At 51.6% G+C, this 55,016-nt stretch carries 56 protein-coding genes, 16 tRNA genes and 1 pseudogene; 52 read left to right on the top strand and 21 right to left on the bottom strand.

Translation table 11 applies throughout. From position 1 onward, the window contains the following. The first annotated feature begins 148 nt into the window (after positions 1 to 148). The 22 genes from DNH61_RS26045 (at position 149) to DNH61_RS25940 (ending at position 6,163) form a co-directional block, all read left to right on the top strand. Positions 149 to 224 (top strand) — tRNA-Asn (locus DNH61_RS26045). A 5-nt stretch (positions 225 to 229) separates the two neighbouring features. After that, a tRNA-Ser gene (locus tag DNH61_RS26040) sits at positions 230 to 320 on the top strand. A gap of 4 nt (positions 321 to 324) precedes the next feature. Continuing rightward, a tRNA-Glu gene (locus tag DNH61_RS26035) sits at positions 325 to 399 on the top strand. A gap of 88 nt (positions 400 to 487) precedes the next feature. Next, positions 488 to 563 (top strand) — tRNA-Val (locus DNH61_RS26030). A 44-nt stretch (positions 564 to 607) separates the two neighbouring features. Next, a tRNA-Met gene (locus DNH61_RS26025) sits at positions 608 to 684 on the top strand. Positions 685 to 720: 36 nt separating this feature from the next. Continuing rightward, positions 721 to 797 (top strand) — tRNA-Asp (locus tag DNH61_RS26020). 10 nt (positions 798 to 807) lie between these two features. Then, positions 808 to 883 (top strand) — tRNA-Phe (locus DNH61_RS26015). Between the two features lie 24 nt (positions 884 to 907). Beyond that, a tRNA-Thr gene (locus DNH61_RS26010) sits at positions 908 to 983 on the top strand. A gap of 4 nt (positions 984 to 987) precedes the next feature. Next, positions 988 to 1,073 (top strand) — tRNA-Tyr (locus tag DNH61_RS26005). Positions 1,074 to 1,082: 9 nt separating this feature from the next. Continuing rightward, a tRNA-Trp gene (locus DNH61_RS26000) sits at positions 1,083 to 1,156 on the top strand. Positions 1,157 to 1,169: 13 nt separating this feature from the next. Further along, positions 1,170 to 1,245 (top strand) — tRNA-His (locus tag DNH61_RS25995). Positions 1,246 to 1,268: 23 nt separating this feature from the next. Continuing rightward, positions 1,269 to 1,343: transfer RNA gene (locus tag DNH61_RS25990), tRNA-Gln, on the top strand. Between the two features lie 5 nt (positions 1,344 to 1,348). Next, positions 1,349 to 1,423, top strand: a tRNA-Gly gene (locus tag DNH61_RS25985). Positions 1,424 to 1,435: 12 nt separating this feature from the next. Next, a tRNA-Cys gene (locus tag DNH61_RS25980) sits at positions 1,436 to 1,509 on the top strand. A gap of 16 nt (positions 1,510 to 1,525) precedes the next feature. Further along, positions 1,526 to 1,602: transfer RNA gene (locus tag DNH61_RS25975), tRNA-Arg, on the top strand. Positions 1,603 to 1,617: 15 nt separating this feature from the next. Further along, positions 1,618 to 1,699, top strand: a tRNA-Leu gene (locus tag DNH61_RS25970). Positions 1,700 to 1,953: 254 nt separating this feature from the next. Then, the gene (locus DNH61_RS25965) at positions 1,954 to 2,247 is read left to right on the top strand and encodes a LiaF transmembrane domain-containing protein (protein ID WP_111149866.1); all 294 of its coding nucleotides are present in this window, start codon (positions 1,954 to 1,956) and stop codon (positions 2,245 to 2,247) included. Between the two features lie 33 nt (positions 2,248 to 2,280). Then, positions 2,281 to 2,952 (top strand): PspA/IM30 family protein, encoded by a 672-nt coding sequence (locus tag DNH61_RS25960; RefSeq protein WP_111149865.1) that lies wholly within the window; start codon positions 2,281 to 2,283, stop codon positions 2,950 to 2,952. Continuing rightward, a complete protein-coding gene (locus DNH61_RS25955; RefSeq protein ID WP_342771483.1) occupies positions 2,949 to 3,455 on the top strand; it encodes a PspC domain-containing protein in 507 nt (168 codons plus the stop codon). The genes DNH61_RS25960 and DNH61_RS25955 overlap by 4 nt, the downstream gene beginning before the upstream one ends. A gap of 4 nt (positions 3,456 to 3,459) precedes the next feature. Continuing rightward, entirely contained in the window at positions 3,460 to 4,167 is a 708-nt protein-coding gene (locus tag DNH61_RS25950; protein WP_111149863.1) for a PspA/IM30 family protein, read from the top strand. A gap of 282 nt (positions 4,168 to 4,449) precedes the next feature. Next, a complete protein-coding gene (locus DNH61_RS25945; RefSeq protein WP_245948339.1) occupies positions 4,450 to 5,508 on the top strand; it encodes a sensor histidine kinase in 1,059 nt (352 codons plus the stop codon). Between the two features lies 1 nt (position 5,509). Next, entirely contained in the window at positions 5,510 to 6,163 is a 654-nt protein-coding gene (locus DNH61_RS25940; protein ID WP_111149862.1) for a response regulator, read from the top strand. Positions 6,164 to 6,176: 13 nt separating this feature from the next. Here the strand turns inward: DNH61_RS25940 and mobB are convergent, their stop codons facing one another. Together mobB and DNH61_RS25930 are read right to left on the bottom strand one after the other, a co-directional pair. After that, positions 6,177 to 6,692, bottom strand: coding sequence for a molybdopterin-guanine dinucleotide biosynthesis protein B (gene mobB, locus DNH61_RS25935; protein ID WP_111149861.1), 516 nt, complete (start codon positions 6,690 to 6,692; stop codon positions 6,177 to 6,179). A 281-nt stretch (positions 6,693 to 6,973) separates the two neighbouring features. Continuing rightward, complete coding sequence (locus DNH61_RS25930; RefSeq protein WP_111149860.1) at positions 6,974 to 7,159, bottom strand: hypothetical protein; 186 nt, start codon at positions 7,157 to 7,159, stop codon at positions 6,974 to 6,976. A 98-nt stretch (positions 7,160 to 7,257) separates the two neighbouring features. On the opposite strand from DNH61_RS25930, the gene DNH61_RS25925 reads away from it, so the two are divergent. After that, positions 7,258 to 8,655 carry a molybdopterin molybdotransferase MoeA gene (locus DNH61_RS25925; protein ID WP_245948338.1) on the top strand — a complete coding sequence of 466 codons (1,398 nt, stop codon included), beginning with the start codon at positions 7,258 to 7,260 and terminating at the stop codon, positions 8,653 to 8,655. A gap of 169 nt (positions 8,656 to 8,824) precedes the next feature. Here the strand turns inward: DNH61_RS25925 and DNH61_RS25920 are convergent, their stop codons facing one another. Together DNH61_RS25920 and DNH61_RS26590 are read right to left on the bottom strand one after the other, a co-directional pair. Next, positions 8,825 to 10,084 (bottom strand): hypothetical protein, encoded by a 1,260-nt coding sequence (locus tag DNH61_RS25920; protein WP_111149858.1) that lies wholly within the window; start codon positions 10,082 to 10,084, stop codon positions 8,825 to 8,827. A gap of 322 nt (positions 10,085 to 10,406) precedes the next feature. Further along, the gene (locus DNH61_RS26590; protein WP_181438891.1) at positions 10,407 to 10,793 is read right to left on the bottom strand and encodes a hypothetical protein; all 387 of its coding nucleotides are present in this window, start codon (positions 10,791 to 10,793) and stop codon (positions 10,407 to 10,409) included. A gap of 130 nt (positions 10,794 to 10,923) precedes the next feature. Here DNH61_RS26590 and DNH61_RS25910 point away from each other — a divergent pair, with 130 nt between their 5' ends. From DNH61_RS25910 to DNH61_RS25875, 8 genes are all read left to right on the top strand, one after another. Beyond that, on the top strand, positions 10,924 to 12,027 hold the full coding sequence (locus tag DNH61_RS25910) for a hypothetical protein (RefSeq protein WP_111149857.1): 1,104 nt from the start codon (positions 10,924 to 10,926) through the stop codon (positions 12,025 to 12,027). 225 nt (positions 12,028 to 12,252) lie between these two features. After that, complete coding sequence (gene zwf / locus DNH61_RS25905; RefSeq protein WP_245948337.1) at positions 12,253 to 13,812, top strand: glucose-6-phosphate dehydrogenase; 1,560 nt, start codon at positions 12,253 to 12,255, stop codon at positions 13,810 to 13,812. A gap of 16 nt (positions 13,813 to 13,828) precedes the next feature. After that, a complete protein-coding gene (locus tag DNH61_RS25900; RefSeq protein ID WP_111149856.1) occupies positions 13,829 to 14,455 on the top strand; it encodes a cyclase family protein in 627 nt (208 codons plus the stop codon). A gap of 17 nt (positions 14,456 to 14,472) precedes the next feature. Beyond that, positions 14,473 to 16,059, top strand: a complete 1,587-nt coding sequence (locus DNH61_RS25895) for a peptide chain release factor 3 (RefSeq protein ID WP_111149855.1) — start codon at positions 14,473 to 14,475, stop codon at positions 16,057 to 16,059. Positions 16,060 to 16,378: 319 nt separating this feature from the next. Further along, positions 16,379 to 17,491, top strand: coding sequence for a lactonase family protein (locus DNH61_RS25890; protein WP_111149854.1), 1,113 nt, complete (start codon positions 16,379 to 16,381; stop codon positions 17,489 to 17,491). 112 nt (positions 17,492 to 17,603) lie between these two features. Next, a complete protein-coding gene (locus DNH61_RS25885; protein WP_111149853.1) occupies positions 17,604 to 17,942 on the top strand; it encodes a hypothetical protein in 339 nt (112 codons plus the stop codon). 310 nt (positions 17,943 to 18,252) lie between these two features. Then, positions 18,253 to 19,074 (top strand): alpha/beta hydrolase, encoded by an 822-nt coding sequence (locus tag DNH61_RS25880; RefSeq protein ID WP_111149852.1) that lies wholly within the window; start codon positions 18,253 to 18,255, stop codon positions 19,072 to 19,074. A 113-nt stretch (positions 19,075 to 19,187) separates the two neighbouring features. Continuing rightward, positions 19,188 to 20,321, top strand: coding sequence for a DUF3048 domain-containing protein (locus DNH61_RS25875; protein WP_245948336.1), 1,134 nt, complete (start codon positions 19,188 to 19,190; stop codon positions 20,319 to 20,321). Between the two features lie 145 nt (positions 20,322 to 20,466). Here the strand turns inward: DNH61_RS25875 and DNH61_RS25870 are convergent, their stop codons facing one another. After that, positions 20,467 to 21,363 (bottom strand): LysR family transcriptional regulator, encoded by an 897-nt coding sequence (locus tag DNH61_RS25870; RefSeq protein ID WP_111149851.1) that lies wholly within the window; start codon positions 21,361 to 21,363, stop codon positions 20,467 to 20,469. Between the two features lie 133 nt (positions 21,364 to 21,496). On the opposite strand from DNH61_RS25870, the gene DNH61_RS25865 reads away from it, so the two are divergent. After that, on the top strand, positions 21,497 to 22,582 hold the full coding sequence (locus DNH61_RS25865; RefSeq protein WP_111149850.1) for a branched-chain amino acid aminotransferase: 1,086 nt from the start codon (positions 21,497 to 21,499) through the stop codon (positions 22,580 to 22,582). A 129-nt stretch (positions 22,583 to 22,711) separates the two neighbouring features. Here DNH61_RS25865 and DNH61_RS25860 read toward each other — a convergent pair whose 3' ends face one another. The 3 genes from DNH61_RS25860 to DNH61_RS25850 form a co-directional block, all read right to left on the bottom strand. After that, complete coding sequence (locus DNH61_RS25860) at positions 22,712 to 23,602, bottom strand: MetQ/NlpA family ABC transporter substrate-binding protein (RefSeq protein ID WP_111149849.1); 891 nt, start codon at positions 23,600 to 23,602, stop codon at positions 22,712 to 22,714. A 101-nt stretch (positions 23,603 to 23,703) separates the two neighbouring features. Continuing rightward, the gene (locus DNH61_RS25855; RefSeq protein ID WP_220036963.1) at positions 23,704 to 24,366 is read right to left on the bottom strand and encodes a methionine ABC transporter permease; all 663 of its coding nucleotides are present in this window, start codon (positions 24,364 to 24,366) and stop codon (positions 23,704 to 23,706) included. A 26-nt stretch (positions 24,367 to 24,392) separates the two neighbouring features. Beyond that, positions 24,393 to 25,397 carry a methionine ABC transporter ATP-binding protein gene (locus DNH61_RS25850; protein ID WP_111149869.1) on the bottom strand — a complete coding sequence of 335 codons (1,005 nt, stop codon included), beginning with the start codon at positions 25,395 to 25,397 and terminating at the stop codon, positions 24,393 to 24,395. 222 nt (positions 25,398 to 25,619) lie between these two features. Here DNH61_RS25850 and DNH61_RS25845 point away from each other — a divergent pair, with 222 nt between their 5' ends. Beyond that, positions 25,620 to 26,003, top strand: coding sequence for a YidH family protein (locus DNH61_RS25845; RefSeq protein WP_245948335.1), 384 nt, complete (start codon positions 25,620 to 25,622; stop codon positions 26,001 to 26,003). Between the two features lie 178 nt (positions 26,004 to 26,181). Here the strand turns inward: DNH61_RS25845 and DNH61_RS25840 are convergent, their stop codons facing one another. From DNH61_RS25840 to DNH61_RS25825, 4 genes are all read right to left on the bottom strand, one after another. After that, positions 26,182 to 27,693, bottom strand: coding sequence for a methyl-accepting chemotaxis protein (locus DNH61_RS25840; RefSeq protein WP_111149847.1), 1,512 nt, complete (start codon positions 27,691 to 27,693; stop codon positions 26,182 to 26,184). 285 nt (positions 27,694 to 27,978) lie between these two features. Beyond that, on the bottom strand, positions 27,979 to 28,296 hold the full coding sequence (locus DNH61_RS25835) for a DUF3139 domain-containing protein (RefSeq protein ID WP_111149846.1): 318 nt from the start codon (positions 28,294 to 28,296) through the stop codon (positions 27,979 to 27,981). A 65-nt stretch (positions 28,297 to 28,361) separates the two neighbouring features. Further along, positions 28,362 to 29,084 (bottom strand): hypothetical protein, encoded by a 723-nt coding sequence (locus DNH61_RS25830; RefSeq protein WP_111149845.1) that lies wholly within the window; start codon positions 29,082 to 29,084, stop codon positions 28,362 to 28,364. Positions 29,085 to 29,307: 223 nt separating this feature from the next. After that, positions 29,308 to 30,219, bottom strand: coding sequence for an aldo/keto reductase (locus DNH61_RS25825; RefSeq protein WP_111149844.1), 912 nt, complete (start codon positions 30,217 to 30,219; stop codon positions 29,308 to 29,310). A 207-nt stretch (positions 30,220 to 30,426) separates the two neighbouring features. Between DNH61_RS25825 and DNH61_RS25820 the strand changes: the two genes are divergently transcribed. Beyond that, a complete protein-coding gene (locus DNH61_RS25820) occupies positions 30,427 to 31,026 on the top strand; it encodes a TraR/DksA C4-type zinc finger protein (RefSeq protein ID WP_111149843.1) in 600 nt (199 codons plus the stop codon). Positions 31,027 to 31,240: 214 nt separating this feature from the next. On the opposite strand, the gene DNH61_RS25815 is transcribed toward DNH61_RS25820, so the two are convergent. Next, entirely contained in the window at positions 31,241 to 31,771 is a 531-nt protein-coding gene (locus DNH61_RS25815; RefSeq protein ID WP_111149842.1) for a hypothetical protein, read from the bottom strand. 312 nt (positions 31,772 to 32,083) lie between these two features. Between DNH61_RS25815 and DNH61_RS25810 the strand changes: the two genes are divergently transcribed. The 5 genes and pseudogenes from DNH61_RS25810 to DNH61_RS25790 all read left to right on the top strand — a co-directional run. Continuing rightward, the gene (locus tag DNH61_RS25810; RefSeq protein WP_111149841.1) at positions 32,084 to 32,374 is read left to right on the top strand and encodes a YerC/YecD family TrpR-related protein; all 291 of its coding nucleotides are present in this window, start codon (positions 32,084 to 32,086) and stop codon (positions 32,372 to 32,374) included. Positions 32,375 to 32,376: 2 nt separating this feature from the next. Beyond that, positions 32,377 to 33,273, top strand: coding sequence for a sirohydrochlorin chelatase (locus DNH61_RS25805; protein ID WP_111149840.1), 897 nt, complete (start codon positions 32,377 to 32,379; stop codon positions 33,271 to 33,273). Positions 33,274 to 33,593: 320 nt separating this feature from the next. Further along, positions 33,594 to 34,502, top strand: coding sequence for a diacylglycerol kinase (locus DNH61_RS25800; RefSeq protein WP_181438892.1), 909 nt, complete (start codon positions 33,594 to 33,596; stop codon positions 34,500 to 34,502). 300 nt (positions 34,503 to 34,802) lie between these two features. Then, a complete protein-coding gene (rlmD, locus tag DNH61_RS25795; protein WP_111149838.1) occupies positions 34,803 to 36,326 on the top strand; it encodes a 23S rRNA (uracil(1939)-C(5))-methyltransferase RlmD in 1,524 nt (507 codons plus the stop codon). Positions 36,327 to 36,479: 153 nt separating this feature from the next. Continuing rightward, a pseudogene (locus DNH61_RS25790) lies at positions 36,480 to 36,794 on the top strand (hypothetical protein); the annotation flags it as partial. A gap of 46 nt (positions 36,795 to 36,840) precedes the next feature. Here the strand turns inward: DNH61_RS25790 and DNH61_RS25785 are convergent. Further along, the gene (locus tag DNH61_RS25785) at positions 36,841 to 37,524 is read right to left on the bottom strand and encodes an NPP1 family protein (protein ID WP_425452325.1); all 684 of its coding nucleotides are present in this window, start codon (positions 37,522 to 37,524) and stop codon (positions 36,841 to 36,843) included. 318 nt (positions 37,525 to 37,842) lie between these two features. Here DNH61_RS25785 and DNH61_RS25780 point away from each other — a divergent pair, with 318 nt between their 5' ends. Together DNH61_RS25780 and DNH61_RS25775 are read left to right on the top strand one after the other, a co-directional pair. Then, positions 37,843 to 38,001, top strand: coding sequence for a hypothetical protein (locus tag DNH61_RS25780; protein ID WP_181438893.1), 159 nt, complete (start codon positions 37,843 to 37,845; stop codon positions 37,999 to 38,001). 109 nt (positions 38,002 to 38,110) lie between these two features. Next, positions 38,111 to 38,740: a type 1 glutamine amidotransferase family protein gene (locus DNH61_RS25775; RefSeq protein WP_111149835.1), complete on the top strand. Its 630-nt coding sequence runs from the start codon at positions 38,111 to 38,113 to the stop codon at positions 38,738 to 38,740. Between the two features lie 648 nt (positions 38,741 to 39,388). On the opposite strand, the gene DNH61_RS25765 is transcribed toward DNH61_RS25775, so the two are convergent. Together DNH61_RS25765 and DNH61_RS27310 are read right to left on the bottom strand one after the other, a co-directional pair. Next, the gene (locus DNH61_RS25765; RefSeq protein ID WP_111149833.1) at positions 39,389 to 39,574 is read right to left on the bottom strand and encodes a hypothetical protein; all 186 of its coding nucleotides are present in this window, start codon (positions 39,572 to 39,574) and stop codon (positions 39,389 to 39,391) included. 179 nt (positions 39,575 to 39,753) lie between these two features. After that, positions 39,754 to 40,227 (bottom strand): YoqH family protein, encoded by a 474-nt coding sequence (locus DNH61_RS27310; RefSeq protein WP_484216274.1) that lies wholly within the window; start codon positions 40,225 to 40,227, stop codon positions 39,754 to 39,756. A gap of 199 nt (positions 40,228 to 40,426) precedes the next feature. On the opposite strand from DNH61_RS27310, the gene DNH61_RS25755 reads away from it, so the two are divergent. Both DNH61_RS25755 and DNH61_RS25750 read left to right on the top strand, forming a co-directional pair. Then, positions 40,427 to 42,250, top strand: coding sequence for a sensor histidine kinase (locus tag DNH61_RS25755; protein ID WP_111149831.1), 1,824 nt, complete (start codon positions 40,427 to 40,429; stop codon positions 42,248 to 42,250). Continuing rightward, positions 42,231 to 42,833 (top strand): response regulator transcription factor, encoded by a 603-nt coding sequence (locus DNH61_RS25750; RefSeq protein WP_111149830.1) that lies wholly within the window; start codon positions 42,231 to 42,233, stop codon positions 42,831 to 42,833. The genes DNH61_RS25755 and DNH61_RS25750 overlap by 20 nt, the downstream gene beginning before the upstream one ends. Positions 42,834 to 42,902: 69 nt before the next feature. Here the strand turns inward: DNH61_RS25750 and DNH61_RS25740 are convergent, their stop codons facing one another. Together DNH61_RS25740 and DNH61_RS25735 are read right to left on the bottom strand one after the other, a co-directional pair. Further along, positions 42,903 to 43,679, bottom strand: coding sequence for an ABC transporter permease (locus DNH61_RS25740; RefSeq protein ID WP_111149828.1), 777 nt, complete (start codon positions 43,677 to 43,679; stop codon positions 42,903 to 42,905). After that, entirely contained in the window at positions 43,676 to 44,569 is an 894-nt protein-coding gene (locus DNH61_RS25735) for an ABC transporter ATP-binding protein (RefSeq protein WP_181438888.1), read from the bottom strand. The genes DNH61_RS25740 and DNH61_RS25735 overlap by 4 nt, the downstream gene beginning before the upstream one ends. Positions 44,570 to 44,689: 120 nt before the next feature. On the opposite strand from DNH61_RS25735, the gene DNH61_RS25730 reads away from it, so the two are divergent. The 9 genes from DNH61_RS25730 (at position 44,690) to DNH61_RS25680 (ending at position 51,953) form a co-directional block, all read left to right on the top strand. Next, the gene (locus tag DNH61_RS25730; RefSeq protein ID WP_111149827.1) at positions 44,690 to 45,670 is read left to right on the top strand and encodes a tRNA dihydrouridine synthase; all 981 of its coding nucleotides are present in this window, start codon (positions 44,690 to 44,692) and stop codon (positions 45,668 to 45,670) included. A 116-nt stretch (positions 45,671 to 45,786) separates the two neighbouring features. After that, the gene (locus tag DNH61_RS25725; RefSeq protein WP_245948340.1) at positions 45,787 to 46,539 is read left to right on the top strand and encodes a helix-turn-helix domain-containing protein; all 753 of its coding nucleotides are present in this window, start codon (positions 45,787 to 45,789) and stop codon (positions 46,537 to 46,539) included. Continuing rightward, positions 46,532 to 47,122, top strand: a complete 591-nt coding sequence (locus DNH61_RS25720; protein ID WP_111149825.1) for a GNAT family N-acetyltransferase — start codon at positions 46,532 to 46,534, stop codon at positions 47,120 to 47,122. Before DNH61_RS25725 ends, DNH61_RS25720 begins: the two co-directional genes overlap by 8 nt. 7 nt (positions 47,123 to 47,129) lie before the next feature. After that, positions 47,130 to 48,143 carry an alpha/beta hydrolase family protein gene (locus DNH61_RS25715; RefSeq protein WP_181438887.1) on the top strand — a complete coding sequence of 338 codons (1,014 nt, stop codon included), beginning with the start codon at positions 47,130 to 47,132 and terminating at the stop codon, positions 48,141 to 48,143. Positions 48,144 to 48,355: 212 nt separating this feature from the next. Beyond that, the gene (locus DNH61_RS25710) at positions 48,356 to 49,075 is read left to right on the top strand and encodes a DNA alkylation repair protein (RefSeq protein WP_111149823.1); all 720 of its coding nucleotides are present in this window, start codon (positions 48,356 to 48,358) and stop codon (positions 49,073 to 49,075) included. 123 nt (positions 49,076 to 49,198) lie between these two features. Next, positions 49,199 to 49,816: a GNAT family N-acetyltransferase gene (locus DNH61_RS25705; protein ID WP_111149822.1), complete on the top strand. Its 618-nt coding sequence runs from the start codon at positions 49,199 to 49,201 to the stop codon at positions 49,814 to 49,816. Positions 49,817 to 49,858: 42 nt separating this feature from the next. After that, positions 49,859 to 50,461 carry a class I SAM-dependent methyltransferase gene (locus tag DNH61_RS25700; protein ID WP_111149821.1) on the top strand — a complete coding sequence of 201 codons (603 nt, stop codon included), beginning with the start codon at positions 49,859 to 49,861 and terminating at the stop codon, positions 50,459 to 50,461. 47 nt (positions 50,462 to 50,508) lie between these two features. Then, positions 50,509 to 50,691 carry a hypothetical protein gene (locus tag DNH61_RS25695; protein ID WP_111149820.1) on the top strand — a complete coding sequence of 61 codons (183 nt, stop codon included), beginning with the start codon at positions 50,509 to 50,511 and terminating at the stop codon, positions 50,689 to 50,691. Positions 50,692 to 51,506: 815 nt separating this feature from the next. Further along, positions 51,507 to 51,953 carry a hypothetical protein gene (locus DNH61_RS25680; protein ID WP_146241174.1) on the top strand — a complete coding sequence of 149 codons (447 nt, stop codon included), beginning with the start codon at positions 51,507 to 51,509 and terminating at the stop codon, positions 51,951 to 51,953. 37 nt (positions 51,954 to 51,990) lie between these two features. Here DNH61_RS25680 and DNH61_RS25675 read toward each other — a convergent pair whose 3' ends face one another. From DNH61_RS25675 to DNH61_RS25655, 3 genes are all read right to left on the bottom strand, one after another. Beyond that, positions 51,991 to 53,157 (bottom strand): C39 family peptidase, encoded by a 1,167-nt coding sequence (locus tag DNH61_RS25675; RefSeq protein WP_111149817.1) that lies wholly within the window; start codon positions 53,155 to 53,157, stop codon positions 51,991 to 51,993. Between the two features lie 955 nt (positions 53,158 to 54,112). After that, a complete protein-coding gene (locus DNH61_RS25660) occupies positions 54,113 to 54,586 on the bottom strand; it encodes a hypothetical protein (protein ID WP_111145103.1) in 474 nt (157 codons plus the stop codon). Then, the coding region (locus tag DNH61_RS25655) for a CdiA C-terminal domain-containing protein (RefSeq protein WP_484216273.1) at positions 54,558 to 55,016 on the bottom strand (459 nt) is incomplete at its 5' end. The genes DNH61_RS25655 and DNH61_RS25660, both read right to left, overlap by 29 nt.

Genomic DNA, 55,016 nt, shown 5'->3' with positions numbered 1-55,016 from the left:
GTGGAAGCGCAGCAATGCGTGCAGCTGACGAATACTAATCGGTCGAGGGCTTATCCTATTAAGAACAAACAAACCAGCTAAGTTCTACAACTTCATTCGCATCCGGTTTTCAGGGTGTAACATCCTGAAAGTAACAACTTTATATTGTTCCCCGATAGCTCAGTTGGTAGAGCACTCGACTGTTAATCGAGTTGTCACAGGTTCGAGTCCTGTTCGGGGAGCCATTTCTGGAGAGCTGTCCGAGTGGTCGAAGGAGCACGATTGGAAATCGTGTATACGTTAACCGCGTATCGAGGGTTCGAATCCCTCGCTCTCCGCCAGTATGGCCCGTTGGTCAAGGGGTTAAGACACCTCCCTTTCACGGAGGTAACAGGGGTTCGAATCCCCTACGGGTCACCATTTAAGCTATTCAGAAAAGATTTTAAAAAAAGCTTGACTTCAGACAAGGCGATGTGGTAATATATTAAATGTCGCTTCACTGAAACAAGGACGCTTAGCTCAGCTGGGAGAGCATCTGCCTTACAAGCAGAGGGTCGGCGGTTCGATCCCGTCAGCGTCCACCATATAGAATCACCAAGATGGTTAGCTAACTTGGTAGTTCAAACGACGCGGGGTGGAGCAGCCCGGTAGCTCGTCGGGCTCATAACCCGAAGGCCGCAGGTTCAAATCCTGCCCCCGCAACCAACTTTACCATCGGAGTTATTCCGAAGTCCATACTCTGGAGCTGTGGTGTAGAGGCCTAACATGCCTGCCTGTCACGCAGGAGACCGCGGGTTCGAATCCCGTCAGCTCCGCCATTACCATCATGGCTCGGTAGCTCAGTTGGTAGAGCAGAGGACTGAAAATCCTCGTGTCGGCGGTTCGATTCCGTCCCGAGCCACCATGTAAGTTTTAAGGAATTGCATATGCCGGTGTAGCTCAATTGGTAGAGCAACTGACTTGTAATCAGTAGGTTGGGGGTTCAAGTCCTCTCGCCGGCACCACCATGGAGGATTAGCGAAGTGGCCAAACGCAGCAGACTGTAAATCTGTTCTCTGACGAGTTCGGTGGTTCGAATCCATCATCCTCCACCAGTTTACCTTAGGGGCATAGTTTAAAGGTAGAACAGCGGTCTCCAAAACCGTTAGTGTGGGTTCAATTCCTGCTGCCCCTGCCAATTGAATAGTATGGCGGTCGTGGCGAAGGGGTTAACGCACCGGATTGTGGCTCCGGCATTCGTGGGTTCAAGTCCCATCGATCGCCCCATATTACAACTAAATCTAAAATGTTGGGGATTAGCCAAGCGGTAAGGCAACGGACTTTGACTCCGTCATGCCTAGGTTCGAATCCTAGATCCCCAGCCATTAACGCGGAAGTGGCTCAGCGGTAGAGCATCGCCTTGCCAAGGCGAGGGTCGCGGGTTCGATTCCCGTCTTCCGCTCCATTTTTTTTGTTTGGCGCCATAGCCAAGTGGTAAGGCAGAGCTCTGCAAAAGCTTTACCCCCAGTTCGAATCTGGGTGGCGCCTCCACTATTTTTTACAACGTGTGCCCTTAGCTCAGCTGGATAGAGCGTTTGACTACGAATCAAAAGGTCAGGAGTTCGAATCTCTTAGGGCACGCCATTTTTTTTTATTTAAGCCGGCGTGGCGGAATGGCAGACGCGCTCGACTCAAAATCGAGTCCGAAAGGGTGGAGGTTCGAGTCCTCTCGCCGGTACCATTACATATAACCTACAGTGCTCTCTGAAATGTAACATTTCAGGGAGCTTTTTTGTTTGTTCCCTTTATGTTTCCCCTTGCAGGCTGCTGTATCCGGAAGGAGGTCTGAGCTGCACTAAGACTGCTGGTCCAGCCTTCCCCGTCCAAGGTCCAGGATCAGAAACCGACGCAGGTCGGTTTTGCAAAATCCTAATCTCACCTACAATAAGAACATAAGCAAACGACATACAACGAAGGGAAAGGCGGTGAGCATACATGAATAGTAAAACAGCAATTGGTGCAGTGCTCGTATTTTGTGGAGGATGGTTGGTATTGAGGATATTTGGCTTCTCGCTTGGCCCCATCTTCGGTTTAATCTTCCCCTTCATCCTGATCGGTCTTGGTATCTTGGGGATGAAGAATGATAAGAAGATAATCGGAGCGATTTTACTCACAATCGGATTGATCTCCTTGCTTGCCAAGCTGTCCGGCCTGATTATGCTTCTGATCGCAATTGCTTTGATCGTCGGCGGAGTGTCCTTGTTTAAGAACAAGAACCGGGCGTACTGATAGCAAACGTTAAAGGAATCGGAGGATATAAAGATGAGCTTAATGCGGCGCGTACGAGATATCACAGTAGCAACATTGAACGAGCGATTGGAGAAAGCGGAAGATCCGGTCCGGTTAATTGATCAGTTCTTGTGGTCAACCCGTGAAGAGATCATCCAGGCTGAGAAGCTGTACCAGCAGTATGCCGGTCACGCTAACCACTTGAAGATGCAGTGGCTGCAGGCCGAGCAGCAGAGAGAGAAGAGAGAGCAGCAGGCAATCACGGCGTTAAAAGCCGGTGAGGAGCATATTGCCCGGATTGCCCTGCAGGAAAAAGCAAGCCATGAGCAGAATGCGGCTCAATATAAAGAGCTATATGAGCAAGCCCAGCAAAATGTGAGCGAGCTTGAAGATCTGCTGCGCGAGCTGCGCAGCGAGTATCAATCGGTCTATGATAAACGTGAGTTTTATGCGGCACGTATGGAGTCGCTCCGGCTTCAGCAGCGGATGAACCAGCGTTATTATGGCGGCGGCCCTGGCGGCCAGCCGGAAGGCATGTTCCGCAAGCTGGATGACCGTATCAGCGATATGGAGCATGAGGCTAGAAGCTTGCGTGATCTTCGCCGGGCAGGGCAGGATTACGGCATGCAGTCAAGCAGCTCGGCTCAATCGGCAATCGAGCGGGAATTGGAGCAGCTTAAGCGTAAACTTGAGAAGGAGGGGTGAATCACTTGAGAAAATTGTACCGGTCCACGCGGGATAAGAAGCTGTTCGGCTTGTGCGGCGGACTGTCGGATGCAATGGGCGTAGATGCAACACTCATCCGAATCCTGGCTATTGTTCTGGCCGTGTTTACAAGCGGAGCGTTCATATTAGTCTACATCCTGGCGGCACTCGTAGTGCCAAAGGAACCGAATATGTATAACAACTTCGGGCAGGGCGGCTACAACGGTTATGGCGGCGGCCCTGGTTACGGCGGCGGTGGTGCTGGCGGCTATGGCGGCGGTGGCGGTTATCAGGCGCCAGGCGGCGGCTACTACAGCCAAAACCCGAATCAGCAAGGCCCTGGCTGGAACAATTGGCAGGGCAACAGTGCACAAGGTCAGCACAGCCAGCCTCCTCGTCCCGGCGACCTTGATTCCATGATGGATGATCTGGAGAAGAAAGCACTCCGCAGAGAACTTGAAGAATTGAAAGCTAAACTCGCGAAATACGAGAAGGGAGAATAACACAATGGGAATTTTTAAACGCATGAAAGATATGACAAAGGCTTCGATGCACGATCTTCTGGATAAGATGGAAGACCCGGTTGTTATGCTGAACCAATACATTCGGGATATGGAAAGTGAGATTCATCAGGCTGAGGTAACGGTAGCCAAGCAAATGGCCAATGAGCGCCGCATGAGACAGCGCTATGAAGAAGCGGCACGCAGTGCAATGGATCGTGAGAGCAAGGCGGAGCAGGCTATGCGCGGCGGTCATGAAGAGCTGGCACGGAAGATGCTGGAGGAGAAAATTTTCTTCGACCAGAAGACTTCGGAGTACAGTGATCTGCATGCACAGGCCAAAACACAGGCGGATGAGCTGATGGCTCAGCTGCATGAGATGAAGGAAGAGTTCTATCAGCTGCGCAACAAGCGCAACGAGCTGGCAGCCCGTGCCCAGATGGCAAAGGCTCAGAAGCAGATGTCGCAGATCAGCAGCACGCATTCCATCGAAAGCGGCAATGCTTCGAGAGGCTTCAACCGGATGGAAGAGAAAATCATGCAGATGGAAGCCGAAGCAGATGTGCTCCGTGTTCCCGGCATGCTGAGAAGCTCCTCAACACCTCTGTACAGTGCTGCAGATGCGGAGAAGCAGATGAAGGTCGAAGAGCAGCTTCAAGCGCTTAAGAGCAAGCTGGGTGGTCCGTCGCTAAATAAAACAACTGATCAAGAATAATCCTTGCACGGTGTACCCTGGCGTATAGATGTGGGGAATAGGCGGAGAACATGCCGCGGTGTGCCTTACCGGCAGCCGCGGCTGTCTCATGTCAGCCAGGCCGTGCAGGAAGTCAATATATGGTTTGAAACTTTGGGTTGTCCAGGTTCGTTATATAGGATAATCAGCAGTCATGCTGCCCATACATAATACAAATCGCCATCCGTGTGAGCTTCAGCCGCATAGATGGCTGAAGTACACATAGAGATGGCTGCTTGCAGCCTCATGAAGGGGGATCAAGAGATGGCCGACGGACAGACAGAGATTCATTCACCGTCAGCGCCACCCGCGCCAATGGAACATCCGAAGCCCGTTAAGCCGCCCATGAAGCCGACTAAATCGATGAAGCCGAACATAGCAGAGACGATGATCTGGCTGCTTATTATTACGGGGCTGCTTGTATTAGTGCTGCAGGGAATGGGCGTTGTTCAGATTTTTTTCCTGCAGGGTAAAGCGGCGGCGATCGTCTTATCGGTTATTGGTCTGGGGCTTGTCGCGGCTGCTATATACGGCTATCTGCAGAACCTGAAGCTGAAGGAAACCTTGCTGCGTCTGGCCGAGCAGCAGCGGTGGAAGCGGCGCTCCGTCACGATTACGGACCGGGATGATACTGGGCAGGATGAAGAAGAAACACTGGAGGAGAAGGTCAGAACGGAGAAAGTGAAGTTCTCCGCTGTCATTGAGGAACGTCAGCGGCTTGCCCGCGAGCTGCATGACGCGGTAAGTCAGCAGCTGTTCGCCATATCCATGACAGCAACTGCGGTGAAGCGGACGCTGGATAAGGATTTTGAACGTGCCAAGCGCCAGGTTGAGCTTATCGAGGAAATGGCCTCGGTCGCCCAGTCCGAAATGCGTGCGCTGCTGCTTCACCTGCGTCCGGTCCATCTGGAGGGCAAGAATCTGCCGCAGGCGCTGGAAGCGCTGCTGGAAGAATTAAAGCAGAAGGTACCGATGGCCATCTCACTAGATATGGATGAATCGGTCGTTATGATGCCGCAGGTGGAAGACCATCTGTTCCGGATCGTGCAAGAGGCGCTGTCGAATACGCTGCGTCATGCGAAGGCCGAGAAGATGGAGATTGGGCTGCATGTTTACGGCCATCAGGTGAGGCTGACGCTGCGCGATGATGGAGTCGGTTTTGACCTGGAGGAGAAGAAGCAGACGTCATACGGGCTCTTGACGATGGAAGAGCGTGTAACGGAAATGGGCGGATCGTTCCAGATTGTGTCGGCTCCGGGTGAAGGCACGAGCATCGAGGTCTGGGTGCCGGTTATTTTGAGCGAAAGAGGAGAAGGTGTGTAGGATGGAAGAGCCTATTAAGGTGCTGCTTGTTGATGATCATGAGATGGTACGGATTGGTCTGGCCGCTGTGCTTGATACAGAGGAAGGCATTGAGGTGGTCGGCGAGGCGAGCAACGGACAGGATGGCATTCGTCTTGCTCAGGCTTACAAGCCCGATGTCGTGCTGATGGATCTGGTTATGGAGGGCATGGACGGCGTGGAGACGACCCGCAAGCTGCTGGAGCTCTATCCGGAATGCCGCGTTATTGTGCTCACAAGCTTCATAGACGACAGTAAAATGTATCCGGTGCTCGAGGCGGGTGCGTTCTCTTATCTCCTCAAAACCTCCCGAGCGAACGAAATTGCTGATGCCATCCGTGCGGCTGCCCGCGGACAATCGGTACTGGAGCAGCAGGTAGCGGTCAAAATGATGAGCCGCTTCCGCGAGCCGAAGAAGCCGGAGCAGAAGCCGCTGCATGAAGACCTGACCGAACGGGAGATGGAAGTGCTGCAGCTGCTGGCTAAGGGCAAGCCGAATCAGGAAATCGCTGACGATCTCTTCATCGGCATCAAGACGGTGAAATATCATATCACAAATATTCTGGCGAAGCTGGAGGTCGATGACCGGACGCAGGCGGCCATTTATGCTCATAAGCATGGAATAGCCGAGGAGTAAGTCACCGTACAGGTTAGATGCCTGCGAGGGTGCGAACAAGGCGGTACAGCGGCTCAATGCCATCTATAGGGAAGACAGGAAGGCCGGGACTTGCCGGGATTCGTTCAGCGGAAAAAGAAGGCCACTGTACGGCGGCAGTGACATTCGCCAGCTGGAGAAGCTCTAGGTCGGACTCCTGGCGGAGCAGGATGAGCTTGGGGTAGGGAGCTGTTTTAAAGCCTTCGGCGAGCACCAGATCAACCCCATGCATGCCAGCAAGCAGCTCCTGAAGCTCTGCGGGCCGGTTCATGAGCCAGGCAGTTCTTCGGGAGGACGAGATAGCGGTCAGATCGGCACCAGCCTGCTGATGCTGCCACGTATCGGTACCGGGTTGATCCATGGTAAAATCATGCGCGTCGTGCTTGACCGTGCCGACAGTAAGCCTGTCAGCCTTAAGACGCTCTACGAGCCTGCAGAGCAGAGTGGTTTTGCCGCTGTTCTTGTAGCCGACAATCTGAATGACGGGCGGATGGAGAGCAGGTTGAGGCATAGGCAGTTCCTCCAATATACTGGCTGAGTGTTATCAGGGCAGGGCATTACTTTTATATAAGCTTTGACTAAGTTTTGACTAATACATAGATGTGACCGGTTCGCGGGTTGGCGGGCCGGTTTTTATTTTTGATGGAGGCGGCGGGTGGAAGCAGGGCATATCAGACAGAAGGCAATGGGCTGAAGGGCTGCTTAGCCTGCTGGTCATTTCATGAACTGCTGCTTTCTGCTAAACTGATAGATAGACAGGAAGCGGGATAGGCTGCATGCAGAATCAGGCGGCTATTCATCTTCATCGTTCCGGAACGTTGAGGAAGCGGCAAAGGCTCCGCCCATCAGCAGCAGCAACCCAATGCTCCACCCAATGGGCGATGCGTTAGGAATCAGGTTGGTTAAGGCTTGTCCGGCCATGACAGCGGCAATGGACAGTACAATCATAACAATAGTCCAATTGGCAGGCTTCTTCATTCGTTCACCTCTGCGTAATTGTAGCGGATTCTGCCCGTGAGCGGCAAGGGAACGGGCAGGGGGTTCCCTGCCGGGAAGCCGAAGGAGGCAGGGAGATCTTGAGTTTGCAGGGAGAGGCGCGGTTTAACCGCCGCGCCGTGAAGGTCGCCGAAGCGCAGCGGAGAGTGCTGGAAGCGGTACAGCCGCTTCCTCCGGAGACAGCTGCGCTGTGGCGCTGCGGCGGCCGGTATCTGGCACAGTCATGCGAAGCGACTGTGGACTGGCCGCCCTTCGCGCGCGCGGGAATGGACGGGTATGCGGTCCATGCCGCGGATACGGCGCAGGCGACCGCTGAGCAGCCAGCGGTGCTGCGTGTGACTGGCACGGTCGCGGCGGGACAGGTCTACGCCGGGACTGTGCAGCCGGGCACAGCCGTGCGCATTATGACCGGCGCGGCGGTGCCTGCAGGAGCGGATGCGGTCGTCATGCTGGAGCAGACCGCTGAAGCAGCAGAGCCCGGGGCCCAGGCGGTGCTGGTGAAAGCACCCGCTGTCCCGGGCCAGAACGTAGCGCCGCGCGGAGAAGAGTTCCGCTGCGGCGCGGTGATCGCCAGGCCCGGTACACGGCTCGGGCCCGGCCACATCGCGCACCTCGGCACCTTCGGCTATGCCGAGGTGCAGGTGCACAGGCGGCCGCGTGTGGCCATCTTCGCGACCGGAACAGAGCTGCTGCCGGTCGGGGCTCCGCTTGCACCGGGCCGCATCCGCGACAGCAACAGCGCGATGATCGCCGCGCTGGTGGAGAGCTGCGGCGGCGAAGCGATCCCGCTCGGCCACATTGCCGACGACCCGGCGGCCGTATCGCTCGCGCTCGAAGCCGCCCTGGATGAGGCCGACGCAGTCATTACGACCGGCGGTGTATCGGTCGGCGATTATGACGTCATGGCCGTCATCATGAGGAATCTGCGCGGCGCAGCCGCTACTCGTGCGGGGGCTGAAGATCCAGAGGGCGCGGCGCATGATTTGCTGGGAGCTGTGGTCCGGGAAGGCGCGCAGCTTGAACTGCCGGGTCAAGGTGCAGTCCCGAGAGGCGCAGGACACGGCCTGTTATTTGACAAGGTAGCCATGCGGCCCGGAAGCCCTACGTCGGCAGCGATGGTGAACGGGAAGCCGCTGTGGGCATTGTCCGGCAACCCTGGGGCCTGTCATGTCGGCTTCGAGCTGTTCGTTCGCCCGGCTCTCCGCCGGATGCAGGGCAGCAGTTCGCCGCTGCACCGGACAGTCAATGCCCGCCTCGGCGCAGCAGTCCGCAAGGGCTCTCCGCACGACCGGTATGTACGGGCGGTTCTTGGAGAGCGGGACGGCCTGTGGACGGCTGAACTGCTCGCCTTCAATAAGTCGAGCATGATGGCCTCCCTGCCTGAGGCTAATGCGCTTGTCCGCATACCCGCAGGCCCGGAAGGTGCAGAAGCGGGCGCCGAGGTGACAGCTCTACTGCTGGGTCCGCTGCACGAATAGATACGCTGCAGCCGCCATATGAATTGAAGCTGTCATACGCCAAACCAAACAGCCTTTACAAGACACCTGAGAGCCAACCGGCACCGTGCTTGTAAAGGCTGTACTTTGTTCATCTGATCTTCATATTCCACGGGAGCTTGACTCCAGTCAGGACCCGGTCAGGATCTGGTTAGGACAGATCATTGACGACCAGGCCATAGGTCGGTAGCTGCCAGTGCACTTCCCGTCCCGGCCTGTAGAGCGTGTAGCCGGATAGTGCCGGGGCATTGGGATCAAGCAGCTCCACGACAGGCAGCTCGCGGAACTGCTGCAGCAGCCGGTGGACGTTCTCCGCCCAGCCGGTCTCATCCCGCATCTGAAATCTGACAAGCTCTGGTGAGACTTCGGCCAGCTCGATCAGCAGGCTGGTATTCAGCAGAGCATGGCCGTTCTCGTTCTTCGAGATGCCGAGCTGAGCGGCCTCACCGGTGAAGACGGCTGCTTCAAGCCTGCCCGGCAGGCTGTCATGCAGGTAGCCGGCAAAGCGGTCAAATACGCCAGCGAGTGCCGCAAGTCTCAGAACAGCCTCCTCCAGCTGCCCGGCTACCGCCTTCAAATCCGGCCCGATCTCGACCTTAACGGGGTGCTCGGTGATCTTATGGAAGGTCAGCTTCACGGTCCCGGCATATAGGCTTACTGTATTGGAAGGAGCATCGGCCGGCGGACCGCCGTCTATCCGGAAGCGGGCGTCTCCGGCTTCTCTGGCAATGGTCTGTATGCCGCTTGAGGCGGCTGCACTGCCGGTGTGGTCAGTAATGGAGAAGCTTTCACCGCTTCCCGTAAGCGTACCGGTGACCTCCAGCCGGACCGTGCGTTCATCTTTGTCCGCTTCCACTTCGGCGGTCAGCCCAATGCCGGCGGACAGTATGACGCTGCGGATCTTGGCCAGCGCATGCGCGTTGGTATCGGCCGGTGCGATCATGACGGAGGCTTCGATGGACTGCCCTCCGGCAGTCAGAAGCAGGGTATGCAGCCCGGGCTCAACAATGGAACTGCCGTCCCTGGGCAGGGTATAGCCTTTGTTCATCTGGCCCACAGCCAGCTGCTCGGCCTGAACGAATACAAGCCGGGTGGCGGCATCAGCCAAGGCGCTTCCTGTAACCGAATCAGGGTCGCTTGTCTGAACAACCGGCTGCTCCCATGCCGAAGTGGCCGGGGAGGTTACAAGCCGGAATGCGGCCTCGGCATCCATGGCAGCCTGCAGCCATGTGGCTGCTCCTGTAGCAGCCTGCCTGGCTTGTCTCGACCAGGGAGCATTCTTGCTGGCCGGCTGGCTCGGCGTATGCTTGTCCCGGTTCCGGTACGGATTGCCTGCATGAGGGGAATCCGGCTGAATGGGATCGAACGTGCCAAGCGGGTGAATGCCTCTCTGCAAGGGTGGAATGTTCATCACGTGTTCACCTCCGGGAGTCTATATTCCAGTACTTAACCTAAACTGTATATCGACATGCCGGTCATGTAAATGAAGTTCGCGTATATAGCCTTAAGCGGGCGACAGGCTGATCCAGGGAAAACAGGCCGTGCCAAGCGGCCTCTACTGTTGTGGCTGACCACCGTCATGTGAAGCCGAGAACCGCACGCTGGGAGCTTCGTTCGGTTCGGCTGTGGTCAATCACGGTCTCGCTGCGTCAGACAATGCCGACTGGCAGATATGTATGCCCGGCCGCAGCGGCCGGGTGACCGATGACCGGGTCACTGCGCTGCCCGGTCTGCTACAGAACGAGCAGCAGCAGGGCGATCAGCGCGAGGTCCAGCGTGACAGCACCGGCACCATAGGGGTAGGCGCCGGGGTAGCCGTAACCGCTATAGCCATAGCCGTAAGGATAGGCAAGCGTCTGTGCGGAACCGGACTTCTTGCCGCTGCGCTTCTTCTTCCTGGCCTTGCGGGTTCCTTGGCCGCTGAGCCTGGAGCTTTTCTTCAGGGTTCCTGCCGATTGGCCCCGAGTTACAGGAGCGGCATCGCCATTTAGCGTCAGCTTCCCGCCCCCGCAGGTGCTGAGAACGCCGACATGCCTGGTGCCATCCTGCATGACAACACAGACGAGATTGCCGCAGAAACCGCGGATTCTCTCTTCAGTAAGCGGGTAGATAGGCTGCATGATGGTTATTACACCTCCAGTAAGGCTTCTTGCAGTCAGTGTATTCACCCAGGGGCATATGCGTATGGTCAGACACCCAAGTATGCGGGCAAAATGTCTTATGACAAGGATGAAAGAGGGGAAACATAAGGTGGAGCAGCACTTGATTACGAGGCCGCAAGATCAGCACCGCCCGGCCGGCGGCAAGCCCAAGGGCACCATAATAGCACTTGCTGTACTGCTTATTGCTGCGGCCGCAGCCGTGTGGATGAACCGCCAGCCGGGCGAAGAAGGACTCGCTTCTGTGACGCCGGGGATGGAGAGCATACTCTCGGAGGATGCAGCCCGGCTGTGGAGGTGGGCGGATGACGAATTGGCGGGAGGCTCGGAGAAGGCGGGCTGGTCCGCCCGATGGGACAGCAGCCTGACAGCTGAGGAGAGCGCAGAGCTGATTAAGGAATTGGAGCTGACGCCAACAAGCGACGAGAAGGCCGAGCACGCCGGACCGCTGCATCGCGTGGTCTTATGGCGGGAGGCTGGTACCGGCTTGCCGGAAGGCGCAGAAGAGAGCAGTACAGCAGAGATCGACACAGCAGAGAGAAGTGCAGCCAAGAGCAGCGCGTCAGAAAAAGGCGGCCCGGCAAGGGTTAGTGCAGCCAAGAGCAGCACAGCATGGATCGGCACAGCAGAGAGAAGTGCAGTCGAGCGCACCTCAATGGAGAGCATTACAGCAGCGGTCAAGACAGCAGACATCAGCCCAGCAGAGGTTAACAGCGCAGAGCGCAGCCCATCTGCGGCCAGCACAACAGTGGTCAGTACATTAGAGGTCAGCGCAGCAGAAGCTGGCTGGTCCAGTGATACAGGGACTGAAGCTGGAATGCCAGAATCCCGCTCTGTCCTGCTCTTTGAAGGCAGCCCGGGGCTACCCAGGTCTGAATTTCTGCAGCAAATCAGCATCATCGACGGCCTGCTGGATGCATCGGCGGCCCGAAGCCTGACATTCCGCGGGGAAGCGCGTACGGCGGAATCATACGAGCGGATTGCAGAAGCTGCGGATGCCATTAGAGTGGAATCCTATGACGGGGGCGGAACAGCCAGCGACGTTTATTTTACATCTGGGCTCAAGCTGTTCACGTACAGTGGGGAAAATAAGGTTAATCTGCAGCTTGCTTCTCACTGGGACAGCACGGCGGGGCGCTGGCAGCTGACAGGGGGCGTGCCGCTTATCACAGGAGATTACAGCAGGGTGCCATAGCAGGTGCTCACTAACAATAACGGGAAGTGAAAGTCGCCGCATAGCTTGCCGGAAGCGCTCTTACTCATCCCCGGGTTTTCCCGATATATTCACGGTTTTTGCATTCTTCATCAATTATTTTTATAGCCTCATTAATAGCGATTCTCATTCGAGTATGTTAAACTACATATCATGAAATGACGGTCTGTCAATACTTAAAAATACATAAAGGAAAGAATGAGGATTATGACAGAACAATACAATCAAGGGCAAATGCCGGCACCATCCGGCGCCGTTTTTTATCTGTTCGGAGCAACTGGAGATTTGGCTAAGCGCAAGCTTTTCCCGGCGCTGTTCAGCCTGTATAAAGAAGGCAAGCTTGCAGAAGATTTCGCTGTTGTTGGACTGGCCCGCCGTCCCCGGACGAACGACCAATTCCGCAGCGACCTGTATGATTCGATTAATGAGTTCTGCCGCTATAAGGCAACCGATGCCGAGCTGTGGAACCGGTTCGCCCAGCATTTTGTCTACATGTCGCTCGACATTAACAATGTGGACGGCTTCCGCGAGCTGAATGTACTGTCGGAGGAGCTGGACCGCAAGTTCGAGATCAAGGGCAACCGCCTGTTCTACCTGGCGCTGGCGCCGGAGCTGTTCGGACCCGTATCGTTCAACCTGCGTGAAGGCGGTCTGCTTCAGTCGCCAGGCTGGCACAGACTGGTCATCGAGAAGCCGTTCGGCTACGATCTGCCATCTGCACAGCTGCTTAATGAGCAGCTTAGCCAGGTGTTCAAGGAAGAAGAGATCTACCGGATCGACCACTACCTGGGCAAGGAAATGGTTCAGAACATCGAGGTCATCCGCTTCGCGAACGCCTTCTTCGAGCCGCTCTGGAACCGGGATCATATTGCCAACGTGCAGATCACGCTGTCCGAGACCGTGGGCGTTGAAGACCGCGGCGGGTACTATGACAAGTCAGGCGCTCTCCGCGACATGGGCCAGAACCACATGCTGCAGATGCTGACGATGATTGCCATGGAACCGCCAAGCCGGGAGCATCCGGAGGATATCCGCGATGAGAAGGTGAAGGTGCTCCGCTCGCTTCGCCAGTTTGCGTCGTCTGATGATGTTCGCAAGCGCGTGGTGCGCGGCCAGTATGCCGAAGGCTCGCTGAGAGGCAAGGAGCTGAAGGGCTACCGCCAGGAAGATTCTGTGAATCCGGAATCGACGACGGAGACTTATTTTGCAGCCAAGGTATTCGTGGACAACTTCCGCTGGGCCGGTGTGCCGTTCTACATCCGCACAGGCAAGCGCCTGCCGGTCAAGACAACCGAGGTTGTCATCGAGTTCAAGAATGCGCCGGATAACGTGCTGTTCTCCCGCAAGCATTCTCTGCAGCCGAACCTGCTGGTGATTCGCGTTAATCCGATGGAGGGCATCTACATCAAGATCAACGCGAAGAAGCCGGGTACGGATTCGCAGATCCAGCCGGTCGCGATGGAATTCTGCCAGAGCTGCCAGGTGGGCATCAACACACCGGAAGCGTACGAGACGCTGCTCCATGATGCGGTGCAGGGCGACTCGACTTACTTCACCCGCTGGGATGAAGTGTCCCATGCCTGGACGTTCGTGGACAAGATTGCTGCCGCATGGCGGGAATCGACTTCTGATCTGATGCAGTACGCTGCAGGCTCTTGGGGACCGCAGCAGGCTGACAGACTGCTGGCGGAAGACGGGTACCACTGGTGGCCGGTTAACGGACAGGAAGAAGACAACGTCGTCTGGATCAGCAACTCGGGCAAATAAGGAGGAGGACTCCACGATGTTCAAGATTATCGATATTTCCATGACTATTGAAGACAGCATGCCTGTCTACAAGAATAAAGAGGAGAAGAAGCCGAAGATCTACAACTCCTCGAATTTTCAAACGGGCAAGACGCATGAAACACGGATCGACGTAGACTGCCACGGCGGCACGCATATTGATGCGCCGCTGCATATGCTGGAGGATGGCGCTACGGTTGAGACGATCGGGCTGGAGCAGCTCGTCGGCACCTGCCGGGTGCTGGACCTGACGCATGTCGAGGACGGCATTACGCGTGAGGATCTGGAGCCGCACAACCTGCAGAAGGGCGAATGGGTGCTGCTGAAGACGAAGAATTCGTTCACCGATGCATTCGACCCGGAATTTATCTATGTGAAGGAAGACGGCGCACGCTACCTGATCGAAGCGGGCATCCGCGGCGTGGGGATCGATTCGCTCGGCATCGAGCGTTCGCAGCCGGAATATACAACGCACCGCCCGCTGTTCCGCAACAATATCATTATCGCGGAAGGGCTCCGGCTGAAGGATGTTCTGCCGGGCACGTATTTCATGGTCATCGCCCCGCTCAAGCTTACGGGTATCGATGGCGCGCCGGCGAGGGCCTTCCTGATCGCCAATGCTTAAGATGAAGGGATAACACGATGAGTAAACCGTTAACGGAAGAAATAAAATCAGAAGTCGATCGCAGACGCACGTTTGCGATCATCTCCCACCCGGACGCGGGTAAAACAACCCTTACCGAGAAGCTCCTCCTGTTCGGGGGAGCTATCCGCGAAGCCGGCACGGTCAAGGCCCGCAAGGCCAGCCGCCATGCCACATCCGACTGGATGGAAATCGAGAAGCAGCGCGGCATCTCGGTTACTTCCAGTGTTATGCAGTTCGACTACAGCGGACACCGGGTCAACATTCTGGATACCCCTGGCCACCAGGACTTCAGTGAGGACACCTACCGGACGCTGACAGCCGCCGACAGCGCGGTCATGCTGATCGACGTCGCCAAGGGCGTCGAGGCGCAGACGATCAAGCTGTTTCAGGTATGCAGCAAGCGCGGCATTCCGATCTTCACCTTCATTAACAAGCTGGACCGTGAAGGCCAGAGCCCGTTCGATCTGATGGAAGAGATTGAGCGGGTTCTCGGCATCCGGTCCGTTCCCATGAACTGGCCAATCGGCATGGGCCGGGACCTGTGCGGCGTCTATGACCGGATGAAGAATCAGGTTGAGCTGTTCCAGGGCAAGGACCATACCAAGATTGAGGTTCGCAAGGTGGAGGACTATAACGATCCAATCATCCGCGAGATGGCCGGGGAGTTCATGCATGACCAGCTGAAGCAGGACCTGGAGCTGCTGGATGTTGCCGGCGACCAGTTCGACTATGAGAAGGTGCGCCGCGGCGAGCTGACGCCAGTCTTCTTCGGCAGTGCGGTTAATAACTTCGGCGTGCAGACGTTCCTGGAGAACTTCCTGCAGCTTGCGCCCTCTCCAACACCGCGCAAGTCGACCGATGGGGAGATCGAGCCGGTATCGGAGAAGTTCAGCGGCTATATCTTCAAAATCCAGGCGAATATGAACCCGGCTCACCGTGACCGGATCGCATTCCTGCGGGTCTGCTCGGGACGGTTCGACCGCGGGATGAGCGTCAAGCATGTGCGCGCTGGCAAGGAGATCAAGCTGTCGCAGCCGCAGCAGTTCCTGGCGCAGGACCGTGACATTGTACAATCCGCTTATCCTGGCGACATTGTCGGCTTGTTCGATCCCGGAATCTTCCGGATCGGCGATTCACTGTCGCAGGGCAAGGAAGTGGTCTTCGACGAGCTGCCAACGTTCTCGCCGGAGATTTTCGCCAAGGTAACCGTCAAGAACGCGCTGAAGCACAAGCAGTACCAGAAGGGGATCGACCAGCTGACAGAGGAGGGCACCATCCAGGTGTTCCATACGACCAGCGGTTTTGAAGAGACGATTCTCGGCGTTGTGGGCCAGCTGCAGTTCGAGGTGTTCGAGTACCGGATGAAGGGTGAGTACGGGGTGGATATCCAGCTGCACCGGATGACATTCCAGTTCGCACGCTGGATCGTCGATGACAATGTCGACCCGTCCAAGTACCGGATTAACTCGACGCTGGTGAAGGACAAGAAGGGCAACTATGTTGCGCTGTTCGAGAATGAGTACGCAATGCGGACTGCGATGGATAAGAACCCGACCACGAAATTCCTGGAGACGGCGCCTTAAGGGCAGCGCGTATCCTGCATGCCATATCCGTTTAAATGACAACATCAGACTTCCGGATGACTGAGGAATTCCTCTCTTTTGTCCGGGAGTCTTTTGCTGTATATACCGGCCTCACAGCAGTTCATGCTCCGGAAGGTCGAATTGTTTGCTCAGGGAGATGCTTGTTTGAAAAGAAACAGGAATGCATTGGCATAAATAGGTGATTGCCTTTCATAGCAGCGTCAGGAATGGTAGAGTGAAGGTAGGGCATGCGTTTAGAATAATGGCAGACGGGTAGTAGGGAAGAATGGATACATAACGAGATAGGGAGGCGTTAAGATTGACTAAGAACAGCATGGAATCGGCAGACCAGCGGTACTGGCTGGTTTTTACGGGATCATACGCAGCGTCGGAAGAACAGGGGATAAATGTACTGTTGTTTGACTCTGAGACGGGGAAGCTCAGACAGCACGGCGGGACCTGTGGGGTTACAAATCCATCGTTCCTGGCTTTCGACGAGAAGCGTTACATTCTGTATGCGGTAAGCGAGAATGAAGATGGAGAAGTTGTGGCGATTCATGTGAACCGGGAGACCGGAGCAATGGAGCTGATGAATCGGCAGTCTACCAAGGGAGCAGCTGCCTGTCATCTCAGTCTGGACCCGAGCGGAAACTGGCTGTATGCGGTTAACTATGAGGGCGGCAACGTATGCGTGTTTCCGATCGGGCAGGACGGCGCCATCATGCCGATGACGGACACTGTGCAGCATGAGGGAGCCAGCATTCATCCGGACCGCCAGACGAAGCCGCATCCGCATTCGGTCATCAGTGATCCGTCTGGTGATTACCGGATTGTCCCGGATCTCGGCACTGACCGTGTCGTCATCTATACGAACGATCTAGGGACAGGTGCATTTCAGCACGCGGGCGAGCTTGTATCCGCACCGGGAGCGGGACCGCGTCACGCTTGTTTTCACCGTGAGCTGCCGCTGATCTATGTGCTGGAGGAACTTAGCTCCACTGTTACAGTCTTCTCCTTCAATAAGGATGAGGAGAGCGGGCAGGTGACAGGGGAACAGCTGCAGACGATCCCGATGCTGCCGCTGTCCTTCGATAAGGAAAGCACGGCTGCCGATATCCACTTCAGTGTGGATGGCAAGTATCTGTATGCCTCGAACCGTGGCCATGACAGCCTGGCTGTCTACGAGCTGGAGGAGGACGGCCGCCTTAAGCCAGTGGGCCATATATCGACCGGCGGCATGACGCCGCGCAACTTTGCGGTAGCACCGGGCGGCAGATATGTGCTGGCAGCTAACCAGGACACGGATTCGATCGTCGTGCTGCGGCTTGATCATCAGGGACTGGCAGTGCCAGCAGGGCCTCCCTACAAAACAGCGAAGCCGGTCTGCATCGTAATGACGCCTGCACCGGAATCCATTGTAACCGGATTGTAGTTCATACGTATGGTAAAGTAACACTTTATCCGCTGGCAGGCTAGCGGACGGTGAAATGGGAACATGACCTTGGGGTTAGTCGATTAATCCTAAGGTGAAGGGGAGATGAAAGATGAGTCCGGCAAGAATTATGCTGTGGATTACCTGTTTGGCAGAAGCTTTCCTGGGAATCCCTCTGCTCGGCGGCGCCTTCATTATTGCTAATGCCTGGACGCCGCTGCTTGTTATGTTCTTCCTGCATATCGTGACGCTGGTGCTCTGTCTGCGTGACCAGAGAAGCATCGTAGGCAGCGGGGCGGGTATTGCAACCTCGGTGCTGGGATTCATCCCAATTGTGGGTATGATCCTGCACTGGATTACGGCACTTATTCTACTGGTTCTCGCGATCCAGCCGGATCGCCGGGAGCGGGACGGTTATATACCGCCTCCTCCGCCGCCGCAGCGCTGGTAAGTTGTCAGAAGAACGGGCAAGGAGCTTGAATGTGCTCCTTGCCCGTGTGGCTGTAAAGCAGACTTCACAGGGATTTGGGCGCTTCTGCTCAAATCCCTGTTCTTGTGCAGTGGCTGCCGTCAGCTAAAATTAGACCGGTAAGGATTGACAGGGATGAAGAATGGCGATATGATTATATCCAAGTAATCATATTGGAATTATAAATGAATGATTGGTATAGCTTCCCCGCAAGGGATAAATGATAGAAGGATGACCGCTGGCAGTACAGCAGGGCTGGCCGGCGTGTAATATTCGGGAGGATGATTGGAACATGGAGAAGACAATTGTACTGCGGCACGAAGGCTTGGAGCTTGCGGCAACGCTGCATTATCCCCGGATCGATGACGAGCGGCACGGCTGCAAGGCGCCGGCGGTCATTATCTGCCATGGCTTTGTCGGAAGCCGTATTGGGGTAGACCGCTTGTTCGTGAAGACTGCAAGAGCCCTGTCGGATGCCGGTTACTATGTGCTTCGCTTCGATTATGCGGGCTGCGGCGAGAGCACGGGCGATTATGGTGCGCTCGGCCTGGACTCGATGATCGACCAGACGAGAACAGCGCTTGATTACCTGCATGATATGGACTGTGTGGATGTCAGCCGGATCACGCTGCTGGGACACAGCCTTGGCGGGGCAACAGCTCTGCTCACGGCCGTCAAGGACAAGAGAGTGCGCAGCCTCATCCTCTGGTCGGCTGTCGGGTATCCGTTCAATGATATCGTCCGCATTATCGGGCGTGAGGGCTATGATGAAGCGATTGAGAAGGGCGGCACCGATTATGCCGGTTATACGTTCCAGCCTGCATTCTTCGAATCGCTGTCGGAGCATCAGCCGTTCGAGGCAGCCAGACGTTTCAGCGGCGATGTGCTGCTGCTGCACGGAACCAGTGATGATGTGATTCCGGCCGACTACAGCTTCCTGCTGCAGAAGGTGCTCTGGACCCGTCAGGAGGGGACCTGCGACAAGGAAATTATTTTCCAGGCGGATCATACGTACTCTACGCGCAGACATCAGGAAGAGGCAATCCAGCACACCGTGGAATGGCTGGCCCGGCACCGGAAGCGCCAGCAGGAGTGGCATCACTGGAGTATATAATGACAAGCGGACGTTCGGCCAGCGAGGTGCCGGAGAGCGTCCTTTTTTTGTTTCCAAATAGGGACAAACCCCATTATCTATGGTTTAATGTAAGAAACTGAAGCTATGTGGCTATGGAAAGGAAAGGGATCGTATTGAATGGAATAACCCGAAGAATCCGCTTGATGCTGCTGCTCGCGGTATCTGCTGCGATAGTACTGTCGTCCTGCGGCAAAGGAAGTGAGCCTGTAGAGCCTCCCCAGACGCCTCAGGAGGATGAGGCCACGACCAACGAGTCTTCAGCCGAACCGGGGCCGGCCGGGCCGGTTGCGCCATTCACAGGACTGATTACACAGGCAGATCCGGCTATTCGTCCGGTAGCGGTAATGATCAACAACCATAGTAAAGCACGCCCCCAGTCGGGGCTTACGCATGCCGATATGATTTGGGAGGTACTCGCTGAAGGCGGTATTACAAGGCTGATTGCGGTATTCCAGAGCGACACGTTTACCGATCCGGTCGGCCCGGTACGCAGCATTCGGCCGTATCTGATTGATCTGGCTGAATCATACCAAGCCATAATCTCGCATGCCGGTGCCAGCAATGACGCCTACGCCATTCTGCAGCGGCAGAAGAAGCCGTATCTGGATGAGATATCGAACGCAGGCAGTTACTTCTGGCGGGACAAATCGCGCAAGATGCCTCACAACCTGTACACGGATATCGAGAAGCTCCGCACAGGTGCCGCGAGCAAGAAGTATGAGGAGTCGGTGACGATTCCGGTCTACCGCTTCAGTGAGAAGGATGCCATGCCTGCGGGCGAGGATGCGACCAAGCTGGAGATCATGTTCCAAATGCAAAATTATAAGGTCTCCTATGCTTACGAAGCGGATAGCCGGCTGTATGCGCGCTCGATTAATAACGAGCCCCATGTGGATATGAACAATAGTGAGCAGCTGAAGGCGACCAATCTGGTCGTGCTGGGGGCTGCCCATCAGGTACTGGATAACGTGGGCCGTCTGGCAGTCGATCTTGACAGCGGTGGACCAGCGATGCTCTTCCAGGGCGGCAAGGTCATTGAAGCGGAATGGCAGCGGGGCGGCGACGATGTGATTCGGATCATGAAGGACGGCAGTGAGCTCCCATTCATCCCGGGCAAGACCTTCTACCACATCGTGCCAATGCAGCCGTCCTTCGACAGCCATCTGACGTATGGCACGGATGCACCAGCAGCGGATAGCCAGCCGGAGGGTGCGCAGAAGCAATAGCCGAAGGGTTACGGGCTTAAATAAGCCGGATGCGACAGGTACATTCGAGCGTACCAGCCCCTGCCGGTAACCGGCAGGGGCTGTGCTTCAGCCGGAAGAGCGCTGCAATAGAGGCTGTCTCAGCTGTGCAGGCTGCACCAGCCAATCAGGTCATGTTACGGAAGCTGTCGATGAAATGGCGGGCACTCCTCGACAGGTAGCGGTCCCTCTGCCATAGAATCCCGACATCGGACTGAAAGTCCGCATCCCGGATCGTCAGCATCTTGACAACGTCAGACGGGAATGAAGTCATCACAGATTTGGGGAAAATAGTGGCACCGATTCCGCCGGCGATCAGCGACATGATAATGGCAACGCTTGAGCACTCGCATACGATATTCGGCTCAAAGCCGTGCCGCCTGCATTCGCTCATGACCTGCTCGTGCATGCGTGTCGTCTGGTCGGTCTTCAGCGCCAGGAAGGGCACGTCGGCCAGCTCCTTCATATCAATGGCGCTGACACCGGCAAACCCGGTCCAGATGCTGGGGATGACCGCTACGAACGGGTCAGAAGGCAGCGGAAGAATCTCATAACGGCCGCTTTCCAGATGGGCTTCGAACGGCAGCCTGGCGACGACAAGCTCAATCGTCCGCTTCTCCAGCTGCTCACCGAGATAGAAGTGATCGCCCTCGAGAATCTTGAAGGTCACCTGCGGGTACTGCGAACGGAACTGCTCAATGCGCTGCGGCAGCAGCGAGATACAGGAGACGACAGAACCGATCGAGAGCCTGCCGCGCAGGCCTTCATCCGTCTCCTTCACCTCGCGGATCGTCTCGTCCATCTGCAGCAGCAGGGACTCCGCCTTCCGGCGCAGTGTCTCGCCTGCTTCGGTCAGCTTGAAGCGCTTGCCGCTGCGGTCGAACAGGGTGACGCCGAGTTCTTCTTCCATGAGCCGCAGCTGGCGGCTGAGGGGCGGCTGCTCCATGTTGAGCAGCTTGGCGGCTCTTGTTACCTGGCCTTCCTGGGCGACGGTGAGGAAATATTTCAGCTGGCGCAGATCCATTACATTTCACATCCTGTCTATAGCAACGAAGTATATCTTAAAGGTATCATTAAAGAATAAAACCGATATTTTCAATATAGCGGATATGGTGGTAGCATTCAATTAACAAGAACACAAAGGGGCGTTGCAGGGCATGACGGAATTGATCAGAGTTGAGCGGACGGACAAGAAGAAGAATAAACCGGAGCAGGGCAAGCTGGGCTTTGGCAAGCATTTTACCGACCATATGTTTATTATGAATTACACGGATGGCCGAGGCTGGCATGATCCACGTGTTATTCCCTATCAGCCGATTGCACTGGACCCTGCAGCAAAGGTGTTTCACTACGGCCAGACGATCTTCGAGGGCCTTAAGGCATACCGTACGGATGACGGCCGCATCCTGTTATTCCGCCCGCAGCTGAATTTCGAACGGATGAATCGTTCCAACGAGCGGCTCGGCGTTCCTGATGTGGATGGAGAGATCGCGATCGAAGCGCTCCGCAAGCTAATCGAAGTGGACCGGGACTGGATTCCAAGCGAGGAAGGAACCTCACTTTATATCCGTCCATTCGTCATTGCAACGGAACCGGAGCTTGGCGTTTCGCCGTCCCTGGAGTATCAGTTCATCATCATCATGTCACCGGTAGGCGCCTATTACCCGGAAGGCGTTAATCCGGTCAAGATCTATGTGGAATGCGACTATGTGCGCGCGGTCAGAGGCGGTGTCGGCGAAGCGAAGACAGCAGGCAACTACGCGGGCGGTCTGAAGGCGCAGGAGCTGGCGAAGGCGAAGGGCTATACGCAGGTGCTGTGGCTCGATGGGGTGCAGCGCAAGTATATCGAGGAAGTCGGCAGCATGAACGTGTTCTTCAAGCTGGAGGGCAAGGTGCACACCCCGATTCTAAACGGCAGTATCCTGGCCGGTATTACCAGACGGTCGATCATTGAACTGCTTCGCCACTGGAACATCGAGGTTGTCGAGCGGGCGATCACGATTGAAGAGCTGTACGAAGCAGGCCGTGATGGCCGTCTGGAGGAAGCCTTTGGTACCGGTACAGCTGCCGTGATTTCACCGATCGGCGAGCTGAACTGGCAGGATGATCCACTTGTCATCAATGGCGGCAAGACGGGCGAGCTGTCCGCGAAGCTGTACGATACCTTGACGGGTATTCAGCAGGGCCGCATCGCCGATCCATTCGGCTGGATGGTGGAGGCTGCCGGTCCGGAAGCGAAGTAACAGCAGGGACAGGATTCCACAACGCAAGAATTCAGTTAAACATAGAGAACCCCTTGGCGGCTGCGCGGGCAGCTTCCAAGGGGTTCTTGTTATGCTTGGGGTTGCTGATCTGCATTTAATAAGCTGGGCTTATTCGAATGCTGGAACAACAGCGCCTTTGTAGGTTTCTTCGATGAACTGTTTAACTTCCTGCGTATTCAGCGCAGCAGCCAGCTTCTGGATTGCTTCGCTGTCTTTGTTGTCGGGACGGGCAACGAGAATGTTCACGTAAGGAGAGTTTGCGTCCTCGATGATGATGGCATCTTCAGTCGGCATCAGGCCGGCTTCAAGCGCATAGTTCGTGTTGATTGCCGCCAGTGCCACTTCATCCAGTACACGCGGCAGAGTAGCTGCTTCAAGTTCAACGAATTCCAGGTTCTTAGGGTTGTCTACGATGTCAGCGATTGTAGCTTCCACGCCAATACCATCCTTCAAGGTAATCAGCCCGTTAGCTGCGAACAGCAGGAGGGAGCGGCCGCCGTTAGTTGCATCGTTCGGGATGGCAACCTTGGCACCGTCAGTCAGCTCGTCCAGGCTCTTGATCTTGTTGGAGTAAGCGCCGATCGGCTCGATGTGAACACCGTTAACCTTCACAAGGTCATAGCCCTTCTCGGAGTTGAACTGCTCCAGGTAAGGCACGTGCTGGAAGAAGTTTGCGTCCAGCTGCTTCTCATACACCTGTACATTCGGCTGTACATAGTCTGTGAATTCAACGACTTCCAGCTCTACGCCCTGCTCCAGCAGCGAATCCTTCACGAAGTTCAGGATCTCGGCATGTGGAACCGGTGTAGCAGCAACGCTCAGCTTAACAGGCTCTGCATCAGGTGTTGCAGGAGCGGGCTCAGCTGTACCTTGATTCGTGCCAGCCCCTGTGTTGCCGGCTCCGGCATTGTTTGTGTTGTTTTCCTTGCCGCCTGCGCCGCACGCGGCGAGGGTGAAAGCCATGATGATGGTGAACAAGAGTACGATTGATTTTTTCATGATGATGTAACTCCTCCTATCCGGTAATGGGATATAGTATGGTTTATATTTATTGAACAGCAGGGACCCGGATTGAAACGGAACTCTGCCAGTACAACCTCTTACTTGCGGGTAAGTCTGCGGACGAGCCAGTCGCCCAGCGTTTGCAGCAGCTGCACGAGCACGATCAGCAGGCCGACGGTAACGACCAGAATATCTGGCCGGAAGCGCTGGTAGCCGTAGCGGATGGCAAGGTCGCCGAGACCGCCGGCGCCGATTGCGCCTGCCATAGCGGTATACGAGACCAGGGTAACGGCCGTAATCGTGATAGCCGCTATAATACCTGTGCGGGCTTCGCGCAGCATCACACGCCAGATGATCGTCCACTTCGAAGCACCCATCGCTTGCGCGGCTTCGATCACTCCGCGGTCCACTTCGCGCAGTGACGTCTCAACAAGACGTGCGAAGAAGGGAGCTGCGGCAATGACCAGCGGCGGGATGGCGCCCTTCACCCCGATGGACGTGCCAACTATGACCTTGGTCAGTTCTATCATGGAGATCATCAGGATGATAAACGGCACCGAACGCAAAATATTAATGACATAGGACAAGACCGTATAGACAATCTTATTCTCCAGAAGCTGGCCGCGAGTGGTCAGGAACAGCAGCACGCCGAGCGCAAGGCCGAGCAGCACGGTGAAGAGCATGGACCAGCCCAGCATCTGGAGCGTCTGCTCACTCCCACGCCAGATTTCTTTCCAGTTGATCTCGGCAAAATAGTCGATGAATTCCTGGTAGGCTGACAGTGTTCTCATCCGATCACCTCCACATCAAGGCCGCGCTTGCGGAGTCCTTCGAGCACGCTGCCCGTGTCAGCCGCGCTGCCGCGCAGCTCGACGACGAGTTGGCCGTAAGGCGTGTCCTTCATCCGGGAGACGGTGCCCTGCAGAATCGCGAAGGTGGCGCCTGTCTTCTTCACTTCCTCGTAGAGGATAGGCTCGTACGTCACTTCTCCGATAAAATGCACCCGGACGACAATGCCTTCCGGCCGGTCATCGAAATGCCCGGGGTCGATCGTGTCGGCGACCTGCGCGACAAAATCCTTCGTAACCTGCGTCTGCGGCTTCAGGAACACATCCAGCACATCGCCGGTCTCAACAACACGGCCCCGGTCCATGACGGCAACCCGGTTGCAGATCGAGCGGATGACGTTCATCTCATGGGTGATGAGCAGGATCGTGATCCCCAGCTGACGGTTAATGTCGAGCAGCAGGGACAGGATCGAGCTGGTCGTCTGCGGGTCGAGCGCCGAAGTCGCTTCATCGCAGAGCAGGACATGCGGGTTGTTCGCCAGTGCCCGGGCGATGCCAACGCGCTGCTTCTGTCCGCCCGACAGCTGGGCCGGGTACTTGTCGCCATGCTCGCTGAGACCGACGAGCTTCAGGAGTTCGTCCACCCGAGTGCGAATCTGTGCTCTTGGCATCTTGGCCAGCTCCAGCGGGAACGCGACGTTTGCCCGCACAGTAGCCGTGGTAAGCAGATTAAAGTGCTGGAAAATCATGCCGATCCGCTTCCGCGCATCCTGCAGCATGCCTGACTTCAGTGCCGTCAGGTCGGTTCCGCCGACGATCACCCTGCCCTCGGTAGGACGCTCCAGCAGGTTGACGCATCGTATCAGTGTGCTCTTGCCGGCGCCGGAATGACCGATGATGCCGAATATATCGCCCTTGTTAATGGTAAGGGATACGTCGTCGACCGCTGTCGTGACGAGCTTACCATTCTTATAGCGCTTGCTGATCCCTTCTAACTGTATCAGGGTAATCCCTCCATCGTAATGCCAAACTGGAGAGGGCGGATTGTATAAACATAGATTTAGAGGAATATTTATTAATTCCGACCTCGGTACTTGGTTTATTTTAAAGGATGTGGATGGTTTTTTCAATACTATTTTCACTATATCATAAAAAAGGTTTCATCCCGTGTCATTATGATGAAGGAAGTAAGTTTTACTATTGACAATAGAGAGGTGGGAACCCCCGTGAATCAAGCAAAAGATCAGTCTGCAGCCAACGGTGAATCCCGTTATGTACAGCAGCATCTGGCAAACGAACGCACGTATCTGGCCTGGATCCGGACGACGGTAACCGTCGGGGGTCTTGGCTTCCTGGCTGCAGGCGTCGTGTTCCGTTCAACCCGGCATGAGAGCACGGGACACACCCTGGCGGCAGTAGCCGGCATAGCGGCCGTGATCCTGGCAGGTGTAATCTTGTTCCTGGCTACTCGAGAATATTTCCAGAAGCGGGACGGGATCAACAGCGACACCTTCCGCTCATCGAAAGGTATCATCTGGTTTCTATTTGCCAGCCTGGCTGTGATGGACATACTCCTGGCTGTGCTGGTGATGCTGCTGCTGCTGCCTTAGGGCACCCGGGCTGTGACGGGACCTATGGTAGGAGCGGGCGAAGGCCATCTTACAACAGCAGCCTGCCCATTTGGGCACTCGCAGGCCAGAGGCCCGATAAGGCTGACAAAGCAGCGGCACACCGCCTCAGAGAGACGGAGCACCGCTGCTATTTTACATGAAGCTTTAGAAAGAAACGTTATTCGTTTACCGGTGTCCGTTCGTGCGTCAGTTCCTTTAGCTCGGTGATGAGCTTCTCCAGCTGCCGGAAGCTGCTTAGCGTCTGGTCGACCATATGCCGCTGGTTATCAACGCTTGCGGAGATCTGCTGGAATGCAGCTGTCGACTCCTCCGTTACACTGGCAATGGTGCTGATCTCTCCAACAATAAGATCCGAAGAGCGCTTGATCTTGTTCGTCTTCTCTTCAACCTCAACTGCCTGCGTGACAACTTGATCGGTGAATTCAGAAATCTGGTAAAACACCGCCTCGGATTTCTCCGCTGACTTCTTGCCGTCCGTCAGTGCCTCCTTACCCCGCATGACCTGGGTAGCAAGCGAGATGAACGAGTCCTTGGAGCCATCCAGGATGGATGCGATCTCCCCGGTATATTTGTGCGAATTCTCGGCCAGCTTCTTCACTTCATTCGCCACAACCGCGAATCCGCGCCCATTCTCGCCGGCCCGAGCAGCCTCTATGGATGCGTTGAGGGAAAGAAGATTCGTCTGGTTCGCAATTTCCGATATGGTCGAGAGAATGCTGCCGACCGCCTGATTCTGCGTGTTCAGCTGTTCCATCGACATGACGATCACGTCCATAATCTCTTCCACATCCCGAATCCGGGTGACCATATCCTGAATTTGGCCGGTCCCTTCGGAGGTAACCTCGGCCGACTTCATCGACACCGCCTTCATTCCGTTCGCATGAGCCGAAACGGCAGCGATCTCCTCATTGGATACGGCCATCGTCTCGGACATATCGGATATGCTGGCGGCCTGGCTTTCAACACCCTTCATAATTTCCTGGAAGCCGGTCGCCACTTCATTCGTAATCCGGCCGGTTGTTCTGCTGTTCTCCTGCAGCTCCTGATTGAACTCGTCGAGCACGGAGACGGTCTGCTTCACCTTGTCCAGCAGTGAGTTCGTCTGAGCGGTCGCCTGATTAGCCATCTGAATGCTCAGCAGTGCCTGCCGCAGCAGCTTCTGTCCAATCAATGACCCGATAATGAGCAGGATGAGAGTAAGGACAAGCAGTATATTGAACATAATGAGATTCTCATGTGCGGGTACCGTGATCATGCCAGCAGCCGCCAGACTATTCACTCCGGCCAGTGCCAGAATCGAATAGATTAGCAGCGGACGATAGTTTGGATACAGACACAGGATGACTGCCGACAGGATGATGATATGATCATTAAGAGCATCGAGGTTCACCAACGTACTAATGGCCAATAGGGAGGCGACAACGAGATAAGGGGCTGTTGTCATGCCTTTCTTAAGGCGGGTAATCCCGTACAGCACCCCGCTGGTCACGCCAAGCAGTACACTGAGAGGGAGATACTGCCACTCTTTCGCGAGAACGATGGCAATACTGGCCAGCAGGAAAAGTGCTCCGAACAATCCGGCCATCACCTTCGTCCGCTGGAGGTATACTTGCTCGGTGATGCTTAGAGACTTGGCTGCGGGGGCTGCGGGTGGTGTAACGACATTCATGTGATGTGATCGCTCCTTGGTGATATTGTCGTAACTTGCCGTTGTGGTGGGTGATAGAAGGCTGCTCGATGCTTATGTACAGCGGAACAACACCTATATGTATATCGGCAGGGGAGGGAGAATTTCTAATAGGTAGAGAAGGGGAAAAGATGGCCGGCAGGGTTGGAAAATTAAGCCTTACCATGTACTCCCTTTAAGTTGCCGGACGCGTTATATGTCTTGGCCGCCAGACGTTGTCTAGATCCTAATGCAGTGGCGTTTTTTGCTGACTATCCTTGTGTAACTTTAGTATCCCAGTTCACTGTGTTTATAGTAATTGGCTCCAGTATTTGTATGACCATATTGAATAACCGACTTGTTATCATCCTCTCCGTATAAGTACTTTACTTTAGGCTCATCAGCAAAAATAACCTCAACTAAAATACCCGGAACCTTGCTAAGTTGCGCTTCCACTTGCTTAATACTTTCAGCGGAGTAACCTCTCGTAGAATATAAATAATTCTCTACCTTACGTTCTAAGCGCTCCAGTTTTAAAAAGATCGAGCTTACGAGTAACAACACAATCATCCCAACACCTGCAAGAATCATTTTTCTTTTGCTCATATTAAGCCTCCCGTATGGACGAATCGGCCAATCAGTCCTGCCCGGAAGAGGCTGCGCATATAGCCTCACCTGACCTCTCCGGCGGGTAGCCTCTCGGTTTTCTTAAGAACCATGGTGCGCTCTGTCTCATCATATTCAAAATGATAGATCTCCATATAATCCTGACCGGCAGCTAGTCCCCCTGTCACCACGATCCCTTCCTCTGTTGCTTCTACCGGCTTCGAAGGCAGCCTGTAGAAATTTGCACGGATCAGGCCATCGAATTCAAACATTACGGGGAATGCCTCGTTATTCTGCACACCAAATAACAGGAACTCCAAACCATGGCAGTCGGTGTAACGCGGCGTGAAGATATAAATTACAGTATCGCCGAAGGCATACTGCGGCAGTTCTATTGGCGTATCATCCGGCTGAATAATCTCCAAACCTTTATTAAAAGAAACGACTGGGCTAGTCGAATCATCGACAGCGGATTCCCACACAACCTGATGAGTGCCGGACCATTTGAGATCAGTCTCCAGGCCGTAGCAGCTTGCGGCTCCCAACGGGGCCGGAGCGGCGCTAGTCTTTTCAGTGGAACGAATGAGCAGCCTTCCTTCTGGATGTGTGCCCACTGCCCTTATAGAGGGATCGGTCAATACAGCTTTATCCTCATTACGGTTAACATTGGTCTGAGATGTCTCAGTAAGTGAAGTCTGTGACGGAAGCGGTACATCGTTAGAGCAAGCGGTTGGAAGGCTCATGAGCAGAGCGGTCAGCGGGATGATGAGTTTTTTTTGCAGATTCATATGTGAAATACTCCCTCTTTTCAAGAGTTAAGCTGCAGCAGCCAAGACTAGTGTTTATCTTAATGGACGATATAAGGGAATATTTGGTTGAATGTATGGTGCGGCAGATTTAAGGAAGGAGAGGCCCTGGGTATTGTAAGCACAATAAAGGAAGACGGCCTGCGCCGTCTCCTTTGTCACTGCCTTATATTCCAGTCCTCACAGGAGGCCAACTGCTGCTAGTTCACTTCAAGCCAGCCCAGGCGGGCTCGCAAACTTCCTGCCAGCGGCGGCGGATTTCGTTCATTTCGCTGTCGGTGAGCTTGCCTTTGTTTGCCATGGCGATATTTTCGAGCACGTGCTCCGGCTTGGTCGTTCCGACAATCGCTGTATCTACCTGCGGCACGGAGAGCGTGAAGCGCAGCGCGTATTCCAGAATTTTATCCGGCGACTCGTTCATGAAGGAGTAGTTCAGCTTGTCCAGCCGCTCCTTGTAGATATCCGGGTTGTTCGGGGCCTCGGGTCCGCGGTTCCAGACTACGTTCGCTACCGGACGTTTAATAATGATGCCCATCTGGCGTTTCTCCGCTTCCTCCAGCGTCTTCAAGTCTATCGGCTCCTGATCCGCGATGTTAAGCGAGGTCTCCAGCACGTCGAACTCATCCGTCTGAATGGCATAGAGGGCATTCGTGCTGTCGCCGCTGTACCCGATGTAACGGACGAGCCCGTCCTCCTTCAGCTTCTTCACTTCCTGAATGAGATCCCCCTGGCGCAAAATCGCCTCCGAGCAGCTGTGAATGAGCACAAGGTCGAGGTAATCGGTCTGCAGCCGCTTGAGGCTCCGCTCGACGCTTGGGCGCACATTGCGCGCATCCCAGTCCGGATAATCCAGTCCCACACTGCTGCCTTCGCCGCATTTGCTGAACAGATAATACTCCTGCCTGCGATGCGAGATGGCCCTGCCGATCTTCTCTTCACTGGTGTTGTAGCTGGATGCCGTATCAATGACGTTAATGCCGCTGTCGAGGACCTTGCTCAGCAGCTGATTAGCATCCTCCTGGGAGACATTCAGGTCCTTGTCCATGCCGATCTCGGCACTGCCAAAGCCAAGCACGGTCACACGCATATCCGTTTTGCCGAATTGCCGTTGTTCCATCGCCCTATCACCTCCAGTTAGTGTCTGTTGTTATTACCCGATATCGAAAACGCTTTACCTAATGCGACAATTATTTTCCGGGAAATAGTGCGCTGGTCTTAACAGGGGTCTTTCCACACACAGAACCCCATTAAGCACGCTGGCTTGCGTCATGTACGGGGCTGGCAGGGTATAAGGAGTACAAATGAGCTTGGGAGGCTGATCAGCATGAAACATCTGAATGAGGAACAGCTGCAGCAGTTGAAGCAACAGCTGCTGGATGAGCGCGAGCAGCTGGCGGGTCATTTTGATATACGGGACGAAGAGATCGACGGCGAGTTTACGATATCCCTGCAGGATTCTGTTGGTGAGCTGAGCTCGGCGGATAACCATCCGGCGGATCTCGGGACCGAGACGTTCGAGCGGGAGCGTGACATGGCGCTGAACGACAATTACCGCGGGCGGCTCGAGGAGATCGAGGCGGCGCTGGAGCGGATGGAGGAAGACACGTATGGCACATGCACGGAGTGCGGAGCCGAGATTCCGTTCGAGCGGCTGGAGGCCGTGCCGGAGACGCCGTACTGCATTGATCATGCGCGTGCGCAACAGACGATGACGGAGAAGCGGCCGGTTGAGGAAGATGTGATGACCACTCCGCCGACAGGCGCCGGTGAAGCCAGACAGGCGAACAACGGGCGCTTCGACGAAGCGGATGCCTGGAAGACGCTCGAAGAGTACGGCAATGCCAGTGACACGGTGAACATTCAGGAGATGGAATCGGATCAAGGTGAGCGCGGCCTGCACCGTGCGAATTCGCGGGCGAAGTAACGAAGCAGCCCTGCTGCGGATGCAGCCGGGAATCTTGCAGTTGCTTATATGCGGAAAATCATACAGGAGCCACATTGCCCATTTCGGGCCAGGTGGCTCCTGTAGTGCTTGAAGCGGCAGGCTGCCTTGCTGAAGATAGGTATAAGCAGCGGTTTTCTTGACCCGTACCACCGTTCTGGCGGGTAGCCTGCTTGCTTCCGGGTTGATGCTCTCCCTACTTGCGGGAGCGGCGGGGAGTCTTGCTCTTGCGCCGGGAGCCGGTTCCGCCGCTGCCGCTGCGTCTGCGCGTCTTGCGGCGTCTGCGGCGCCGGGATGGCTTCCATTCGCCGTCATCGTCGTCAGCCAGCACGGATGCTGCGCCCTTTTTGCCGAATGATCCCATCAGCACCTTTAGCATCGGGGCCATCTGCTGCACGTTCGCGAACAGCTTCTGCACCTTGGTCATCGTGCCGAGAATGCCGTCCAGACCGCCCATGCGGTCGATGAAGCCTTTCAGCTCACCAATGTTCGCCAGTGAGAAGCCGCCGAGCTTGCCGCCAGCTGCTGGTGCTGCGTCTGCGGCGGGGACGACAGCAGGCAGGTTGGCGGACTCACTGCCTGGTGCAGGGGCGCCGCCGAAGGGGAAGCCACTGCCGGGAGCTCCACCGCCGAATGCTGAACTTTCATTGATGCCGGGGTATTGTCCGCCGTCCGCCGATGGCTGGTAGGCCCGATGGCTGCGGATGCTGCGATAATACGGATTCACGCGATCACAACCCTTTTCTGTCAGATTTCAGAACGCCGGCGAGGTTGAACCCGCCCGCTCGCTTGCGATAGGAAGCACTGATTAGGCCGCCCGAATCGCTGGTAAGCGGGCTTTCGCCGTTTCCACTTGTTAACAGTCTATGGGGTAGGCGGGCGCGGCGATTGGACGGATGCCCGGTTGCGGCGGATTTCCTGGGTTATAGCGCCTGAATCCTTCTGTTCTGTAAAGCGTGACTACGGTGAAGGTTGATAAATGCTGCCAAAGCCTATACAATTGAGAATAATTGTTCTCATAAAAATAGAGGTGACCTGTATGCAGCTTAAGAAGCTGAACGATAAATCCATTGACCAGCTGTTCGAGGCGATTCTGACGCTTAAGACAGTGGAGGAATGCTATATATTCTTTGACGACCTGTGCACGGTGAACGAGATTCAGTCGCTGTCACAGCGCCTGGAGGTTGCCCGCATGCTTGGCAAAGGCTCCACCTACAATCAGATCGAAGCGGAGACGGGAGCAAGCACGGCTACCATTTCGCGTGTGAAGCGGTGCCTGAACTATGGCAATGACGGCTATACGATGGCGCTGTCGCGTCTTGGGAGATAGCAATGAAGCCGGGCGTTCTGGTAATCAGTCACGGCTCGCGCGACCCGGAATGGGTGGCGCTGGTCGATGAAGCGGTGCGTGCGGTTCGTGTGCCTGAAGGCGTGCCGGTCTATTCGTCCTTCCTTGAGATTGTAGAGGGCAGGCTGATTCAGGATGGCGTGGATGCGCTGGAGGCGGACGGCGTCACCGAGATGCTCGTGCTGCCGCTGTTCGTCTCCTCGGGCAGTACCCATGTCGATGACATTGGGCAGTCCTTCGGGTTCCCGAAGGCGGCATTTCGCGATGGAGACATGGACCCTTTTACCGTACGCCGCGCGAATGTCACGATGGGCCTGCCGATTGATGACGATCCGGTGATCGCTGAGCTGGTGTGGGAGAATATCAGGCCGCTGGCGGAGGAGCCTTCGCATGAGACGCTGCTGCTAGTGGCGCACGGGAGCCGGGAGAAGGTGTTGAACCGCATCTGGCGGACCGGGATGTCGCAGCTGGCGGAGCGGGTGCGGATGCTGGGCGGTTTTGCCCGGTCGGAGATTGCGATGCTGCTGCCGAACCAGGCCGGATGCGTGATGGGTGCGCTGCAGCGCAAATACCCTGGCGAGGCGGTGGTCGTGGCGCCGCTGTTTTTGAGCCGGGGTTATTTTACGAGCACGGTGATTCCAGAACGGCTGCAGGGCTTTGACTACCAGTATAATGGTGAGGCGCTGCTGCCGAATCCTTATTTGACGCGCTGGATGGAGCAGCAGATTGAGGAGTGGCTGGAAGAGCTGCCGGAGCTGATCGCGGCTGGCAATGCGAATGAGCTGGAAGAGCAGACCGAAGCTGGAGATTCAGTGCAGCAGGATGCGAGCGTGCGTCTGCGGCGATTTTCAAGGCGGGCATGGAGGCCGGTTTCAGAGTGATTCTGGCTTGGATGTAAGACGAGAAAATGGCTGCGCTGGGGCTTTGGACGGGCATGCTTGCTCCATGGACTGGGAATACGGCGAAATTTGCGGTATGATGGAACCAGAAGGCGCCTCGTGCGTATGTAGAGCGTTGGAATGAAATGGTTTATGATCGGACCGGTTACGGTTAATCTGTTAGTAAAGCACAGTCAGTACGGTGGGCTTATCTGCGCATCGTGCTGATTTTTCGATTGTACGCAATCATGCAGGGCATGCTCTGGAGGGGCAGCAGACCGGGGCGGGAGCCGAACAGGATGGAGAGTGACGTAAGTTTGGCGATTAAACGGGCAAGACTGATATACAATCCGACGTCGGGACGGGAAGAGATCAAGCGGCGTTTGCCGGATATACTGCAGCGGCTGGAGCTTGGCGGCATCGAGACGAGCTGCCATGCGACCGTCGGCGAAGGCGATGCGTCGCTTGCGGCCTCGGATGCTGTTGAGCGAGGCTTCGACATTGTCATTGCAGCCGGCGGGGACGGCACGCTGTATGAGGTAATCAACGGAATGGCGGAGCATCCGGTCCGTCCGCCGCTTGGCATTCTGCCACTCGGCACCACCAACGACTTCGCCCGTGCGCTCGGCATCCCGAAGCACTGGGAGTATGCGTGCGACCTGATCATCCAGCAGTATGCGCGTCCGATTGACCTCGGGAAGGCGAATCAGCGCTACTTCATCAATATTGCCGGCGGCGGCTCTCTGACAGAGCTGACCTATGAGGTGCCGAGCAAGCTGAAGACGATGATCGGGCAGCTGGCTTACTATATGAAGGGTCTGGAGAAAATGACCCGCCTGCGTCCCTCCGAGATGCTGATCCAGGCCGCAGGCCAGGATGACATTCACGAGGAGATTCTGCTATTCCTCATCTGCAATAGCAACTCCGTCGGCGGCTTCGAGAAGCTGGCGCCAAGCGCCAGTCTGGAGGACGGCCTGCTCGATGTGATCGTACTGAAGAAATGCAACCTGGGCGAGTTCATCCGGATTGCCTCGATGGCGCTGCGCGGCGAGCATCTGAACGATCCGCATATCCTGCATTTTCAGACCAGCCAGCTCAAGGTAACGACACCGGGCTATGTGCAGCTGAACCTCGACGGCGAATACGGCGGCACGCTGCCATGCACGTTCTCCATTCTGCCATCGCATCTGCACATCTTCGTCGATGAGCATGGGGAATCGTCTTACCAGTAGCTGATTTGTCGAATGGAAGCGGAATTAGCGTGCTTGTTGTGTGAAGTTAGTACCTTATTGGAGGCTGGGTTGCTGTTACGGGTACTCATATTAGATAGACGAAATGTCTTAAATATAGAACTTTTAATAGATGGATTATGATTGCGTTTGGGTAAATACGGTTGCAGAGTCAAAATTAGACGTAGATTCTTTATGTCTAGTAATATTTGTGTGCGGTTTGGGTCTGAATAAGATGCATGTCGAATGGAACGTGAAGCGGTCTTGCAGCCGTTTGTCGAATGCATCACTAGTGGAGGGAACATGAGTATTCCAGTCAGCAAAAATGAAGAGGTCACGGCCGAGATCGTCGGCTTGACGCATGATGGCGAAGGGGTAGGCCGGGTTAATGGCTTTACCCTTTTTATACAGGGGGCGCTTCCTGGTGAGCGTGTCCGCGCGAAGGTTATGAAGGTGAAGAAGCAGTACGGCTATGCCCGTCTGATGGACCTGCTGGAGACGAGTCCGGACCGCATCGACGCACCTTGCCCGATCTTCAAGCAGTGCGGCGGCTGTCAGCTGCAGCATATGAGCTACGAAGCACAGCTGGCCTGGAAGCGCCAGCATGTCATTGACAACCTAACGCGGATAGGCAAGCTGCAGGTGGCGAATAGCGGAAGCGGGAAGGCTGGAGCGGAGTTGGAGACGGGTGAGCAGGAAGCGGGGGACAAGGCGGGGCTCGCTTTCAAGCAGCTGGCCGTGAATGAGGGTGCTGCAGGCAGTGAGGGCATTATGGTTCATCCCACGCTTGGCATGCAGGACCCGTGGCGCTACCGGAACAAGGCCCAGGTGCCGATTGGCATGGCAATGGCTGACCTCGACAATGGTGCCAGCGGTTCGCTGATCGGGGGCTTCTACGCGCGAGGCTCGCACCGGATCATCGACATGGACGAGTGCCTCATCCAGCATGAGCGGAACGATGATGCTGTGCGGCGCGTCAAGGAGATTGGCTCTCGGCTTGGCGTGACCGCATACGATGAGGCAAGCGGCCGTGGGCTGCTGCGCCATGTCGTTGTGCGGACAGGCTTCATCTCTGGCGAGACGATGGTCGTCCTCGTGACGAACGGCCGGAAGCTGCCGAATGCTGATGCGCTGGTAAGCGGCATCCGCGAGATTTTGCCCGATGTGAAGAGCATCGTGCAGAACGTGAACACGAAGAAGACGAATGTCATCTTCGGTGATGAGACACGCATGCTCTGGGGTCAGGATGTGATCTATGATGAGCTCGACGGCATCCGCTTTGCCATCTCGGCACGTTCGTTCTATCAGGTGAACCCGCTGCAGACCGTGGCGCTGTACCGCAAGGCGGTAGAATATGCTGGGCTGACAGGGACGGAGAATGTGATTGACGCTTACTGCGGGATCGGGACAATCTCGCTGTTCCTGGCTCGGCAGGCCGGGCGAGTGTACGGCGTGGAGATTGTGCCGGAGGCGATCGAGGATGCGAAGCGCAATGCGGAGCTGAACGGCATTGCGAACGCCGAGTTCGCGGTCGGCCTGTCTGAGGAAGTTATTCCGCGCTGGCGTGAAGAGGGCATTGTAGCAGATGTGGTAGTCGTAGACCCGCCGCGCAAAGGCTGCGACCAGGCGCTGCTGGACACGATCATTCGCATGAAGCCGGAGCGCGTGGTGTATGTGTCGTGCAATCCGTCCACGCTGGCCCGGGACTTAAGAGTGCTCGAAGACGGCGGGTATAGGACGGTGGAAGTGCAGCCGGTGGATATGTTCCCGCATACCGTTCACGTAGAATCGGTGGCTTTGCTGGTGAGGAATGGTACAGAGGGCTGAGAATTGCTATAAGAATGTCCAAGCTTCTTAACCGAGGCTTGGACTATTTTTATTCATGCCTATGCTAGTTTTTTTGCATTTTCAAGAGTAGATAGGTTGGGATATTACGAGTTATCCAGGATACAGGGAGTAGTTATTGTAAGGTATCCAAACATGAGCCGGACGCAGGCCGCGGGTATAATGAACTGGAAAACCCGTACCCGCAGTGGTGGCCACATCTCGGCAGCGCATATGATGAAAGCCGTTCGAAGCTACGGCGTCGAGCTACGCGGGGCCGGAACAGACAAGAGTCCTATCGTGTATCGAAAGCTGCAAGAAGTGCTGGAATCTCATGCAGAAACGATCGAGGTCATGCATGTGCTGAAGCCGATCGGCGTTTGCATGGCGGGAGCGGATGGGTTTGATCCGATAAGGACTAATTGGGTGTTATTCGCTTCGCGCCATCACCCCCAGGCCTTGGCTAGATGAAAGAAAAAACGACCTGCTTAATAAGCAGGTCGCAAGCTTGAATCGCTTATTGGAACCAAGCTTTCGCAAGATTCGATTGGAAGTTAGCGTCATTCATAGGAACGTTGGCATCCTCGAAGCTGGTTGTATTTAATGCATGTCTTGCGGCAGCAGATAAATCGTCCCAGCCAATTAGCGGTTGATAGCCGCCATCGGTACTCGTATGATATAGGGCATTGTTCAGCGGGAAGATACTCTTATATTCAATCTTAGGATGAGTCCCATTCGTGTTGGAGGTGCTAGGAGCTTTATTCACGAATTTGCCGTGCTGAGAAGCTGCGATGGACAGAATTTTTGGACTCGCAGCTGCAGGATTATCTACCCACACGACAACGGCTTCCCAGTCATGTCTGTGGCCCGCTTGCGTAATTGGACCGTCTTTAGGGAAATACCAAGAATACATAATTGCCCACACGCCATTGTACCATGCTGAACGTTCATATACTTGGCCAATGCTGGAGCTGCACTCTCCGCTAGGTGATCCTGAAGGAGCCAAACCACCACTGGTATTACCATCCACATCTACTGCGGGGAAGGGCACACACGCGTTAGAAACCTTTAATGTGGGTTGAAAGAGTTTCGCTGCTTTTTGAGTAACTGTAGTCGGGGTCACTTCCTTGAATCCTACCACTTGGTGATGATTGATGACAGCTGCACTTGCTATGGAAGCTATGCTCAAAGAAACGATCATGGTCAATAGAAGAGCGTACCTAAGGGTTCTGCTAGACATATCTTTTAACCTCCAAATGATTTAGGATGGACAAACCTATCTTCAGACTACAGTCTCTCAATCTCTGTTATTAAATCTCTATAATTCACATTCTCCTTTCTCGATCGGGGATACGGTGCCGGCCGCCGCTCGCCATCATCGTAGTTCAGGGAGCTGCTAGCCCTCAATACAAATCTTTTGGCATTGTATAATTATCTCGAGATAGGACTAGTAATATTTTGTGATTCGGGTTTCTGGGTGATCTTTACGTATTGTTTTACTGATGATGAACTGCAAGAAATGCTGGATGCTCATGCCGAAACGATCGAGGTCATGCATGTGCTGAAGCCGTTCGGCGTCTGCATGGCGGGAGTGGATGAGTTTGATCCGAGGTGGTACGTTGATGGCAACAAACTTGTGGAGGTTGCTTCAGAGTTAATGGAATATTACCAAGGTTAACAGCTTCACTGACAGCAGTTGTCAGTGAAGCTGTTATATGATGAGGATAACCATTCATTATAGATGAAAGGCTGCTGTTACCAAATGAACTTGATGAGGAGACCTGAAAATGAATAGTACCGTATATCTTTATGTATTTGATTCCATGTCCGATTGGGAAATAGGTTATTTAGCCGCCGAACTGAACTCTGGAAGATACTTCAGACAGGGGCTGGCTCCAGTGAAAATAGTCACCGTTGGAATAGAAAGAACTTCAGTAACGACAATGGGCGGATTGAAAATAATGCCTGATATTAAAGTGGATGAGTGCAGCATTAAAAGCACAGATGCACTGATTATACCTGGTGGAAATACATGGACAGAAGCTGTTCACGTACCCATATTAAAATTTGCCGAGATGTGTTTAAAGGATGGGGTAGTAGTTGGAGCAATTTGCGGTGCTACCTTAGGGCTTGCTCAAGCCGGATTGTTAGATTCACGCTGGCACACAAGCAATGATTTGGCCTACCTTAAAATGATTTGCCCTTCTTATACAGGTCAAGAATATTACAAAGCGGAGTCTGCTGTCACCGATGGGAGATTGATCACTGCATCCGGGGTAGCACCATTAGAATTTTCTGTTCATGTTTTAAAAGCGCTGGATGTTTGGTCTCCCAAAACATTAGACGCTTGGTATCGTCTTAACAAAACTCATGAACCTGAATACTTCTACGAGCTCATGAGCTCAAACCAAGATTAGGGCAGGGGTTTGACTCCCCCTCGACTCCACCATGCAAAACCACAATCGTACGAGGTTGTGGATTTTGCTGTTCTGCTTGCTTATACAGTATTATAAGAATAAGCGTCTAAGCGTGCACTGGAGGAGGAAGGGCAGTTTCTTATGCCGCCCTTACTAGAATGAAGGCAGTTACTTTTTTGCCGATAGAAATAAGAATAAAGGAATTCTCAATCTTCGTTCATAGGTTTCTTAGTCGGTTGCGCTGTTGGTTAGAAGATAATATAGTGGTGGAAACATCGATGTAAAATTTATGTAAAAAAGAACGCCAAGGATTTTCCTTGGCGATTTCTATGTTTAATCCTCATTGTCGTCATCTGGGTTAATACCATAAAAGATCTCTGCAACTTCTCCTGTTAAGGCTGAGTAGCAAGTCTCAATGCTTATGATCCTCTCGTCACTGTGGACACGGTACACTATAACAACATTATTAATGATTGCCCATAAATAACCGTTGAATGGGTAGCCAGGAAAATCGGCAACACCATCTGCGATTCGATGAGGATTAATGGATAACAGTTGATTCGTGTTCTTGAACATTTTTCGGTGATCTGCATTGTAGAGCTTTGCGAACTTTAACGCCGCTTTCGTTTCCAGGCAACTTTATACTGCTTATCGGTCATTTTGAGCCTTATGCACGAGATGCATAATTTCTTCTTCGTCGTAAAGCAGTTCGTTATCTTCAGCGGCTTCCCTTAAGTCATCAATGACTTTAGGATTCATAAAGAGGGCACGTGTCATTTCCTTTTTCTTAACCCCGGACAAATGATCAATTTGCTCTTTGGTAACAAAATGCATTAGATCACCACCCCCGTATACCTTGTTTCACTTATTATAACAAAACTCGGCGTATGTAGCATATAAATTGAGTCAGAATTCACTGAGGCTTGTGCTACAAGGAACGGTTCAAGAAGGCAGTAAGTCCGTTAGAGGCAACATCAACAGAGCCACAAATGATAGGAGCAATCTCTTCAATGTTATTGACAACTCCCACCCAGAATTATACCTTCTAAGACAGGAGCACCTGAAGCACCGGTCAACGAATTAAATGGGCGTACGAACACACGCGAGTTTGGCGTAACGGATGCAGCGGTAGGAAGTTCTATTCGGGATGACCAAGTAGGCGGGTCTTCGGGAGTAGCGAACAACTGGTTTCCAAAGCCGCCTGTGCCGGAAATGACTATTTCACCTGTATAGCTGTTGAAATTACCAAAAACTCGAGGCTGCGGCAAGGTTGCCATAATGCTCACGGCCTGACCTCCTCTTGGACCAAAATTCACATAAGCAGCGCCGCCTGTGCCGAACGGTACCCGCCCTCGGGACTGTAAAGACGTACAGCAGGGGAAAGGGATTAAACCTGGAACGCAGAGGACATCCCCCGGGAATAATACATTAGGATTTGGAATATGGGGGTTGTTGACTGCAAGTGCTTCTATCCTTACTCTAAACATCTGCGCAATGGTAAAGAACGTATCTCCCGGAAGCACGGTATACCGGCCCAAAAATCCCTCCGGACAGCTCCCTGGTAATCTTCCTTGCTGTCTATACATCATACTGCCTCCCAACCGTAAGTTCCTTATTTTATGCGGTTGTTTTATGGTATGTGGCAAGGTTTCACTGTATACTCAACACAGGTGGAGGAGTCATCTCATGCAGCAAATGATACCCAGGATACATATTAAGTCCAGCTTAAAAATGCTATTTTTTATTTATTCCGTTGTGTTAGCAATAACTTGTTTATTTCAATATAAGGTGCTCGTTTTTCCGGCCCATTACCTTTTTGTATTTGTGATCGGTAATGTACTGCTTTGCTTGTATTTATTTTTGGCCAAAGGTGCGAAGCGGGAATATTATATCCCCATTCATATCTTTTTGTGGATGTTTTTGTTTTATGCCAGCTATTCTTATCTATTTTACAGCGCAGCGCTTATGTTTACCGCAGCATCTATTTATTATATGAGGCAAAAGTCCATTAAGCCTTGGATACACATGCTCTATTATATCGTGGTGTTAGCCAGTATATGGACGGCAGCTGCTCTGAATCCGGTATTCTTATTTACGGTCTGCACCTTGTATACGATCGTGATGGTGCTGCATGCTGAGCTAAATACGATGCAGCGATGGAATGTGGTTATATTAGGGTTATTACATAGTCTAGCAATTGCAGCTTGTGCTTCATCGTTTATTTTACCTTATCAGGAAAACACCATTTTTACATTGCCAACGAGCTTTTTAATCTATGTTGTTTATGTGGTGTCCTCGTCCATACACCGGGTATTATTCCGCCTTCTGTATCCAGAATCCATTATCTTCTTATGTATGATTAGCATGTTATTCGGCTGCTCCATAGCCGGCTATCAGTGGGTATATCTAGGCGACAGCAGTCCATTTGCATTGGTTCTAACAGCCAGCTTAGTGCTATTCGTTATTGCATTTGCAGCATGCTTCAAGCTGCAGACGATCATTCATGCCAAGTATGGAATACTCCAACACGGGCTCAATGACTGGTTTGTGGAAAAGTGGGAGGATGCCTTAAGTCAGCAGGAAAAGGGAGTGTCCTGGTCTGGGTTTGACTCTAAGCTGGCCCCTGTTTTTCCGAATGACGGCATTACAATCCTATATAAACGCAAAGTCATGTATACCAGTGGAGTCTTTCTTGACCCTGGCTTTAAGTCAGGCAAGTCTATCTATGCCGGAGAAGTCTTGCTGATGATTCATGAAACCCATACACACCAGTCGTTTACGCCTGGGCAATATTATACGGCATATGCTTTAGCCCGTTATATATTGAATAAGCTTGACCAATGGGAAGAGATGCGCAGGATGAAGCTGCCGGATGCTGGACAAAGCGGGAGCTTCAGTAAGGAGTTGAATTTTCGCAAAGAGGTGACGTATTACCTCCACGATAATATTCTGCAGAACATTATTGCCACTAAAAACATCGTTGGCACCTTGCCGACGGAACAGTCTGCGCTCAAGGAACTCGCGGTAGAAACATTGGCTGACCTAAATACGTCGATACGCTCACAAATGCATGAAATTTATCCGTCTACACTTGCGGATTTATCTTTTGAACGAAATATTCATATCTTACTGGATGAGATGCGCAAGCGGTATGGCAGGATTCCTAATCCCCATATCCGGTATGAAATCTTCGAGCAAATGGATGAGCAGTCTGCGTATTTGTTCTACCGTACGTTACAGGAATTGCTGGCGAACACCTGTAAATATGCGGAGGCCGATCATATATGGATACATTTGTACAGCGCAGACCATTGGATTATGGAAGTGAAGGAGGATGGCAAGCCAATCGTGCAAGAGGACATGGAAGGTAAGATTAAGCATTTGGGGATTTCCAGCTTGAAGCATCAGGCGGGTTCACTTGGCGGAGCTTTTGAATGGGCACAGCAGGATGATTATAAACTATTTACACTAACACTCCCAAGGAGAACACATGAAGGTACTGTTATTTGATGATCATAAATTGTTTGCAAAAAGTCTGGAAATTGTGATGGCGGGTCATATAGATGAATTTGTGTGCTTCCAGACACCTGAGAACATCGTTGAAATTGTGCAGCAGGAAAAGCCTGACTTACTATTATTAGATATTCATATGGGGGCGTACAGCGGGTTAGATGTATGCCGGGAGGTGTTATACCATTACCCTGAGCTCAAGGTCGCTTTTCTATCCGGGTACAACCTGCATGAATACCATCTGGAAGCGAAACGCATGGGGGCAAAGGGCTTCCTGGATAAAAATATGTCCGTTGAAAATCTAATTGATAACATCAAGCAGCTCCATCAAGGGGACACAATTTTCATGGAAAATAAAGCTGAGGATGTTATGGAAGAGTTAACCCCGCGCGAGAAGGAAATATTGCAATATGCCAGCAACGGAGATACGCAGCAGGTGATTGCGGATAAGCTGGGTATTAGCAGACGTACGGTAAACAATCATCTCATGTCGATTAACGATAAGCTAATGGTGAACTCTACCGTTGCCGCTATTGTGAGAGGGATTGAGCTTGGCATCATTAAGCTGTCTAACAATCGTTGAAGACGATAGGGTCAGCACAAAAGGCATCCGTAATGGATGCCCTTTTTTTATAGATTTTTGTAGGGGTATTCATTGTGCCAATACGGCGGATGTCTTCTGAGAGAAAATAAATCGCTGAACACAAATGGCTAGGATGACAAGTCCGACAGAGATCGAGAGTAGAATCACATTATCTTTAATCACATTGCCGATTGAGGGATTGTTCGTCCATGCCGCCAGCAATGCATTCCGTCCATAGATGATGGGATTAATATAATAAACCAGCTTTTGCAGAAACTGCGGAAACATTTCAATCGGGAACGTTAAGCCGCCAAGGAACATTTGGTACATATAAAAAGCTAATGAGATTGGATTATAAATAGACGCCTTTCTTAGAATCGAAGTTAATAGGAACGTAACGGCAAAATGGAAAATCTCAATGACGGCAAGGGTAGCAAGGACTGGTATGATATTGTGCATGGGGAATACAGTTCCATTATAGAAGTAAGTAAACCCAATAAAAGCAAAAATGACGGTAAGCTGAAAAGCGAAGGTTGCCATAAATAAAGTGAAGGAGAAGCAGAGCTCATTAACACCCATAAACTTGAATTTTTGCAGGTTCCCGCTTTCCCTTGCCTGCACATAAAACGTACCAAATACACTAATGACCGCATTGCCTATAATGATGACGATGTACAGCGGAACGAGCAGATCGGATAAGGCCGAGCCGCTGAACTCTACATTCCTCAGCATAAATCCAAATAAAATATAAAAGCCAATGGGCATTAAAAAGGCCATAAGTACAGACGATTTGTCTCGAAACAGCAGTTTGAAATTATATTTGGTTAAGCTAATTACCGGTTTCATTTGGTTTCTCCCTTCTCATCCAGCTCATAGCCGATTATCTGTAGAAAAGCATCCTCAAACGTTCTCTTCTGCAGTTGGATATCGTATCCTCCGCATATTTTCAAGTTATCAAATACATCTTTCTCGTTATCTTCGTTGTATTCAATCATTAACTTATTGCTCTGCTGCTTATACGCATATTTAAGTGAGGAGAATCTAAAGCTGGAATCCACAAGACAGGTCGCTATTTTTTGATTCGCAAAAGCATTACTGATGATATCAGGAACCGTTCCTTGCAGCTTGACCTTACCCTGTTCAAGGACAATCACATAATCGGACAAGTATTCAACCTCATCTAGAAAGTGACTGGTGAGCAGCATACTGACGCCTTTTTCCTTACGGATCTTGTTCAATAAATCCCATATCATTCTGCGGGACACCACATCCAGCCCTGTCGTAAGCTCATCCAGAATAATAAGCTTGGGATTGCCGATTGTCGCCAGTAACACCGCAATTTTTTGTTTTTCCCCGCCGGACAGTTTTTCCAGGTATGAATTCTTAAAGGGCAGCATTTGTACGCTTTGCAGGAGCTCATCCACCGTTTCCTGACTGTTCAGCAGTTCAATATAGAGCTGTACAATATCCTTCACTTTCGCGTTTTTTTCGAATGTAGATGTCTGAGTCTGCACCCGGATGTATGTATAGAGCTCCTTTTTGTTAAAACCATAGGAAATGGAGCCTTCATAGTTTAAGTTTTGCATAATGGCTTGAATCAAGGTGCTTTTTCCTGCTCCGTTATGTCCCACAATCGATACAATACTGTTCTCCTCAATAGAGAAGGATACCTCAGTAACCGCATTTCGATCTGCTTTGTGGTAACGTATAGATACGTCCTGTAAATTTAAGATCATGGTTAATGTGCTCCTTTCGTTGCTTACAAGAGCTATTGTATAGTAGTTATGAGCCTGGAGCATGAGTAATTTGTGCAACAATGGGCTAGGGCGGTCTATTATTATAGAGAGGTTATGGATATGACAAACAATTTTTGGCGTGATTTGCCACGCCCCTTTTTTATACTGGCGCCTATGGAGGATGTGACAGATGTTGTGTTTCGTCATGTCGTCAGCAGGGCGGGCAGACCGGATGTGTTTTTTACGGAGTTTGCGAATACAGAGAGCTATTGTCACCCGGAGGGGCGCCATGCTGTGCGCGGGCGGTTGACCTTTACAGAAGATGAACAGCCCATTGTAGCGCATATCTGGGGAGACAAGCCGGAATACTTCCGCCAGATGAGCATCGGTATGGCCCAAGAAGGCTTCAAAGGCATCGATATTAATATGGGATGTCCTGTAGCGAATGTAGCCGAGAACGGGAAGGGAAGCGGCCTGATCTGCCGTCCCGGACTTGCAGGAGAGATCATCCAGGCAGCCAAAGCCGGGGGATTGCCCGTCAGTGTAAAGACAAGGCTCGGTTTCACTGACATCGACGAGTGGCGAGGCTGGTTAACCCATATTTTGCAGCAAGACATTGTGAATCTGTCCATTCATCTGCGCACCAGGGAGGAAATGAGTAAAGTGGCTGCCCACTGGGAACTGATTCCGGAGATCAAGAAGCTGCGTGATGAGGTGGCACCGCATACCCTGCTGACCATTAACGGGGATATCCCTGACCGTCAGACTGGCCTGAGGCTCGCTGAAGAGTACGGTGTGGATGGAATTATGATTGGACGGGGTATTTTTCATAATCCGTTTGCTTTTGAACAGGAGCCGACAGAGCACAGCAGTGAGGAATTGCTGGATCTGCTGCGGCTGCATCTGGATCTTCATGATGAATATTCAGGACTGGAATCCCGTTCGTTCCGGCCTCTTCAACGATTCTTCAAGATATATGTCCGCGGATTTCGCGGGGCCAGTGAATTAAGAAATGCCTTAATGAACACCAAGTCCACAGATGAAGTGCGGGCGCTGCTAGAGGAATTTGCAAGCAAAGAGCAGGATGGCGGCTCTCAGTAAAAAGTAGTGAAATAAACATTTCCGATTCAGACCCTGATCTGGTGAATATAAATATTCACGATTTCAGGGTCTTTGTTGAGTCTGGAGTAACTCCAGAGTATATAATTTTGGCAGAGGTGATGGGAATGCAAGAATTCATTTCTATTGGAGAGGCATCCCAATTATTAGGGTTGTCCATTGATACCATTCGTTATTATGAACAAATTGGACTGCTGCCTCCTATTAAGAGACGCGAGAGCGGTTACCGGGTCCTAGATCCAGTTGATCTGCTGCATTTAAAGGGGATCAGCTATTTAAGACAATGCGGGATATCGACAGATAAAATAAAACAGTTATTTCAAAATCCTGCGACAAAGGAAGCCGTCATTCAAGAAGCCATTCAAAGCTTGGAAGAAAAAATAAAGTCCCTTGAAGCTGCCAAAAATATTCTGAAGGAAGTTCAGGTAGAGCTTCAAAATTTCGACAAAGGGTTGCAGAAATACACGTATGAAACCTTAGATGGCTATTTCTCCCCTCTGAAGCCAGAGGATGTGTCCCTGAAAATGTATCTAGAAAGCGAGGATATGGCTTGGTTAATCCCTCTAGATGCAAATGGTCTGGAAGTTATACAGGGCAGGCTTACTCCGGAAAAACCTGTAGAAGGTTTTGAATTAAACAACTTGATGTTTGTCAGTAGAAATCTTGAATTTGAAAGTCAAAAGGATATAGAGTCTGAAATCTATAACCTGATACATTTCGCTAATGAGAAAGGCCACTTGATGAAAGACAGAGTTATGTTGATGGTATACAACAAGTCCTCTTGTTTCACAGGTAAAGCCTTAGCAGGCAAACTGCTCATGGAGATTGAAAAGGAGAAGGGCCATGATTGAAATAAGACAAGGCTTTGGGGAAAAGGAAAGTCCTCAGGCATCCAGGTTGTATGTGATTGCATTTAAAAGGAAATTCGAAAAGCTTATTGGTGAAGAAGCTGTCATGCAGGAGATGTTTGAAAAAGCCATCAATCCTGCGAATTGTTTATGTGCTTATGATGAATACAGCAGCTTGGTCGGGATATCGGGATTTCATAAAGGCAAAAACGGGCTTATCGACATTAAATTGACCGATTTTATTCAATCTTTTGGGCTCGTTAAAGGGTTGTGGAAAGCTGTTTTAACAGACCTGATTTTTTCACGAAAAGCCTTGTCAGAAGAAGAGCTTCTGATGGATGGGATTGCGGTAGACACTAGGTTTAGAGGTCAAGGTATTGGCAGTCAGCTCTTTGAAGCTCTCATGGATTATGGTAAGAACAATGGTTATAAACATATCCAATTAGATGTTATAGATGAAAATCCTAGAGCCAAGGCCTTGTATGAGCGGGTCGGCTTTAAGAAAATCCGCTATCAAAAAGTACCAGCGTTTATTGCTAAACTCATAGGTGTCACAGGAGTAACGACCATGGTGAAAGAATTGTAGGATGATAATGAAAAAGAAAATAATCGTGCTCATTTTAGCAGCAGTTCTGCTTTCCATTGTGCTTATTGTCCGGCTTGAAATTTTTGAGATTTCCTACGATGAAGCGATTGAGATTAATTTTACAAATGCAGGAGTAGATCTTTCGGGGACTTTGTATTTACCTGATACACCACCACCGTATGATCTGGTGTTTTTTGTACATGGGGATGGACCTCAGGATCGAACGTCGAATGGGGGCTATGCCTTTATGATGAACCATCTGCTGGATGAGGGAATCGCTTGTTTCTCCTATGATAAGGCTGGGGTCTCTAAATCCGAGGGCAACTGGCTTGCACAAACAATGAAGGACCGCAGTGATGAAGTTGAAGCAGCCATCAAGGTTCTGGAAAGCACGATATCTATAGACAGGAAAGGCGTCTTAGCCTTTTCTCAGGGTGGATGGGTCACTTCAGAGCTTTCTAAGGCAGGGGCGCGCATAGACTTTATTGTTAATGTTGGCGGCGCAATTGATTGGATGGACCAGCATATCTATTATGAAACAAAGGTGGGTGAAAGAAGAAATTACACAGATAAGCAAAAGAAAGACTACCTGTCTTATGTAAGGTCTTATGATGCCTTGATTGTTAAGAATGACTATGAAGGCTATGTGGATTTTGTCTTAAAACACGACTATGAGAAGCCCATGAGCAAAGAGCGGTTTCACTTTGCCTATTTAAACTCAGATGCCAATGCCATTGAAGGCATGAAAACCATGACAGTACCTTTCCTGGGTCTGTTTGGGGGGAAGGATCAGAATGTCGATGTCTATGAGAGTCATAAAGTCTATGATGAGACCTTTAAAGCCATTGGCAAAGAAAACTATGAACTTCATATTTTCCCGGATGCCACTCATGAACTTCTGAAAGGTAAGTATCAAGACAACGACACCCTTCTCTTGATCCACAGTTTTCTTATTGGAGATAACATCTATGCAGGCGGTTTTTTGGACACTTTAAGCAGCTGGATAAACAATTTGCCGTAGCGATGTGAATCTAGTAAACCTACCGGTCTTGAAAGTGCGGTTTCGTTTGTTCTTTTTCATGTGGATGGAAGTGTGAACAGTTGTTTGTTACGGGTATGCAAAAGTCATATCGTATATAATAATGGTAGGCAATTCATGCAGCTGAGAATAAAGCGTTCCTCAAGATCTTGATTAAGCTTAGAGAATTATTGCAGGACAAGGAGGGGTAATCCGTGAATCTTGAAATGGTGATGCAGGAGCTTGAAGCTCTTGGCAAGGAACGGCTGAAGAAGATGTATATATCAAATGGTGCGCATGAGCCGCTGTTTGGCGTGGCGACAGGCGAGATGAAGCCCCTCTTCAAGAAAATAAAAATCAACCAGCCTCTGGCCGAGCAGCTGTACGCGACAGGGAACTATGACGCTATGTACTTTGCCGGCATTATAGCCGATCCCAATGCGATGACGGAAGCGGACTATGACCGCTGGATGGATGGGGCTTATTTTTACATGCTGTCGGATTATGTGGTTGCTGTCACCCTGGCGGAGGCAGATATCGCACAGCAGGTTGCGGATAAATGGATCGCGAGCGACGAAGAGCTGAGAAGGTCGGCGGGCTGGAGCTGCTACTGCTGGCTGCTCGGGAATCGCCCGGATCGTGAATTCGCCGAAGACAAAATTTCCGGTATGCTCGATCTGGTAGAACGCACGATTCATGAAGCTCCCGAACGGGCGAAATACGCGATGAACAATTTCTTGTACACGGTGGCTGTATCTTATTTACCGCTTCATGATAAGGCCGTTGAGACCGCTAAGGCAGTAGGTCCGGTAGAAGTCGGGCAGGACAAGAGCAAGAGCAAGGCCAAGAGCAAGTTCATTCACGCTTCCGAAAATATTCAAAAGGCTGTAGATAAAGGGCGGCTTGGTTTCAAACGCAAACATGTAAGATGTTAAAATCCGTTCCAGGTTGCTGCTGAAAAGGGAAAACCAATAGCTGGTCTTCCAAATGACAGATAAGCATAGAGTAACGATGTTGAGTCTAGTTGGCAGCAGACTGTGCTGAAAGGCGGGATTGTGATGATTCGTAAACCAACCGGTAATGAAAGTGCGGATTGCATCAAGCTGATGTATATGTCGGGGCCGGAAATTTTCAGCTATTTCTTCACGGTGCGAGAGCCGGAGGTCTACAGCTACATTAATGTGTTCTATACCAAGCCGGATGTCCTGTTCAGCAGCGGGAATGTGTGGGTGAAGACGGAGAATGATAAGGTTTGCGGCCTTCTTCTCGCTGTCCCCGCTAGAGAGATGAAGCAGATGGACAAGAACATGATGAAGTATGGCAAAGAACTATCTAAGACAGCGGGATTTAGCAATACAATCAGGATGATGTTCCGTTCCGGGCTGCAAAAATATTTGACGAGTGTCAATCATGACGATGAGTATTATATCTCCAACCTTGCTGTCCTTGAGGAATACAGGGGCAGAGGCTTCGGAGTGGAGCTGCTGCACCAAGCTGAGGAGCTTGCAAGGGAACAAGGGTTTAATAAGCTGTCGTTAGCGGTTGAATTCAGGAACAGCGCTGCAATACGAATCTATGAAAAATTCGGCTTCCGCCAAACCGACAAGGTTGATTTTCCGAGGAAATATCACAAGCATTCTATAGATGGCTTTTATAAGATGGTGAAAGTATTATAGGAATGAACGGGTTTCAGATTCCGAATTAATGGAGGTAAGGCAATGGGGAATACTGATATTTTCGAGACGATAGCCGGTTCCTATGACACGCCCGACAGAATTCAGATCGCCAAGGTAATATCGAACGCCATCCGTGAATATGTAGATAACGGTAAAGATAAGAGTGCCATTGATTTTGGCTGCGGAACTGGGCTTGTCGGGCTGGATCTCATTGATGAGTTCGGGCATATGACGTTCCTGGATACCTCGGCAAATATGCTCGAGCAGATTGATCGAAAATTGGCAGACGCCGGCATTCGGAATGCAAGCACGTTATGCGTTGATTTTGAGACAGAGTCCCGGTCTGACCTGCATGCCGATTATGTGATTATGGCTCAGGTGCTGCTGCACATTCCGGACATAGAGCCTGTGTTGTCGAGATTATATGAGGTGCTGAATCCGGGCGGGCATTTGCTGATTGCGGATTTTGACAAGAATGAGAACGTTCAGTCGGACAAGGTTCATAACGGATTTGACCAAGAGGAACTTGCCCGCCTTATGACTACAATTGGCTACAAGGATGTAACGTCCAGAACGATCTATACAGGCGAAAAGATATTCATGAACCAGGATGCGTCCCTGTTTATTATGGATTGCAGGAAATAAGATTGAAGCCATTTCAATATCATCACAAAGGAGGTGAAACGGCAAAGATGAAATCAATTACAAAACAGCAAACCCAGACATCCCGCGGGAAAGTTCTATTTGCCAAAGCTGGGGAAGGGCTCCCCTCTGTCATTCTGATCAATGGAGGAAGCGGTCCGATTGAAGGTTGGTTTAAGGTATTTCACGAGCTTGCTGATGAAACAACCGTCTTCGCGTACAACCGAGTCTAGCTCCTCCATATATTCTTGTGGTCATTCGCTCGGAGGACTGTATGCCAACCTGTTTGCCAGGATGTACCCTCAAAAAGCTGCGGGTATTGTGCTATTAGAATCCAGTCATCCGCAAGACGTAAAGATCAATGAAACACAGGGCACCTTCCTTCGAGGGATTAATCGTATGCTGGGCAGCCTTGACTTCTTATTTCCCCATCGGAAGTGGGATGAAGTGCATTATGTAGATGAGACATTGAGGCAGATTGAAGCTGCCGGCCCATTCCCAGATATTCCGCTGTACGTTGTATCCGGGGCAAGAAACCGCCGATGATGCCAGAGCATGCTTTTGAGATACGGAAGAAGAACCAAAGAGACCTCATACATTTAAACAATCAAGGTAAGCACATCATTGCTTCCAACAGTGGACACTTCCCACAGTTCACCGACCCGACGCTTGTTATTCAGACCATAAGGAATGTATTACTGCTGTAAGAGAGAATCATGGCGGGGCGTAACATAACCGTGATGTGAAAATGAAACGGCCCCTTGCTTCCTTCTTTAAATTGTCCCCAGCAATCCGTCTTCGGTCAGCTTATCCCAGCCCATATAATCCGCATACATGGGATTCTCCGCAGGGATACCCGAACCCATTGATCCAGTAGTGCTTAGCCTTGAACCCCCTGTACCTCGTGCAAATCACAAATTAAATCATCATCTGAACTTGATTTTGGATTTGAAATCAAGCGACTAGCAATGGGGAGATGGAGACTTTTTCGGAATTAGTTGCAACTAATAGTTGAGCAGTATTGTCTATAATGATAAGGAGCCTTTCAGTGACGAATGGAGGAATGATGTTGAAGAAGGCGATGAAGTGGTGTCTTACTGCTCTAACTTTATTAATTCTTGTTTCGTGTACCCCAAGCACCAACCTTAACATCCCTGAGGCTGATTCTTTTTTTGAGGATATATCCGAGAAATATGGCGATATTACTGACGGACAAATTCAGCAGTTTGATAACGTATATATAACTATTCTTTATACTTTGTCGTCAGATGACTTTTCCGAAAAGGAGAGGAAGGAAGTGTTTAAGCAAACCCGTGATTTCTTTGAAAACCAAGAAATCAGAAAAATAATTATTAACGAAATTGGTTCCGATTATGATAAGAGAATGCTCAACGAGGGGTTTACAATTCGATTCCAAAAGCCCCGCTCGGAGATATATTGGGTTTATTTCAAAGAAAATGATGAGTGGATATTAATAGAGCACAAACCAGACTAAGGGCCTCTATCGTGAACGGCCCTTAGTCCGCTAATAATTATGAGTTAGCTGTTACCCACATTATTTGTCGAGGTTGTCCACCCCACCAATTCACATACTCTGTTCTTCCCCAAGTGTTTACGGTGATGGTACGGTAACTTGAATCAATGTCCTCATAAAAACCCACAACAGTTACAATATGCCACGAATACGGACTGCCACCCAGTGGATAAAAGACTCCAAAAGGACGATCATTATTTATGAAGCTCTTAATTTGGCTCCAAAAATATGAGTCTATACTAGAATCATAGTAATTTACAGTTGTAGAAAAACGGTAACCATTTTCTGAGTTTGCATGCTTTTTTATTCCATTTGCCCATCCTTCAGCGGAAGTACCGATAGCGGAGGTTCCCATATCGCTGAACAAGTGGTTCATCAAAGCCACACCGTCTGTTCGGTCAGTGTTTGACTGTAATTTATCATAGCCCCGTTCATCATAATAATTTAGGACATTTGCTCCCGCTGCAGGACCGCAACCGGTACTATTGTTGTTTGATTTTGCCTGATCGTAAGATCGCATTCCGCTGATTGTATCGGTATTATACACCATGGTGGTAAATATCGGTTCTTGCTTCGTCTTGGTATTTAACTTAGATTTGGCTTTAACCCACTCTTCTCTCGTTTTCATCTTATTACCTGGGTTGATGCTCAAACGTGGGAAGTCACTTACCTTTTGTTTTGATAACAGGTCATATTTTTCATGAACTCCATCCATTGTCTCGATAGCAACACCTAAAGCATAAGGCCCACCGTATAGGTATGTTGCTTTTTTTACCTTTTTATTATGCTTTGTTTCGAGCTCCTGACCAATCGCTGTAAGTTCTTTAGTGGGTGGAAGTCCAACACCGACTTTTACTACAGGATTAAGGTTTGTGTTGGCGCCGGCTATTATGTAACCTAATAGCTTATTTCCTTTTCTAATTTGCAGCTCATAAACAGCAGGATTGTCATCATGATCATAAAAAAGAGTGGGATTGCCTACTATAGCATCTTTCCAGGAGGTCTCAAAGTGAGGAACAATGATTTCTTCCAGATACTGTGTTGATACTTGAATTGCAGTCCCAACTTCGATAACCTCTGAAACTGATTCGACTGGGACTGCAGATACTGGTGTCCCGAATAAAAGTAAACAAGCACTAAGGATAAATCCCGCAACTTTTTTCATTTTTATCTCCTTTTCGGGTAGAGTGAATTTATATCATACAGTTTACTGAAGCCTATAAAGAATTATGTGAAAAACAAAAGTTAGTAATTTAATAAAGCTGAAGTGCAGTATAAGCTATATATCAATTCAAAAAGCAGAATGTAGATAGGTGTACGTCGCTGCTGTCTTGGGTATACCTAATTCAGCGGTGTAAAGGTTTGTGCTTCATTAGAAATCAAATTATTCAGATAATTAGCAAAGTAGACTCATGCGTACACTCCCCTTTCGTTTTGTAGTAGCATTTGGCTTGCCCTGGTGTATTCTCAGAATACAGGAAGGGAGTACCAAAATCCAGTATATTTAACTTTTATGCAAAAACATGTTGATGAAGAAATCATAAAAGCCGAAGTCGTTTAACAGGAAGTCGGCCTTAAGTAAGCTCTAGCCATTCATAGACGGCTAGTAACAGATTATAAGTAGGTCGTTCTCTTCTTCTGTCCTTTGGGCTGAATGGGAGTCCGGGGAGGCTTGAACCAAATCCAGCCTTCCTTCTTGGCAGTTGTTAAGGAATATCCGGCAACTTCAGGAGTTATGCACCTATGATCGAGGAAATCGGCCCCGTTTTGACAGCAAATGCAGGCATCGAATAGATGCTCCTGGATAATAAAATCATCAGGCATGCCGTTGAACTTTCGCGCTAAGCTTGAAACGATTTTGCTTCTCGCTGCTGCGCATGATCGGCTGAATTGCCTTTATAGCCGCGATCACGAGCCGGAGTCCATGGACAGGATTGGCGGAGAAGTGGAGCAGATGGATTTGTTTCAGAGGTTTATGAGCGTTGCATGGGAGTTATGGATGGAACGGAGGGTTGAGCCTGAATTGGCTGCGCCCCTCTCTTAGTAGTGCCGGGAGCTGCCAGATCAGCACCCGGGCACCAGTCTTCCTACAGAACTAAAATAAAATCCGATGAAACACTCTATTTCTTTAATTTTTCTTTGATATAAGAATGACCAAGTAAACCAAGTAGACTAGGGGTTAAGTACTTTATCTGGTATTGATTCAAATCACTATTGACGATTAACTGACCATCCTTCTTTCTAAGCAACTGATCCGAACCATTATCTAAAAACAACAGATTCCCACCACATTGTTTCAATAACTGCTCGATAACTTTAAACAAATATTTAATTCCTTGTTCAAAGGTATTGCCAAATAACTGAACCCTAATGCAAACATTAACATCTAAATCATAGTGGGTTCTAACAAAATTTATGTCTGAGATATCCTCAAGCTCAAGAGCCAATGAAAAGTATTCAGTCCCAATAACTATTTCTTCTTCATCGTTCTGAATCGATACCTTTTCATTCAAAAGGTTGACTATAGTTATTTTAATAAGATCTGCCAAAGACCTGCAACTGACATTAGATTCTAAAAACAATTCGAAATCCATGTAAATCTAACCCCCAAATGCCCTTGTGATTTTTACCGTCAGTCACAATGAGTAATTCTTGTAAGTTCTTTAAGTCTCCGTTTGGATTAGCTTTCCTTAGAATACCTTCAGTAATCTCAGTTATCTTCTCAGAAGTAAAACCATCTAAATTAAGTACAATTCTCTCCGCCTGTGTTTTTGTTTTAGTTCTAATATTCCTTAAAATATTGTCGGAATTTGTATCTATAGTAGGTGCATAACAGTCAAATACTTCGCCTTCAATTAGAAAATCTGGATTTGAAGATTCCTTTATGCCATATCCGTTTCCACCATTGAGTTCATCTAACATCTTTATGTGATATCCCTGATCTGCAAAGATATCTGCTGTTTCATTCTCTTTCTTAACACCATGTGAATCACCTTTAGTGTAATTCCCTTTTGGCTTACCTCC

The sequence above is a fragment of the Paenibacillus sambharensis genome (genome assembly GCF_003233845.1).
GTDB classification, from domain to species: Bacteria; Bacillota; Bacilli; order Paenibacillales; family Paenibacillaceae; genus Paenibacillus_I; species Paenibacillus_I sambharensis.
Note: the sequence above shows the minus strand (reverse complement) of the source record. Positions and strands in the feature narration are given on the sequence as shown.

Bases quoted from the DNA above. Each gene is read 5' to 3' on its own strand.
- DNH61_RS25965 (WP_111149866.1), top strand. From the start codon at position 1,954: ATGAATAGTAAAACAGCAATTGGTGCAGTGCTCGTATTTTGTGGAGGA.
- DNH61_RS25960 (WP_111149865.1), top strand. From the start codon at position 2,281: ATGAGCTTAATGCGGCGCGTACGAGATATCACAGTAGCAACATTGAAC.
- DNH61_RS25950 (WP_111149863.1), top strand. From the start codon at position 3,460: ATGGGAATTTTTAAACGCATGAAAGATATGACAAAGGCTTCGATGCAC.
- DNH61_RS25945 (WP_245948339.1), top strand. From the start codon at position 4,450: ATGGCCGACGGACAGACAGAGATTCATTCACCGTCAGCGCCACCCGCG.
- DNH61_RS25940 (WP_111149862.1), top strand. From the start codon at position 5,510: ATGGAAGAGCCTATTAAGGTGCTGCTTGTTGATGATCATGAGATGGTA.
- mobB (WP_111149861.1), bottom strand. From the start codon at position 6,692: ATGCCTCAACCTGCTCTCCATCCGCCCGTCATTCAGATTGTCGGCTAC.
- DNH61_RS25930 (WP_111149860.1), bottom strand. From the start codon at position 7,159: ATGAAGAAGCCTGCCAATTGGACTATTGTTATGATTGTACTGTCCATT.
- DNH61_RS25920 (WP_111149858.1), bottom strand. From the start codon at position 10,084: ATGAACATTCCACCCTTGCAGAGAGGCATTCACCCGCTTGGCACGTTC.
- DNH61_RS26590 (WP_181438891.1), bottom strand. From the start codon at position 10,793: ATGCAGCCTATCTACCCGCTTACTGAAGAGAGAATCCGCGGTTTCTGC.
- zwf (WP_245948337.1), top strand. From the start codon at position 12,253: ATGACAGAACAATACAATCAAGGGCAAATGCCGGCACCATCCGGCGCC.
- DNH61_RS25900 (WP_111149856.1), top strand. From the start codon at position 13,829: ATGTTCAAGATTATCGATATTTCCATGACTATTGAAGACAGCATGCCT.
- DNH61_RS25895 (WP_111149855.1), top strand. From the start codon at position 14,473: ATGAGTAAACCGTTAACGGAAGAAATAAAATCAGAAGTCGATCGCAGA.
- DNH61_RS25885 (WP_111149853.1), top strand. From the start codon at position 17,604: ATGAGTCCGGCAAGAATTATGCTGTGGATTACCTGTTTGGCAGAAGCT.
- DNH61_RS25880 (WP_111149852.1), top strand. From the start codon at position 18,253: ATGGAGAAGACAATTGTACTGCGGCACGAAGGCTTGGAGCTTGCGGCA.
- DNH61_RS25875 (WP_245948336.1), top strand. From the start codon at position 19,188: ATGGAAAGGAAAGGGATCGTATTGAATGGAATAACCCGAAGAATCCGC.
- DNH61_RS25870 (WP_111149851.1), bottom strand. From the start codon at position 21,363: ATGGATCTGCGCCAGCTGAAATATTTCCTCACCGTCGCCCAGGAAGGC.
- DNH61_RS25865 (WP_111149850.1), top strand. From the start codon at position 21,497: ATGACGGAATTGATCAGAGTTGAGCGGACGGACAAGAAGAAGAATAAA.
- DNH61_RS25860 (WP_111149849.1), bottom strand. From the start codon at position 23,602: ATGAAAAAATCAATCGTACTCTTGTTCACCATCATCATGGCTTTCACC.
- DNH61_RS25840 (WP_111149847.1), bottom strand. From the start codon at position 27,693: ATGAATGTCGTTACACCACCCGCAGCCCCCGCAGCCAAGTCTCTAAGC.
- DNH61_RS25835 (WP_111149846.1), bottom strand. From the start codon at position 28,296: ATGAGCAAAAGAAAAATGATTCTTGCAGGTGTTGGGATGATTGTGTTG.
- DNH61_RS25830 (WP_111149845.1), bottom strand. From the start codon at position 29,084: ATGAATCTGCAAAAAAAACTCATCATCCCGCTGACCGCTCTGCTCATG.
- DNH61_RS25825 (WP_111149844.1), bottom strand. From the start codon at position 30,219: ATGGAACAACGGCAATTCGGCAAAACGGATATGCGTGTGACCGTGCTT.
- DNH61_RS25820 (WP_111149843.1), top strand. From the start codon at position 30,427: ATGAAACATCTGAATGAGGAACAGCTGCAGCAGTTGAAGCAACAGCTG.
- DNH61_RS25810 (WP_111149841.1), top strand. From the start codon at position 32,084: ATGCAGCTTAAGAAGCTGAACGATAAATCCATTGACCAGCTGTTCGAG.
- DNH61_RS25805 (WP_111149840.1), top strand. From the start codon at position 32,377: ATGAAGCCGGGCGTTCTGGTAATCAGTCACGGCTCGCGCGACCCGGAA.
- rlmD (WP_111149838.1), top strand. From the start codon at position 34,803: ATGAGTATTCCAGTCAGCAAAAATGAAGAGGTCACGGCCGAGATCGTC.
- DNH61_RS25785 (WP_425452325.1), bottom strand. From the start codon at position 37,524: ATGATCGTTTCTTTGAGCATAGCTTCCATAGCAAGTGCAGCTGTCATC.
- DNH61_RS25780 (WP_181438893.1), top strand. From the start codon at position 37,843: ATGCTGGATGCTCATGCCGAAACGATCGAGGTCATGCATGTGCTGAAG.
- DNH61_RS25775 (WP_111149835.1), top strand. From the start codon at position 38,111: ATGAATAGTACCGTATATCTTTATGTATTTGATTCCATGTCCGATTGG.
- DNH61_RS25765 (WP_111149833.1), bottom strand. From the start codon at position 39,574: ATGCATTTTGTTACCAAAGAGCAAATTGATCATTTGTCCGGGGTTAAG.
- DNH61_RS27310 (WP_484216274.1), bottom strand. From the start codon at position 40,227: ATGTTTAGAGTAAGGATAGAAGCACTTGCAGTCAACAACCCCCATATT.
- DNH61_RS25755 (WP_111149831.1), top strand. From the start codon at position 40,427: ATGCAGCAAATGATACCCAGGATACATATTAAGTCCAGCTTAAAAATG.
- DNH61_RS25750 (WP_111149830.1), top strand. From the start codon at position 42,231: ATGAAGGTACTGTTATTTGATGATCATAAATTGTTTGCAAAAAGTCTG.
- DNH61_RS25740 (WP_111149828.1), bottom strand. From the start codon at position 43,679: ATGAAACCGGTAATTAGCTTAACCAAATATAATTTCAAACTGCTGTTT.
- DNH61_RS25735 (WP_181438888.1), bottom strand. From the start codon at position 44,569: ATGATCTTAAATTTACAGGACGTATCTATACGTTACCACAAAGCAGAT.
- DNH61_RS25730 (WP_111149827.1), top strand. From the start codon at position 44,690: ATGACAAACAATTTTTGGCGTGATTTGCCACGCCCCTTTTTTATACTG.
- DNH61_RS25720 (WP_111149825.1), top strand. From the start codon at position 46,532: ATGATTGAAATAAGACAAGGCTTTGGGGAAAAGGAAAGTCCTCAGGCA.
- DNH61_RS25715 (WP_181438887.1), top strand. From the start codon at position 47,130: ATGAAAAAGAAAATAATCGTGCTCATTTTAGCAGCAGTTCTGCTTTCC.
- DNH61_RS25705 (WP_111149822.1), top strand. From the start codon at position 49,199: ATGATTCGTAAACCAACCGGTAATGAAAGTGCGGATTGCATCAAGCTG.
- DNH61_RS25700 (WP_111149821.1), top strand. From the start codon at position 49,859: ATGGGGAATACTGATATTTTCGAGACGATAGCCGGTTCCTATGACACG.
- DNH61_RS25695 (WP_111149820.1), top strand. From the start codon at position 50,509: ATGAAATCAATTACAAAACAGCAAACCCAGACATCCCGCGGGAAAGTT.
- DNH61_RS25675 (WP_111149817.1), bottom strand. From the start codon at position 53,157: ATGAAAAAAGTTGCGGGATTTATCCTTAGTGCTTGTTTACTTTTATTC.
- DNH61_RS25660 (WP_111145103.1), bottom strand. From the start codon at position 54,586: ATGGATTTCGAATTGTTTTTAGAATCTAATGTCAGTTGCAGGTCTTTG.